Consider the following 56,089-nt stretch of genomic DNA (forward strand, 5'->3'; position numbering starts at 1 on the left):
ATAGGCGTCACTGATGGTTGTCAGTCGTCCGGCACGGAAATGGTAAAAGCGTATTTTGGGTCCGGCCTGGGTCAGAACGAGTTCACCGGGTGCGTCGCCCAGGAAGATTGCTGCTTGCGCAAGGCTATTCGTAATAGCCGGTCGTTGTTCCGTCGGCATAGGGAACCGAGTCCGACGATTCTCGTTATCTATCCACAAAACACCTTCGTCGTCGAGTTGCAAACGATGTGAAAGCGAGTGGCTCCAGCCATGACCGAGACGGCTGTCTATTTCAACCGCACTGCTGCGATACAGACGGGTCCATTCCAAAGCCAGCGAACCAATAAGTTCACCGTCGGTTAGGGTAAGTAATTCCTCACCGGTTACCATCGAAATTGGGTCATCTTTAACGCACGTTTCGCTGGAGCACTTGGAGGGTTGATCAGCCGGATTTTTCGACTGATCTGGAGCGTTGTCGACCTTTTCTACTTGCTCTGCTCGAGAGACAGGTTCATTTTTTCTCCGGGCTTGAACCTGCGCATCGGATTCAACTTTTCCGCCGCTGACAGGATGTTTCTGTTCAGGTGCCTTAGCGGTTTCAGCAGGTTTGGGGCTGGCAATCTGAACATCGGCCTTACGCGCCGGGTTGAACTTCGAATCACCATTAAGCAGCAAAGGCTTCGACGCCTCGGTATGCGGTGTCGCCTTGGATTTGCTGACTTTCATCAGCATGCCCGTGAAGTCTTCAATCAGCTTCACGACTTTGCCGCTGGCTTGCACGCCTTTGATGGCTTTCGTGCCGACACGCACTGCCAGACCGAGACCGCCAGTCAGGACGACGCCGACCAGAATGTTCAGCAGGAACTCCGTGCTCATCTGAGCCAGAACTTCGGTGCAGGTTTGCGGCGGCAGCATTTTCACCCAGGCCACGATGGCAGCGACGTAGATCCACATCAGTGGTTCGTCGCTGGCGATCAGCAGGGCAGTGTGAATGGCCTCGGCGGAGGCGTCATAAATCTTCTTGATTTGTTCTTCGGTGAAGAAGTTTTTCAGTTTCTCGTAGTTCTCACGAGGGTGCGCAACCAGGTCATAGAGGCTTTTGATATCGCCCCACAAACCCATGATCGCTTTCAGAAAACCTTCCCACGCGGCTTCCAGTTCTTGCAGGGCACGCCCGCCCAGCGAGGCATCCGTGTGCGCTTGCCAGAGCGGTAGGAAACTGGTGCTCCACTCCGTCTGTAACCAGCCTCCAAGTTCGCCGATTACCCCCTGATAGGAGTTGAACAGACTATCGATCTGGGCAGGCGTAGGGTTGGGGAAGAAGGTGATCTTGTATTGTTGGTTCGGTGTAAGGCCCGAGACTTCGAGGATGCCGGTCGCATCGATAGTCTTGTTGATCGCCGGCCCCACTTCGTTTTTGCCAACGAAGCGACCATCGACCACAGGCGTCAGACGTACCGGCGTATTGCCGATCGGCACAAAGCGAGCGGATTCGAAACTGTGTACGAGCACGAGCTTGCCGTTCGCCGGGCAGTTGGCATAAAGGGTATTTTCCTTTTTGCTGTCCTTGTCCGCCGTGCCGACTTCGTCACCGACCTTGAACTGCTGCTCTGCGTCCAGAATACCGCCGTACCAGGCTTCGGCATGCTCGCGATAATCCTTCAGACACTTCTTGAAGTCGCTGATGATGGCCTGAGCGTCAGGTTGTTTTGCGTTGAGGCTGCCAACAATCCCGCCCATCAAAATGCTCATACAGCCACCTCACTTTCCAGATGGGCCTTCAGCAGGCCGGTAAAATTTTCTTCCGTGAGTGGCGTGCGTTTTACGAAGCGCGCCACTTTCTTTTGCAGGTTCGATTCAGGGAACGAGAAGTACAGGTCGGCATGTTCGTCTAGCAGCCACTGCATCATGTTGCCGATCACGGTCGACGGGTTTTCGGTCATCAAACCGTCCAACAGATCTTTCGGCACCTCCCACCACGGCCAATCCCTCGCCTTCGGCACCACCCTCGGCCCGACTTCCAGGCTGCGGCCATTGACCAGATACCGCTCAAACACCGGCAGCACCTCCCCAGCGCTCTCACCCAGCCCTTCAAGAATCGGATAAATATGCCGCCCATCCCAGAACCGGAAAAACACCTCGGTCCCGTCCGGCATTTTCACCTGGGTCAGGCTGCGCAGGTGTTCGAAGACTTCGTTGGGTTCCGAGCGGGAGACCGCCAGCCAGCCCCAGTCGAGGGCGTCGGTTTCGGTGATCCAGGGCAGGAAGGCCGAGTTGGCCTTGAGTTCGGCGACGTAAGGCATCACCGGTTGCCAGGTGGAGTAGGGCGTTCCACCCCAGACGGGAATGGCCTGGACGGACGGTTCGCTCTGATACAAGGCTTTGAGCGCTTCGGCATCGCTGGCGGCGCTGACGATCAGGTACAGGCGTTCGTTCGCCTTGAGCGGGTGCGCGGAGAGCCAGGCCTGGGGAGTGATTTTTTCAGATGCCACAACAACCGTCCTTGATGGGTGAGTCTAAAAACTCATGTCCGCTTCAATGTTTTCTTCGTAACCCGAAAGTTTGCGCAGAACGCTTTCGCTTCCCGAGTATTTTTCTTTCAACTGCTTGAGCTGCTGATCTGTTCCCTTGCAGTACGTGTTTGCATTGCTGACGAACCGATTGATGTTGTCAGGGTCGGCCGGGTCGTACTCGGGAATATCACCGCGAAGCGAGTCACAGTTGTTTCTCTTGATTACGTAGCTGGAGACGTCGTCGGGTACAGCGCTGCGACGCTCGGCTGCGGAGGCGGTCTGCGGTTGAGTCAGCAAGACACCTGATAAACAGCATGACAAAACGCGCAGATTGACTCGGCCTCTGAGCGCTATGAAATTTGTTCGCGTATGGCGCCCGCAAGTCAGATCGCGCATGCCCCTGCCTTACACTTCTCACACTCTTCACAAAACGGCGCATTACGCTTGAGGGTATTGATCTGCGCCGGGGTCAGTACGGCGCCAGCCTTGTCGGCATCGGCCTGTTTCAGTACGCCCGGCATCAATGGCGCCGCCCCCGTGCCGCTCCCCGGCCCACCGCCGGAATTGATGTTGATCGCCGGCCCGCTCATGGTCACGCCGCCGCCATCGATCTTGATGAAGCTGCCACCCCCGACCAACGTCAGCTCAGCCCCAGCCTCCAGCACCACTTTCATCCCGCTGCTCAGGTGAATTTCCTGCCCGGCGTCGATGAATTGCCCGGTGCCGATCTTGATGTGCTGGTTCACACCGACGGTCAGGTGGTCGTTGGCGCGGGCTTCGACTTTGCGGTCTTCGTAGACGGTGTGGTGTTCTTCGGCCTTGAACTCGCTGTAGCTGTTCTTTTCCACGACGTCGTGGCGTTCGTTGCCGACGCGGATCTTCTGGTCGTGTTCGATGTTTTCGTCCCAGTCGCGCTGGGCGTGGAGGAAGATCTGTTCCTGGCCTTTCTTGTCTTCGATGCGCAGTTCGTTGAAGCCACCGCCGCCCATGGAACTCAGGGTCTTGAAAGTGGTGCGCGTCTTGTTCGCCGGCAGGGCGTACGGGACGGTGTTTTCCTTGTGGTACAGGCAGCCACTGATCAGCGGCTGGTCGGGGTCGCCTTCGAGGAAGGTCACCAGCACTTCCATGCCGATGCGCGGAATGGCGATGCCGCCGTACTGGGCGCCGGCCCAGGCGCTGGAGACGCGCAACCAGCAGCTGGTCTTGTCGTCGGCCTGGCCTTCGCGATCCCAGTGGAACTGGACTTTGACGCGGCCGTATTCGTCGCAGTGGATTTCCTGGCCTTTCGGCCCGGTGATCACGGCGCTCTGGCTGCCGAGGATGCGCGGTTTCGGGTGGCGCAGGGGCGGGCGGTTCGGCACGTCCCACGGGGTGGCCTGGAAGCGGTTGCGGTAGCCCTGATGGAAATCGTCTTTCAGCGCGGTGGTGTCGCTGGTCACCGATTCTTCCAGCACTTGCGGCTGCTTGCCTTCGTGATGGACTTCGGTGAGCAGCCACAGGTCGTTCCACTTGGCCTTCGGGTGTTCTTTCAGCGCGAGGAAATGGCCGCTGACCAGCAGCGGCTGGTCGCTCTTGCCTTCGGCGAGCTGGAAGTCGCTGCGATGGCGTTCGAGGGCGCGTTTGGCCAGGTGTTTGCCGCGCTCGCGGTCGACGAAACGGCCCGGGTAGTCGTAATCCTCGAGGTCGGGCAGGGCGTCGCCGCGGTTTTCGCTTTCGAGGGTGATCCGCGGTTTTTCGAAGTCGTAGTCGCGGCGGGTGGTGCGGCTGGTGCGGGTTTCCAGGCGCAGGTCGAAGCGCTTGATCACCGGGTCGCTGGCGACCATGCCGGAGTCCTGCTGATAGGCCACCGGTGCCAGTTTGTGGAACACCGTCTGGTCGTCGCCGAACACCAGTTTGTGCGCCGTGGCGCTGTGCTGGAAGTGGTAGTGAATGCCTTCTTCTTCGCACAGGCGCTGGATGAAATGCAGGTCCGATTCGTCGTACTGCACGCAGTAGATGCGGTCGGGGTAGATCGAACCGGTCTGGAACTCATAGGCGTTACCCTGGATGCCGTGTTCTTCGAGGACCTTGCCGATGATTTTCGGCACGCTGAGGTTCTGGAAGATCCGCTGGTTGATCCGGTGCGCGAGGTACGCCAGTTGCGGGCGCAGGGTTACGGAATAGCGCGTCAGGCGCTTGCCGGAATCGCCTTGCGCGGCGCGGTAGATCAGGCCGTGGATGCCGCTGCCGTCGGGCGACAGCTGCAAAAAGGCCGGCTTGTGCAGCAGGGTTTCGAGGTCCAGCGACGGCTGCTCACTGACCAGCTCCACCTCGAACACAAAAGGTTGGCTGATGGCTTCCCGACCGGTGAGGGTAAACACCTGAAAGTCGTTGGAAAGACCTTCGACGGTCAGGGCAAAGTGGGTTTCATTGGCCGGCGCGAACATCCCTTGTTCCTCGTGCTGTACAGCGGCGTTCGTCGACCGCTAAACGATCAACGCACGCGAAATTCTGGAGGGCGTAAACAACATCGACCAGCAGAGCTGGCCGATGCTTGAAACGATCAGCCGTAATTAAACGACTGGAGCACGCCAGTCATCGGAACCCGAAGTACCGGATACTTCGTGGGTCCAGGTGATTTTGCGGTAGGTGAACTGCACTTCTTCCAGGTGGGTGAAGTGCGAATTGCCTGGATCCTGGCAGTTGTGCATTTTGTTGTTGATGGCGACGATGATCGCGTCTTCCAGTTTGGTGGTGTAGTAGTGCTCTTGGGTGCCTTGAGCCGAAGTGCGGTACCACTGGATAACGATTTCGCTCATGCGCTCGCCAGAGGTCAGAGCGGCTTGCAGCAGTGGCGAAGCCTTGTCGTAGACCTTGGTGATCACAACTGGCTTGTGAACGCGCTGACCGGTTGGCTGACCGGATTGCGGGTCACGCGGGATGATCACGTCGTGGGTGAAAGCCTGAACCATAACCTGGTCTTCGTGGCCTTCCTGGTAGGTGTTGCCAACGGAGTCGGCGGTGAAGGCGCCGGCAGTGATCAGGCCTTGTTTTTCGCCGGTAACCGACATGTACGCTGGTGTTGCCATGGGATGCTCTCCTTGCGGATAAAGTTAGGGTGCCCGGGAGGCGAAATCGCCCGGTGGGTGCCTGACTGTTATCAAAGAGCGTGCCAAGATTTTGGAAGCCTTATAAACCAAGGGCTTGGCTTAGAGCTTCATTGAATTCGCCGAAAAAAGGCAGCGTTTCAGGCAAAAAGTGCGCAAGAAGTTGCGCAGTACTGCGCAACTTCTTGCGCACTTGGCTGGAGGCCTTGAACGGCATGGCCTACAGCGGTTTTAAGGGGTGTTTTATTACGTACAACTGCGCAACTTCTTGCGCAGTATGGCCAAACGCCGCTTCGTCGCCTTACCGAGTCAGCACGGTGAGGCATTCTTCTATCGAACGCTGTTGCGTCTCGGCATACAACTTCAATTCATCGATGGTCGAACGCCCCAAAGCTTGTTCGAACGCCTGACGATTGGAGTGCTCGCCATAGTGCGTCTGCGCCGTATCCCCCAGGTTTGACTGAAAAATCCCCGCCGCACTGACCGGCAGGAAATCTTCGTACACCAGCGGCTCGGCTTTCACGTACCCATCGCGTAACAGCGCTTGCAGCGAAACATCAGCGGGACGACTCGCCGCAAGCCCTTTGTCTGTCAGGAAATAACGGAAGTACGCCAATTCCTGCTCGCGCATGCCCTCAAGGCTGTCAGGGAATTCGCTGAAGTGCTGGGTCATCAGCGCGTTGTAGCGTGAGGCGTTGGCCTCGTTGGGGAAATCGCCCAATTCATCCCGCGCCGCATTCAGCAGGCGGTCGTACAGCGCGCGGCCCTTGGGGGTCAGTGCCGCGCCGCGTTGTTCGATTTCGCCGAACCGGGCGCTGTGGCTGCCACGGGTTTGCGTCTGGTCGGTGAAGGCGATCGGCTCGTCCAGCGCCTTGAAACTGGTTTGACGCAGGAGGATCGGATGCTGCCGGCGCGGCGGCCCTTCGATCACCGCTTTGGGCGTGATGCCATGCAACGGCATCTGAGCCTGAACGATGTCGATGTCCAGGGTGCGTGGGGTCAGGTGGTTGATGTGCGGGCCCTTGAACGCCACGACATCGGCGATCAGACGATGCTGGGCGCTGAGAGTCTGGTATTGCGCGGCGGTGACGGTGGCGCTGTGGTGCCAGCGAAAAGTCTCCAGCGCTTGCAGGACAAATTCCCCGGCTTCGGATTCATTCAGCCCGCCAGCGGATTCGGCCTGCTCGGTCAGGCGCAGCGCGGCCGGGGTGAAGATCGAACGCTGATTCAGCACCGATTGAGCGAAGGCGCGCAGCTCGGCATCTTCGATCAACTCCAGTCGCAGCAACGAAGTGAACACCCGGAACGGGCTGACCTGCAGCGCATCTTCATGCACCGCGCGGAACGCCGTGGAGTGCACAGGCACTCCGGCGGGCGTAAGGTCGTAATAACCCACGGGTTGCATGCCCATCACCGCAAACAGGCGGGCGAGGGTGGCCAGTTCAGTGGCGGTGCCAACGCGGATTGCGCCATGGCGCTCCATGTCCAGCCGTTCGATTTCGCCGGTGCTGTGCAGTTGACTGGCGATCTGAGGCTCGCGTGCCAGTACTTCGCGGTTGGTCTGTTCCACCAGTTCCATCAAGGCGCCGTACAGCGGCACTTCTTCGCGGTACATGTCGGACATCGCTTTGGAGAAGCGTTGGCGGATCAGGTCGGGGCTGACGAAAGGCTGCACGGTCATGAAAAAAATTCCTGGCACGGTCACGTAAAGGATGTGGCAAAAGATCGCAGCCTTCGCCGACGCGGGCAAACGAAGAATCCTACGAACTTCATTCTGCCAACGACTGACCGTTTACCTGTCCTGACGCGAATTCTCCCCCAGAAACTCCCGATACAAACGTGCCGTGTTCGACGGCTGTTCGACCATCGGCATATGACCGACGCCGTCCCACACATCGACCCGCAGATTGGTGATGCCCTTGCTCCACACCGGCACGCTGCTGACGTCGATCAACCGATCCTTGCGGCCCCAGAGCAACAGCCCCGGGCATTTGATGTCCGGGAGTTTCGGCTCCATCGGCGGACTGGCGCGGAAATCCCGGAAGATCTCCTCCAGTTCATCCCGGCGTTGTTCGTAGCGCTGGGCGATGGCATCCAGTACCAGCCCCGGCACCCAGGGTGGCGAAGCCATGGTCATCGCATAGAAGCGTCGGAATTCTTCCCGGGAATTGATCAGAAACGGATTGTGCCCACGGGCCAGGTGACGCTCCATGTCGCTGGGCTCCGGCGCCGTGACGCCGGCCGGGTCGATCAAGGCCACCGAAGCGATGCGATCGGGGTAGGTCGCCGCCAGCCACGCGGCGATGTAACCGCCCATGGAGTTGCCGATCACGTGGACTTTCTCGACCCCGCAGACGTCGAGCAACTGGATCATGCGCTTGGCCTGCACCGCGATGTCGTAGCCACCGCCCGCCTTGAAGCCGGTTTCGCCGTGGCCGGCCAGGTCCGGGATGATCACTCGATACTGGCTGACGAAATGCCGGGCGAAGCGCAGCCACAGGTTCTTTTCCGCGCTGTAGCCATGCAACATCAAAATGCTGCTCGACGCTTCATAGGGCCCGCCTTGCCAGGTCGACACGGTCATTTCGGCAATCGGCACTTCAATTTTGTGCAACCGGTACAGCTTGGCCTCCAGGGCCGCGCTCAGATCGTAGAGCCAGTGGCCGACCGCCGGGTAGCTCAACCAGCTCCAGGCCACGAAAACCGCGAGGGCGACAAACAGCAAGAGCATCGACGTCTTCCTTGTTCAAGACAGAATGTGGTCGGCCGGTTTCAGCGCCCGGGTCAACCGGTGATAGCTGAAACTGAAGCCCGGGAACATTGCGATCACATGACCGCTCTTGCTTTGATACCAACTGTGGCAGCCGCCGGTTTTCCAGACCGTGCGCTCCATCTCCCGATGAATCATCTGAGTGTAGGTACGTTCTGCTTCGGGGCGAACTTCGATGCTGCGTAGACCTTTGGCCTGCACGGTGCGGATGCAGTCGAGGATGTAGTTCATCTGCGATTCGATGATGAACAGCGCCGAGGTGTGACCGATGCCGGTGTTCGGCCCGGTGACGATAAACAGGTTGGGAAAGTCCGGCAGGCTGGTGCCGAGGTAGGCGCGCGGGTATTGCGCCCAGACATCGCGCAATTGCACGGCGTTTTTTCCGCTGACCGGGTAGGAAATCACGCCATCGGTGGCGTCGTAACCGGTCGACCACACGATCAGATCAACGTCGATGTGCTGGCCGTCCGTGGTGACGATGCCGGTTTCGTCGAGGCTGGCGATGCCTTGCTCGCGGCTGTGCAGCGTCACGTTAGGGCGGGTCAGCGCCGGGTAGTAAGTGCTGGAGACCAGTACCCGTTTGCAGCCGATGGTGAAGTCCGGCGTCAGTTTTCGCTGGAGTTCGGGATCCGTTACCTGGTGTTTGAGGAATTTCAGGGCCTGGTGCTGCACCATGTGAATCGCCGGTTTTGAATATTTGAAGGCGATGACCCGGGTTTCGAACTGCCAGTAGATCATCCAGCGCAACAGTTTGTAGGCCGGTTTCAGACCCAGCAGCCAGCGCTGGAAAGGCCCGAATTTGCGGTCGGGGCGGGGCAGCACCCAATGCGGCGTACGTTGAAAGACATGCAGTTGCTCAACCTGCGGCGCAATGGTCGGAATCACCTGCGCCGCACTGGCGCCGCTGCCGACGATGGCCACGCGTTTACCGCGATAGTCGTAGCTGTGATCCCAATTGTTTGTATGAAAGGTCTTGCCCTGAAAGCGATCCTGACCGGGGAAATGTGGGACGACCGGCTGGCTCAGCGGCCCGGTGGCATTGATCAGGAACTGTGCGTAAAACGTGCCTTTGGTGCCGGTGTGTACGGCCCAGCGTTTCTCGGTGTCATCCCATTCGATGCGTTCGACATTGGCTTGCAGTTCCACCCGGTCGCGCAGGCCGAAACGCTCGATCACGTGTTCGGTGTAGTGATGCAGTTCACCCTGTTCGGCGAACATCTGCGTCCAGGGGTAGGGCGCGAACGACAGGGAATACAGGGGCGACGGCACATCCACCGCCGCGCCGGGGTAAGTGTTCTGGCACCAGGTGCCGCCGAAAAAGTCCCGCCGCTCCAGCAAGCGAAAATCGTCGATGCCGGCCTTGAGCAAATTGACCGCCGCACACTGGCCGCCAAACCCGCTGCCGATGATCAACACTTGATAGGTCTGCATGGTCCTCCTTCTTAGAGTCTTTTTTCCATTTTCTTCCTTTCATGTATAGCCAATCATTCGCCTGCCGTGTGATGGAAATGGCGGGGTATTCGGCCGCTGGCCGGTGATGGCTATTTAACGTCTCCCTGTTAGACTCCGAGCACATCCTTTTGCGGTGTACTCGAGGCCCTTATGGGAAGAACGGGAGGAAAGGGACTTTCACTGGCCAGGAGGCTTTACACATCGCGAACCCTCGGGTTGGTCCTGGGGCTTCTATGCGTGAGCGTTGCGATGTACCCGCTCGATCCGCCGGCGTGGGTCTGGGCGCTGATGCTGTTCAACGGCCTGGTCTGGCCGCACCTCGCGTATCAATGGGCCCGACGGGCCAAGGTTCCGTACCACGCCGAACACCGCAACCTGCTGCTCGACGCCTTTCTCGGCGGCTTCTGGGTCGCCGCCATGCACTTCAATCCCTTGCCCAGTGCCACGACCATTTCGATGATGGCGATGAACAACGTCGCCATCGGTGGCCTGCGTTTTCTGCTGGCCGGGGCGGCGGCGCAGTTGCTTGGCGTCGGCGTCGGGCTGGTAGTGTTTGCCCCGGCCTTCATCCCCGCGACCTCGCCGGCGCAGCTCTATGCGTGCCTGCCGTTGTTGATGCTGTATCCGCTGGCGCTGGGCTGGATCTGCTTCCGCCAGGCCTACACCCTCGGCCTGCACAAACGTGAATTGCTGGCCCTGAGCCGCACCGACAGCCTGACCGGTCTGCTCAATCACGGCGCCTGGAAGGATCAACTGGACATCGAATTTGAACGCAGCAAGCGTCAGCAGACAGGCGCGGCAATTGCGCTGATCGACATCGACCACTTCAAGGCAATCAACGACACCTACGGCCATGTGGCCGGCGATATCGTCCTGCGTCAGTTGAGCAAGATGCTCAAACAGAACCTGCGTATGGCCGATGTGGCGGGGCGCTACGGCGGCGATGAATTTTGCGTGATCCTGCCGGACTTGCCGCTGTTCAACGCGGCGCAGGCGATGGAAGCGTTGCGTGAGCGCTTTTCCTTTCTGGTGTACGAACAGAACCCGGCGCTGAAAGTCAGCCTGAGCATTGGCCTGGCGGCGCTCGATCCGGCTCACGGCGATGCAACGCGCTGGCTCAATGACGCCGATGAGGCGCTCTACGAGGCCAAGGCCAGCGGGCGCAACCGGGTGATCTGCTGCAACGATGACAAGCCGCGGCGCGAGGTATTCGATTCGGTTTGAACGGATTGGGTGTCGCATCCGGGATAGAGCCTTGGGGCGATGTCAGGTACGGTTCAGTACCCGACACGAAACAAGGATTGATTCATGACGTTCAACTTCCCTCGTTCCCTGCTGGCCGCCGGTCTCGGCCTGACCCTCTCTTTCGCGGCTGTTGGCGCTTTCGCCGAACCGCACAAGCAGGTGCTGGCCGACGCCGAACAATACAAACCCGAAGCCCTGAAATTGCTGGAGCGGCTGGTCAATATCGACTCCGGTTCCGGTGATGAAAAAGGCCTCAAACAAGTCAGCGAAATCGCCATTGATGAGCTGAAAAAACTCGGCGCCACCATCGAACTGGTGCCGAACACCCCGGAAAAAACCAACCACGTGCTCGCCACGCTCAAAGGCACCGGCAAGGCGAAAATCCTGCTGATGGCGCACATGGACACGGTGTTCAAGGAAGGTTCTGCTGCCGAGCGTCCGTTCCACATCAAGGACGGCCGCGCCTACGGGCCGGGGGTGATGGACGACAAGGGCGGGATCGTCGCTGGCATCTATGCGCTGAAAATCCTGAAGAACCTCGACTTCAAGGACTACGCGCAAATCACCTTCCTGCTCGATGCCAGCGAAGAAACCGGCTCGGACGTCGCCACCGACCTGATCAAAAAAAACGCCAAACTTCACGACGTGACCCTCAACCTTGAACCGGGTCGCCCGGCGGATGGCCTGGTGGTGTGGCGCAAGGGCAGCGCCACCGCACTGGTCGAGGTCAAGGGTAAGGCTGCTCACGCCGGCGTCGCGCCGGAACTGGGGCGCAACGCGGCGATGGAAGCGGCGCATCAGATCCTGCAACTGGGCAAGCTCGGCGACGAAGCCAAGAAAACCACGATCAACTTCACTGTGCTCAAGGCCGGCGACCGCACCAACGTGATCCCGGATCAGGCCACGGCCAAGGCTGATGTTCGGGCGGCGGTGCCGGAAGAGTTCGACAGGATCGAGAAGGATCTGGCGCGGGTGTCGCAGGACAAACTGATTCCCGACACTGAGGTGAAGACTTCATTGCAGCGCGGCTTGCCGCCGATGCCGCAGACGGCGGAGTCGGATCGTTTGATGGCGATGGCCCAAGGGATTTATGGCGAAATCGGCCGCAAGTTGACCGAAGAAGGCAGCGGCGGGGCAGCGGATGCGAGCCTGTCGGCCGGGGTGGGGACGCCGACGCTGGATGGGTTCGGGATTGTTGGCGGCAACATTCATACGCCGGAGGAATACGCAGAGGTGGAGAGCGTGGCGCCGCGGATTTATCTGTTGTCGCGGATGATTATGGAGTTGGCGAAGCAGTAACGGCAGCTAGCGGTTTCGCGGCGGGCGCCATGCGAGTGGACTCGTAATGGCGTCGGGCCGCTCTGCCTCTTTGTAGCGGGGTGCGAGGTTACTCTTTGACGCTCATGTATTCCTTGGCCCAGAGGATGTATTCCTCAGGCTGGGTGTAGGTGTGGGTCAGTTCGGTGGCGCTCAGGTCCGAGGCCTGGGTGAAGATCTGACGCTGTTCGCGCAGGCTGTCGTAAGTGGCCTTGATCGCCGCGAAGTAAGCGCCGTGGCCGTCGATGGTCACGCGCACACCCAGTTCGGCCAGGCGTTTGTCGTCGCGCAGAGCGGGGTTGCCGTAGGTGACCAGCATCAACGGGACGGTCAGGTGTTCGGCGATCTGCTCGAGCTGATCGAAGTCCTGGATGCCGACCATGCAGATACCGTCGGCGCCGGCGGCCTGGTATTGGCGGGTGCGGCTGATGATTTCCTGATTCGGCAGGATGCCGGCGTTGGTCCGGGCGATGATCGCCATTTCCGAATCGACCCGCGCTTCCAGCGCTGCGCGGATCTTGCCGACGCCTTCGGCGACCGAGATCAGGTCGGTGGATTTACGGCCGAACTGGGCCGGCAGCAGGGTGTCTTCGATGGTCAGTGCGGCGACGCCGGCGCGTTCCAGTTCGACGATGGTGCGCATCACGTTCAGGGCGTTGCCGTAGCCGTGGTCGGCGTCGGCGATCACCGGCAATTGGGCGACGCGGCCGATTCGGGTGGCCTGTTCAGCGAATTCGCTGAGGGTGATCAGGGCGAAGTCCGGAGCGCCCAGAACCTGCAACGAGGCGACCGAGCCACCGAGAATCCCTACTTCAAATCCCAGGTCAGCGGCAATGCGGGCGGACATCGGATCGAACACCGATGCGGTGTGATAGCAGGTGTCGGAAGCCAGCAACTGACGGAAGTTACGGCGCAAATCTTGATGAGAAAGCCTGGTCATACGAGTTCCACCAATACAAAGGAATGGAAAGGCTTGAGCAAAGGTGTCAACGCCGAAGGTGAAAAGGCTATCACGCCAATGGGTCAAGGATCATGACGAATTAACGAGGAAGTTAACCAGGAAAAACCTGTTCAGGCTTTCTTGCTGCAGGCAGAGGCGCTCAGGCCGCCACCGCCTGCTGCTGTTGATTGGGCAGCGGCACTGCCCGCACCGAGTTGCCCGGCTGCAATTGCAGGCGTTTGGCGGTGAGACGGTCGATTACCAGAGTGCTGCCGACCCGGCGCCCCGGAGCGACGGTGATGCGGCAGTTTTCCAGACGCCGGTTGTGGATCAGCCACAGCGGCGCCTGATCGTCCGGCGCGCCAATGCTCAGGGTCAGTTCCAGGCTGTCACGCACCGTGCGGATGCCGCGGATCGGCGCCTCGATGACCGGGCCGCCGTCAAAAATGTCGATGTAGCCTTTGTGAGCGAAGCCCTCGGACTGGAGGATTTTCAGTGCCGGCTCGGTGTTTGGGTGGGCCTGACCGATCACGGCCTGGGCCTGTTCGGTGAGCAGGCAGGTGTACAGCGGTTGGCGCGGCATCAGTTCGGCGATGAATGACTTGTTGCCCAGCCCGGACAGGTGGTCGGCGTGGCTGAAGTCCATCTGAAAGAAGTGCCGGCCGAGGCTGTCCCAGAACGGCGAACAGCCTTGCTCGTCGGCACTGCCGCGCAGTTCGGCGATCATCTTCTCGCCGAACAGGTGCGGGAATTCGGCGACAAACAGCAAACGCCCCAATGACAGCAGACGCCCATTGCTGCCGTGGCGCTTGTCGTGGCGCAGGAACAGCGAGCACAGTTCCGATTGGCCGGTCAGTTCATTGTTGAGGAACAGCGTCGGGATCTGCCGCTGAATGCCCAGGTCCGGCGCCGAGCTGACAGTCAGCCCGACTCGATAGTTGTACCAAGGCTCACGCAGACCGACAGCCCCGGCCAGGGCGCTGACCCCGACCACCCGTTGCTCGTCGTCTTCAAGCACAAACAGATAATCGGCATCGGCCCGCTCGACCTGCTCGGCGAAGGCGCGTTGCGCCCAGCGTACCCGGTGGGCCAGGCGATCTTCGTTGGCGGGCAGGGTGGTGAACCCCGGCCCGGCCTGTTGCACCAGCGTCATCAACGCTGGCAGGTCGCTGACTTGGACCGGACGGACAATCATGCTGCAACTCCTTTTGCGCGCCTGCTCGGGCACTGTCGTTGGGTGAGGGCGCGGTTCACAGGGCAATCACCCGGATCTTGCTGCCAGCGCTGACATTCAGTGCTGCACAAATCGCCGGCGTAAGCGCCAAGGGCTGACCGGGCTGGTAATCCAGCTCGGCGACCACCGCCCGAAAGCCATGCAGTGCATCGTTACTCACCAGATAACGACCGCGGGCATCGATCAGTGGTTCCGTTTGAACCACGGCGGTCTGGCTCTGGGCGATCGAACGGATGTTGGCAGTGCGTGCATACAAAGTCGGGCCGGCATCGAACAGGTCGATGTAGCTGTTGGTTTCAAAACCCTCGCGCTCCAGGATGTCGAAGGCCTCCTGACCGTCCGGGTGGATGCGACCGATGCACTCTTGCGCCGCCAGCGGCAGCATCGGGACGTAGATCGGGTATTGCGGCATCAGCTCGGCGAGAAACGTACGGCTCTGCAAGCCGCACAGGCGTTCGGCCTCGACGTAGGGTAGATCGAAGAAGTGCTTGCCCAGCGCATCCCAGAACGGCGAGTTGCCTTGCTCGTCGCTGTAGCCGACGATTTCGGTGATCACCGCTTCGGCAAAACGCGTCCCGTGGGCGGCAATGAACAGCAAGCGTGCCCGCGACAGCAGTTCCGAGAACGGCGTGCGTACCAGCGCCGCGTCTATGTGAAAACCGCGCAGCAGCGTGTGGCCGCTGAGGTCGTGGCACAACGACAGTGCCGGCACGCCGTGTTCGATGTTCAGTTCCCGCGAAGCGCTGGTGAAGTGGCGGTTGCGCAGGCTGTAGAACGGTTCGTTGTGGCCGGCCGTGGCGAGAATCTCCGAGCAGCCGACCAGACGGCGGCTGTCGAGATCTTCCAGCACGAAGAAGTAATTCTCCGGGCCCTGAGCCACGGCGTCGCTGTCGAACGAGGCGCAGGACGCGGCGATTTTTTCGCTCAGGCGCTGGCTGTCGTCCGGCAGGGACGTGACGCCCACCAGGCTGTCGCGAGCCAGTTGTTGCAATTGAGGCAGGTCGTTTGGCTCGACTGGGCGTAAGACCAGCATGGATGCACTCCTGTATCAAAAGGTTCGGCCCATTCGCCGAACCTGACTATCACTGTCGGTTTCCACGCGTTAAAGCGGCGGACGCCTGATTTGTTGTCAGACGCCGCTCTTTTTCTTGTCAGCCATTGCTCGGGTCAGGCAGCGTGGTACTGGCGCCGAGCTTGTTCAGGAAGAACAGGTACACCAGACCCAGGGCGATCCAGATCAGGCCGAGTTTCTGTGCATCGACGCCCATGTTGTACATGATGGCCGCAACGATGGTGAAGCCGATCACCGGGCAGATCAGGTGACGGATCACCTGGCCGGACTTCTGCCGGCGCCAGTAGTAATTGATCACGGTCAGGTGCAGCAGCATGAAGCCGCTCAAGGCGCCGAAGTTGACCAGCGAGGTCAGGGTGTCCACCGAGTTGATGAACAGGTAGCAGATCACCAGCGACAGCACGGCCACCAGATAGATGCTCAGGTACGGCGTGTTGTGTTTCGGGTGCACCTTGGCCAGCACTTTCGGCAGCTTGCCGTCGCGGGCCATGCCGAACAGCAGGCGCGAAACCGCCGCTTGCGAAGTGATTGCCACCGCTACGCCCCAGGCCAGAGCCGTGGCAACACCGGTCAGGGTGGCGAGCCAGCTGCCGGCGGCAATTTCGGCGATTTCATAGAACGCGGTGTCGGCAGACTTGAAGCCCATGCCGGCGGCCAGATCGGTGGCGATCCAGGTCTGTACGACGAAAATCGCGCCCATCACCACCAGAGTGATCAACGCCGCTTTGCCGACGCTGCGGCCCGGATCACCCTTGATCTCTTCGGCGAGCGTGGAGATCGCATCGAAACCGAGGAACGACAGCACTGCAATCGACACCGCTTGCATCAGCAGGGCGAAGTTGAATGTTTCCGGGTGATACAGCGGTGCCAGAGTCAACTGGCCGTTGCCGCCACCGTTGTGCAGGGCATTCCAGGCGTAGAACAGGAAAATCCCCAGCACAACGAGTTGCGCCAGCAGGAACACGATGTTCATGCGGGCGGTGAAAGTGATGCCGCGCAGGTTGACGAACGTGGCGCTGACCAGGAACGCCAGGATGAAGCCGACCTTCGGAATGTCCGGGTACAAATGGTTGAGCGCCATCGCCGCGTAGACGTAGAGCAGTGGCGGAATCAGCAGATAGTCGAGCAGCATCAGCCAGCCGGCGATGAAGCCGACGTGTTGATTCAGGCCTCGTTGTGCGTAGGAATACACCGAGCCGGCAATCGGAAAGGCCCGGGCCATGCTGCCGTAGCTCAGCGCGGTGAAGAGCATCGCCACCATGCCGATGATGTACGCCAAAGGCACCATCCCCGGTGCCTCCGCGTTGACGTAGCCATACACGCCAAACGGGGCGATGGGGATCATGAAGATCATCCCGTACACCACCAGGTCGGTCAGTGTCAGGCTACGTTTCAACTCCTGTTTGTAGCCGAACTCTTCTATTTCCATGAAGCGCAACTCCTTGTCAGCCAATCGGTCGTTTTAGTTGTTATATCGGTCCGTCGTTTACAGCGTCAGCAGTGGTTACAACAATCTTTACAGCAGGGGTGCCAGATAATTTGCCCAGCGGGTCACCGCTTCCGGGCTGCGCAGCAGGTCGTTGCGCACTTCGATCAAGACCGACTCCAGACCACGGGCATCGCCGTGCACCGGCACGGTCATGTCGCCCAGCGGGTCGATCTTGTACGGCTGGTTGCCGGCGACTTTCAGCGGATGCCGGTCGAGGCCGTCGAGCAGGCGCTGGGCATAGGCTTTGGCCTGACCGAACAGCACGCCGACTTCCAGCTCACGTGGCTGGCCGTAGTACACCGGGGTGAAACTGTGAATCCCCACCACCCGCACCGGCCGGCCTTCGGCCAGACGCTCGTCGATCAGTTGTTGCAACCGGGTGTGAAACGGCTTGAACAGGCACTGGCGACGGTATTCGCGGGTGGCTTCATCGAGCTCGCGATTGCCCGGCACCTGATAGATCTCGCTCTGCGCCGGAATGCTGTCCGGGGCATGTCGGGGCCGGTTGAGGTCGATCAACAGTCGCGAATAATTGGCGCTCAGCAGCGTGGCGCCAATCTTTTCCGACAGTTGCTCGGCCAGCTCCAGCGCACCGATGTCCCAGGCAATGTGTTCACGCGCAGCCGTGTCATCCAGGCCCAGATTGTTCAGGGCGTCGGGGATGTAGCGGCTGGCGTGCTCGCACACCAGGATCAGCGGGTGCGTCGAATCTTCACGGATCAGGTTGTAGACCGGTCGGGTGTACAACCCAAGCTCGGCGGATTCAGTACAGGCGTGCATAGTGCTCACACAGGTCAGCGGGCGAGAGCTGTTCCGTCAGCGCCAGTTCCTCGGTTTTAAGGGCGAAATACGTGTCGAGCAACGGTGCCGGCAGCGCTGCCATCAGCGCTTCGCTGCGACGCAGGCATTCCAGTGCCTGAGCCAAAGAGGCGGGCAGGGCAACGATGCCCCGCGCCTCGCGTTGTTCGTCGTTGAGTGAATCGGGGATTTCATCGGTGATCGCGTTCAGCGCCAGACGCTGTTCGATGCCCAGGCGCCCGGCGATCAGCAGCGCGGCCATCGCCAGGTGCGGCGAAGCGGTGGCGTCCATGGCGCGGAATTCCAGGTTGTACTGCCTGGCCACGGATTTGCTGCCCAGGCTCACGGTCGGGCAGATGCGCAGCGCCGCTTCACGGTTCTGCTGCCCGAGGCAGGCGTAGGACGCGCTCCAGTGGTGCGGCTGCAAACGTTCATATGAGACCGGGGTCGGTGCGGTGAACGCACACAGCGCCGGCAAGTAATGCAGCACGCCCGCCGCCCAGTGCTGGCCGAGGGTCGACAAGCCATTGCTGGTGCCGGCGTCGTACAGCATCGGCTGACCGGCCAGGTCGAGCAGGCTGACGTGCAGGTGCACGCCGTTGCACACCGCTTCAGCGGCGGTCTTCGGCGCAAAACTCAAATCCAGGCCCATCTGCCGGGCGATTTCGCGGGTGATCTCGCGCACGTTCACCGCGCGATCCGCCGCCGCCACGCCGAGGGTCGGGCGGCAGGTGATTTCGTATTGATGCTTGCCGTATTCGGGCAGGAACATTTCCGGCTCGACGCCCCCGGCGCGCAACGCGCTGAGCAGCCAGCCGCCGAACTCGGCGCCCTGGCGTTGTGCTTCGAGAGAGAAGGCCAGGTGTTCGGCAAACCCTGCGTGCAGATTGAATTCGTGTTCGAACGCGGCGTTGACCTGCAAGCCGAGCTGGTCGCGATACCGTTCGATTTCATCACGCAGCAACGTGCGCGGGCAGGCGCCCCACGGGCGGCCGTCGGTTTCGCGGATGTCGCCGTGGATGAAATCCAGCGCCGGGGCGGCGGCGTCCGGGCCGTTGCCGACCGTGACGCGGCTGGCCAGATCGGGAATCAGCCGCAGATCGCCATAGGCGCCCCATGGATTGCTCGACGCGATGATGTCCTGCGGCGTCAACGCGCTGTTGGCTGGCACCCAACCGCAACCGGCCGCTTGATAGTGTTCCAGCTCATCGCTGGGAAACGAGCGGCCCCGGGTGATGCCGATCAGGTCGGTGGTGACGATGGTGGTCATCGGCAACGGCGACAGGCGTTCGCTCATGGCTGCATCTCCTGCAACCGGCCGATGACGGTGTCGGTGTCGGTGATCCAGCAGTAGCCCTTGATCGCGTTCAGGCACGCGTCGTGGCGTGCTTCGGTGTAGGTCGCGCAGGCGTCCGCCACCAGTGTCACCAGATAACCCCGGTCGGCGGCGTCGCGCACGGCCATGTCCACGCACTGGTCGGTGACGATGCCGGCGATGATCAGATGGCGGGTTTCGAGGTTGCGCAGCACGTAGTCGATGTTGGTCGAGTTGAAGACACCGGAAGAAGTCTTCGGCAGCACGATTTCGTTTTCCACCGGGGTCAGTTCGGCGATGACCTGTGCTTGCGGGCTGCCCTTGGGCAGGTGCATGTCCGACAGTTTGTGGTCCAGCGAGCGGTCGCGGCCGTCGGCGGTGAGGCTTTCGATCAGGGTGTGCAGCACGTTCTGCCGTGCGTCGCGGAAGGCGTTGAGCAGGCGCACCTGATTCGGCACCACTTGCGAGCGCGTGCGGTCGAGGAAGTACGCGGCGTCCGGGCCTTCGAGGTGCGGGTCGAACTGCGGCTCAAGCCAGGCACGCTGCATGTCCACCAGCAACAACGCGGTGTGGTCGGTGACAAACGGCAGGTCCCGTGGCGAGCGGTGGGGAAGGCTGAACATCCTTATTTATCCTCCAGCAGGTGGGTGTCGAAGTCGTTGCGCAGGGCATCGATGCCTTCCAGGCGATCGGCCAGGTCCGGGCTGCGCAGGGTCAGGCAAGCGATCAGCGCTTCAACCTGAGCCAGCGCCGGGACCATGGTGTCGAACGGCGATGCCGACTCCACCGGGGCGCTGATGATCATGTCGGCCAGCTCGCGCAGCGGCGAGGCATAAATGTCGGTGAACAGCACGACGCGAGCGTTGTTGTTCTTCGCGGCAGTGGCCACGCGCAGGGCCTGGGTCTGGTAGCGGCGATAGTCGAACACCAGCACCACGTCCTGACGTTGCAGGTCGAACAGACGATCCGGCAGTTGCGCGTTGTCCTCCAGCGCAAAGCAACCGGGGCGCAGCAGACGCAAATGATTGAGCAGGTAGGTGGCCATCAGGCTGCTGAAACGCCCGCCGAAGCAGTAGACCTGATGGCGGGTGTCGAGCAGCCACTGCGCGAGAATCCGCACGTCTTCGGGTTGGGTCAGGGCCTGGGTTTCCGCCAGCAAATTGTGGCTGTGGGCCAGATAGTGGCTCCAGGCATCGTCCTGATTCAGGTTCGAACGCGGTTGCAACAGCGTGCGCGGCGAGCGCAGGCGATGATCCATGTCGCTGAGCAGGGCGTCCTGGAATTCGGCGTAACCGCCAAAACCGAGTTTTTTTACCAGACGCACGATGGTCGGATCGCTGACGCCGGCGTGTTCGGCCAGACGCGCCATCGGGCCGAGCCCGTTGCGCGGGTACTGATCGAGCAAGGCCCGGACGACTTTGCGCTCTGATGGCGTAAGGTCCAGGCCGGGATCAGTAATCAGGTCTCTGAGAGGGGGCATCCGGGCTCCTGCTGGATGGGGTGTTGGATTCGCTTCACAATCCGTTAAAACAGTATTTATGTAACTGACGCTACATGTCTAGTGAATTTTCCCGGCTTTTTTTCAGGCCCCAAAATGGGGCGGGATGCCCGTGTAACAAGGGCTACACGTCTGTCGATCGTACGTGTAGTCCATTGCCCATAGTCGTGTCAGACATTGCCGCTTTGTTTTGACAGGGCGATTGAAGGGCTTCCCCGGAACCGCCCGATTTACGGCACAATTGCCGTCCTGTCGGCACGTTGCCGGGTGTTTTTTACCTTCTGACCGAGTGACTCATTGTGCAAGCCACCCGTTTGACCTTGATCTGTCACGCCAGAACCGTCGCACAAAAATTGGCGCGTTTTCCTACGAACGAAGCTGTTGAAGAAAGCGCTGTAGCGTCTGACTTGCTGGCCACTCGATTCGCTACTCTGCGTCGTTTGATTTGCGGCCCGGAATTGCGCACGCGTCAGACTGCCGCATGGTTCGGTCACGATGCCCAGGTGGATGAAGCACTGCGCGATTGCGACTGGGGCCGTTGGCAGGGGCGGTCGATCAAAGACCTGCAGCGAGATGAACCGGAAGCCCTGCAAGCCTGGCTCGAAGATCCCGGCGCCGCGCCCCATGGCGGGGAATCCGTGGTGCAACTCGGCGAGCGAGTGGCCGCATGGCTGGCGACCCTGCAATCCACGCCGGGTCATGTCGTGGCCGTCACACATCCGTTCATCATTCGAGCGGCGCTGATGCAGGTCATGCAGGGCCAGGCTTTCCATAGCATCGATGTCGAGCCGCTGGCGGTGGTCGAGTTGAGTTTCTACGGGCGCTGGCGACTACGCTTGTCCGGCATCGACCTTGAAGGAGCGCGTACATGAAGCGATTGCTGGTCATCGGCATTGGCGCCGGCAACCCCGACTACATCACGATGCAGGCGGTGAAAGCACTGAATCGGGTGGACGTGTTTTTCCTCATGGACAAGGGCCAGAGCAAGGACAAGCTGATCGACCTGCGTCGCGAAATCTGCGAACGCTACATCACTGATACTACGTACCGTTTCGCCGAAGCCCACAGCCCGGAGCGCGAGCGCGGCGAGGTGGACTACAGCGCCAGCGTCGATGATCTGAACCGCGCCAAGCAGCAAACCTTCGAACGCTTGATCAATGACGAATTGGCTGACGGGCAGTGCGGCGGTTTTCTGGTGTGGGGGGATCCGGCGCTGTACGACAGCACCATTCGTATCCTCCAGGCGATTTTGGCTTCGGGGCGATGCACATTTGAATTCGACGTGATCCCGGGCATCACCAGCGTTCAGGCCTTGGCGGCGCAGCACAAGGTGCCGCTGAACACCATCGGCCACTCGATTGAAATCACCACCGGCCGACGCCTGGCGGCGGGGCAGGTGAGTGATACCGACAGCCTGGTGGTGATGCTCGATGCGGAAGATTCCTACCATCGGGTGGCGGATCAGCAGACCGAGATCTACTGGGGCGCCTACCTCGGCACGCCGGATGAAATCCTTATCAGCGGCAAACTCAGTGATGTTGCCGATGAGATCGAGCGAGTACGCAAGGCCGCGCGGGCCGAGCATGGCTGGATCATGGACACCTATCTGTTGCGCAAGCCTTGACCTCGCGACCGAACCGCTCGCGATACACCGACGGCGGCACCCCGACCACGCTGCGAAACGCCACGCGAAAGCTTTCCACCGAGCGATAACCACAGCGCAGTGCGATCTGCTCGGTGTTCTGCGGCGTGCTTTCCAGCAATTCCCGGGCCCGGGCCAGACGCTCGTGTTGCAGCCAGGCCTTGGGTGACTGGCCGCTGGCTTCGGTAAATTTGCGCAGGAAAGTGCGCTCGCTCATCGCCGCTTCGCTGGCCAGATCACGCACTTCCAGCGGTTCGTGCAGGCGTTCGCGGGCCCACTGCATCACGCGCGACAGGTCGCTGCGCGGGGTCGGGCTGACCGGTGTCGGAATGAATTGCGCCTGACCGCCGGTGCGTTGCGGCGACATCACCAGCCGTCGCGCCACCGAGTTGGCCACCTGAGTGCCGAAGTCCCGCGCCACCAGATGCAGGCAGGCGTCGATCCCCGCCGCGCTGCCGGCCGAGGTGATCAACTGGCCGGAATCGACGTAAAGCACGTCCGGGTCGACATCGATGGCTGGAAAACGCTCGGCCAGCTCCGAGGTGTAACGCCAGTGGGTGGTCGCGCCATGCCCGTCGAGCAGGCCAGTCGCCGCCAAAACAAACACTCCGGAGCAGATCGACAGCAACCGAGCGCCGCGCGAATGGGCATCACGCAATGCTGTGAGCAATGCCTCGGGCACCGGCGCATTTCGGTCGCGCCAGCCGGGAATGATGATGGTGCGCGCCTCCGCCAACAGTTCCAGGCCACCGTCGGCCAGCACCTGAATCCCGCCCATGGCGCGCATCGGGCCTTGATCGACCGCCGCGATGCAGTGCGCGTACCACGGGAAATCGAATTCCGGCCGGGCGAGGCCGAAGATTTCCACGGCGATGCCGAACTCGAACGTACAGAGGCCGTCGTAGGCCAGGATCGCGACCAATCCAGGTGAATCAGGCATTTGGCGGAAACTTCCCGATGAGTGTCTTGTGCGCCACTGTAGCGGCTAGCGGCGGCTCGATAAAGTCTGTTCATCCCACACAGACAAAGGAGTGATTCAACATGCCCAGCCTGGTTCGCGAAATTCCTGCCGCCCCGTCGGCGATAGCCCTGATGCATTTCAGCAACCGTCTGACCTTCGAAACCGATTGTTCCGACGTCTTCAACAGCCAGGAGGTCGGCGAGGTCGATTTCGTGCTGGTGGACGTGCGCGGGCCGCTGGCCTTCGAGCGTGGTCATGTGCCGGGGGCGATCAATATCCCCGGGCGTTTGATGACGGCGGAAGGGCTGGCGGACTACTCGAAAAACACTCTGTTCGTGGTCTATTGCGCAGGCCCTCACTGTAATGGCGCCAACAAGGCAGCGGTGAAGCTGGCGGCGTTGGGTTATCCGGTCAAGGAGATGATTGGCGGGGTGACGGGGTGGCTGGATGAAGGCTTCCAGTTGAGTGCCGTGACACCGAGCGTCGCCACCGCGCCGATTGCTTGCGATTGCTGATAGCCGGAGGGTTGCCGCTTCGGCGGCGCCTTTTATCGGCTTTGTCCTACAACCCTTGCACCGCTCTGGCGCACACTTTTCCCACGTGATGGCACTCGCCGATTTTCTATAAGTATTTGTCGCTTAAACACAATTTGCCCCGTGCGCGCCGCCATAGACTGCCGGCCACTTCGGTTTCTTTGCGCTCCATAGCCCAAGGCCGAACCTGACAATCGAAAGCTGCCAATAAAAGCCTCCGCACACGGGAGTAATAAATGAAAAAGCTGGTTATGTTCGGTGCCCTGGCACTGTCGATGTTGTCCCTGACCGCCGTGGCCGAAGACGCCAAACCGATCCGTATCGGTATCGAAGCCGGTTACCCGCCATTCTCGATGAAAACCCCTGACGGCAAACTGGCCGGTTTCGACGTGGACATCGGCGATGCGCTGTGTGAGCAGATGAAAGTCAAATGCACCTGGGTCGAGCAAGAGTTCGACGGCCTGATCCCGGCGCTGAAAGTGAAGAAGATCGACGCGATCCTGTCCTCGATGACCATCACTGACGATCGCAAGAAAAACGTCGATTTCACCATCAAGTACTACCACACCCCGGCCCGCTTCGTGATGAAGGCAGGCTCCGGCGTGAAAGACCCGCTGACCGAGCTCAAAGGCAAGAAAGTCGGCGTGCTGCGTGCCAGTACCCACGACCGCTACGCCACCGAAGTGCTGGTGCCGGCCGGGATCGAACTGGTGCGTTACGGCTCGCAGCAGGAAGCCAACCTGGACATGGTGTCCGGTCGTATCGACGCGATGCTGGCCGACTCGGTCAACCTGAGCGACGGCTTCCTGAAAACCGCCGCCGGCAAAGGCTTCGAATTCGTCGGCCCGACCTACGAAGACGCCAAATACTTCGGCGGCGGCGCCGGTATTGCGGTGCGCAAAGGCGATACCGAACTGGCGGAGAAATTTAACACCGCCATCAACGAAATCCGCGCCAACGGCAAGTACAAGCAAGTGCAGGACAAGTACTTCGACTTTGACGTGTACGGCCATTAATACGCCGTAGAAAAAAGTGGCCCCGTTGACGCGGTGGCCACTTTTTTTCCGCCCGTGATTTATCCTGTCAGCACATTTTCAATGCAGTCACTGTGCAGCAGCGACTACAGAATTTCCGGAGTTCCCCATGCAACGCATCGATCATGTTCTGCCCTGGAGCCACTTGGGCAGCGAACGCTCACTCAGCGTCTTTCGTTACGGCGCCGGCCCGCGCAAGGTGTACATCCAGGCCAGCCTGCATGCCGATGAACTGCCGGGCATGCGCACCGCGTGGGAACTCAAGCAACGCCTGAGCGAGCTGGAACAGCAAGGCCGGCTGCAAGGTGTGATTGAACTGGTACCGGTGGCCAACCCGATCGGCCTCGATCAGCACCTGCAAGGCAGTCATATGGGCCGCTTCGAACTGGCGAGCGGCAAGAACTTCAACCGTTCCTTCGTCGAACTCAGTGCCCCTGTGGCCGCGCGCATCGGCGATCAGTTGGGCAGCGATGCCGAGGCCAACGTCGCGCTGATCCGCCAGACCATGGGCGAGGTACTCGACGAACTGCCGGCCCCGGCCTCGCAACTGGAAGCGCTGCATCGTCTGTTGCTTCGCCACGCTTGCGATGCTGACGTCACGCTGGATCTGCACTGCGATTTCGACGCCGCGATTCACATCTACGCGCTGCCGCAACACTGGCCGCAGTGGCAATCCCTGGCCGCGCGCCTGAAGGCCGGCGTGGCGCTGTTGTGTGAGGACTCCGGCGGCAGTTCGTTCGATGAATCGTGTTCCACGCCATGGCTGCGTCTGGCGCGGATGTTCCCGGCGGCGGCAATTCCCCCGGCCAACCTCGCCACCACCCTGGAACTGGGCAGCATGGGCGATACCCGCGTCGATCAGGCGCAAGCCCATTGCGAAGCGATTCTGGGTTTCCTCGCCGAACAGGGCTTCATCAGCGGCGAATGGCCGAAGGCGCCAGACGAGTGCTGCGAAGGCATGCCGTTCGAAGGCACCGAATACCTGTTCGCCCCGCACCATGGCGTGGTGAGTTTCCTGCGCAATGCCGGTGAATGGGTGGAGCGCGGGGATGCGTTGTTCGAAGTGGTCGATCCGCTGAAGGATCGCGTGACCACCGTGCGCGCCGGCACCAGTGGCGTGCTGTTTGCCATTGACCGTGGGCGTTACACCCAGCCGGGCACTTGGCAGGCGAAAGTGGCGGGGCGCGAGCCGATTCGGGCGGGCAAGCTGATCAACGACTGATGACCCCCAACTTCCAGATCACAGTGTTAGGCTCTGCCCCGAACCCTGCACTGTGTGAAGGAAGGCTTATGTTGAAGGTGTTTGCTCTGTTGACCCTCCTGGTGTCCAGCGCTGTCCATGCTCAAACCTCGCTGCAAACCGATCTGCCGCTCAACTACCTGGCCCAGGTTCACCCGGATGCCGAACAGCGTCCGCTGGTGCTTTTCCTGCATGGCTACGGCAGTAACGAGGCCGATCTGATCGGCATGAAATTTCAGCTGCCAAAGCAGTACAACTACCTTTCGGTGCAGGCGCCGATGGCGTTGGGGGAAGGGCGTTTCCAGTGGTTTCGCAAGAAGGGCGACGGTGCCTACAACGGCGAGACCGATGATCTGAAGGTCGCCAGCCAGAAACTGCGGGCCTTTATCGCCGCCGCCTCGCAGAAATATCACGCGCAACCGGACAAGGTGTACCTGATCGGATTCAGCCAGGGCGCGATGATGACCTACGAGGTGGGGCTGCGGCAGCCGTCGGCGGTCGGTGGCATTGCCGCGTTGAGTGGGCGAGTGTTGCCGGTGCTCAAGGGTGAGCTGAAGTCAGAGCAACAACATCCGCCGCTGGAAATCTTCATCGGCCACGGCACGGCGGATGACCGGGTGCCTTACAGTGGCGCCACCGCAGCCAAAGATCTGCTGGAGAAGCTGGATTACAAACCGGCGCTCCATGCCTATCCCGGCGTCGGCCACAGCATCAGCGCGGCCGAGCTTCGGGACTTGAACGACTGGTTGCAGCGGCTTAACCCTTGAGGGTCATTTTTCGCTGAGGATGGTTTTCACCAGCGCATCGTGACCGCTCTTGTCGCTGGCCCGGGAAATCACCTGGACCAGCGCCATGTGCGTGCCGGAACCTGCGATCAGCGTGGTATTGAGGGTCTGGCCGCCGCCCTGGGTCGCGGTGCTGTCGACCTGACGCAGACCGAGGCCGTTGCCTTTCTGGGTCAGGCTCTTTTCGCTGAGTTTGTTGAAGTCCGGCATTGCCTTGCGCTGGGCTTCGATGAAGTCGGACACGGTGCCGTCGAGGAACGCACTGTCGTTGTCCTTGACGTTGTTGCCTTCGGGAATCTGGTTCTCGGCGGTGATGACCACAGTCTTGGTGGCATCGTTGGAGTACATCATGCCCTTGGCACCGGTCGGGCCGGCCGGCAGCGGGTCACCGACAAAGCCTTTGGGCAGGACAAAACGGAGCTTGCCTTCGAGCATCGAGACTTTCTCGGTGACAGCCTTCTCTTTGGCCTTGGCTGCCTGAGCATTGAGGGCGCCGAAACCGGCCACCGCCGCCAGCAACAGGACGACGGTTTTCTTGCTAAGCAATGACATTCGAATCTCCGAGGGATGGTCGCGCTTGGGCGGCGATCATCCCACGGAGCATGCCCGGCACTCCAGAGCGGTTTGTCCGGGCGGGTTCAGTTCGTCGACGGCGCAGGCGCCGGTTTGGCCAGCAATTGCCGAGTAACCCCGAGCATCGCCACTGAAACGGCCACCGCCACCAGGAAACCGCCGAAGCCCAGGCTTGGGACCGTCAACGCCAACACCAGACAAAACGCCGAAAACGAATACATCCCCGTCGCTGTCGCCCGCAACAACGCGGCGGTGAACGCCGGGCCGCGCGTCTGCTGGGAAAACACCGCCATCACGCTACCCAGCACCGGAAATACCGCGAGCAATCCGCTCCAACGCTCGCCGACCGTGCTGGCCAGCATTGTCACCACCAACGTCAACGCCGCGCCGGCAATCATCCGCCAGATCAGTTTGTCCGACTTCGGTGCCGACCCACTGACCACCGGTTGAACCTTGGGAAACAGGTACGGCGCAGCAAGAAGGGCGGTTGCAGCCGCAGCCACCGAGAACGGCAGTGACGCCGGAATCAGCGACAGAATCAGCGCGAGCACGCCCCAAACCGACAAAGACACAACCAGCGCCAACGGCCAGTTCGCCCGCTGCGCCACCTGCGCATAAGTGACGCAAAACGCGATCATCGCAAACATGGCCGACAGCGCCGCGACCGCCGATTGCGCGGCAAACGCCGGCCCTTGCTCGATGGCGAGGAAGAACAGAATCGGCCCGACCACCACCGGCAACCCCGACAACCACCCGGCGACGCTGGGCCCCCAGCGCTTGCCGGCCAGGGAAATCAGCAGCAGGAAACCGGGAATCAGCAGCAGTTTGAGGATCAGCACGCAGGTGTCTCCATCGGGTCAATGAGGGCCACGTTAGCATTGTCGTTAGCGGATTGCTGCACATGCATGCAAAACATGTATACAAAGTGCTGGGCGGGATAGCCAACTATGCTCTGACTATCAGGGTTTGCCGGAGTCGATGCCGCGATGAGCAGAACACCGAAGGTGTTACGTGGTTGCTGCGGAATCGGCTTGTGGGCGCTGTTGCTGACGCCGACCTGGGCCAGTTGGCAGGACGCGGTGCCCGGCGCGCAGATCATCGGCACCGGTGATTTCAGTGTGTTCGGTTTCGACATTTATAACGCCCGGTTGTGGAGTGCCGCGCGTCCATTGGCCGATGGTCAGCCCTTCGCTCTGGAATTGATCTACCGGCGCAACGTGTCCCGCGACGATCTGGTCAAGGCCAGTGTCGATGAGATCAAACGCCTGGCCGGTTCTTCCATCAGTCCGGCGCAATTGGCGGTGTGGCAGGCCCAGATGCAGCAATCGTTCGTCGACGTCCAGGCGGGCACGCGGATTACCGGGGTGTACTTGCCGGGGCAGGGCGCACGGTTCTTCGTGGGGCAGCAGTTGCAGCACGAGATCGACGACCCGCTGTTCGCCCGGGCGTTCTTCGACATCTGGCTTGATCCCCGCACGCGCAGCCCCGAGTTGCGTCAGCAATTGCTCGGCACCACCAAACCCTGAGCGCAGCACATCTGCGCTTGGGCACGCCGACTGAAACGTCTAAGCTGCGCCTTTCGACTTGTTTCTGGATGTGTGCGTGAAATTCAGCTTGCCCAAAATCGCCACCGCGCCGTTCTGCCCGCCGGAAGTGGCCGGCAGTGTTCCGGTGGATCCGAATGCCTCGTTCTTCAAACGCGTGCTGCGCTTTGCCGGCCCCGGTTTGCTGGTGTCGATCGGCTACATGGATCCGGGCAACTGGGCCACCGCCATCGAGGCCGGTTCGCGCTTCGGTTACAGCCTGTTGTTCGTGGTGTTGTTGGCGAGTCTGGCGGGCATGGTTGTGCAATGCCTGTGTTCGCGGTTGGGCATTGCGACCGGGCGTGATCTGGCGCAGTTGTCCCGCGAGCGCTACAGCACCCCGACGGCGCGGCTGCAATGGGTGCTGGCGGAGATCTCGATCATCGCCACCGACCTTGCGGAAGTGCTCGGCTGCGCGCTGGCGTTCCACCTGCTGCTGGGTTGTTCACTGACGTTCGGCATCGCCCTCACGGCGTTCGATACATTGCTGGTGCTGGCCCTGCAGAATCGCGGTTTCCGGCGGCTGGAAGCGATCATGCTGGTGCTGGTAGGCACTATCGGCGTGTGCTTCTTCGTTGAACTGCTGCTGATCAAACCGTACTGGCCGGACGTCGCCCAAGGCTTCAAACCGTCGTTGTCGGCCATCAGCGATGCGGCGCCGCTGTACCTGGCCATCGGCATCCTTGGCGCCACGGTGATGCCGCACAACTTGTACCTGCACACCTCGATCGTACAAACGCGGCTGATCGGCCAGGACCTGGCGAGCAAGCAGGACGCGGTGAATCTGGCGCGCATCGACACCATCGGCTCACTGGCGCTGGCGTTGCTCGTCAACGCGGCGATCCTGATTCTCGCGGCAGCAGCCTTCCATCAAACCGGGCACTCCGATGTGGTGGACATCCAGGACGCCTATCACTTGCTCGATCCGCTGGTGGGCGGCGCGCTGGCCAGTGTGCTGTTCGGCGTGGCGTTGCTGGCGTCGGGGCAGAGTTCCACCTTCACCGGCACCATCGCCGGGCAAGTGATCATGGAAGGCTATCTGAACCTGCGGATTCCCTGCTGGCAACGGCGCCTCATTACCCGTGGGCTGGCGCTGATCCCGGCGTTCATCGGCGTGTGGCTGATGGGCGATGGCGCGGTGGGCAAGTTGCTGGTGCTGAGCCAAGTGGTGTTGAGCCTGCAATTGCCGTTTGCGCTGTATCCGCTGATCCGCATGACCAACGACAAACAGCTGATGGGGCCATTTGTGAATCGCTTGCCGACGCGGGTGCTGGCGTGGGGATTGTTTGTGGTGATCAGTGGGGCGAATGCCTGGCTGATTCTGCAATTGGCGGCGTAACCGGCGTGATCGGCCCATACTCCGCGTTCCAATGGGACGCAGAGCGTGGGAACGATCGTGACGGGAGGCCTAGCGGCCGAAGGCATCCACCACAAAATCAATGAACACCCGGGTCTTGGCCGGCATCAAGGTGCGGCTCGGGTAGTACAGCGATATCGCCCCGGCATCGCATTGCCAGTCGGGCAACAGCCGCACCAGTTCACCGCGTTCTATCTGCACGCTGACATCGGGCAGCACCACCATTGTTATCCCGAGTCCCAGCAGCGCGGCCTTGCGCATGGCCATTGGATCGTTCAGCACAATATTCGGATTCAGCAGGGCGCTGGCCTGTTCGCCAGCGCCGTTGTGCATCTGCCATTGGCGGATGCGCCCGGTGCGCAGCCCACGCATGACAATGCCCTGGTGGTCGGCGAGGTCTGTCGGATGCCGGGGCAGGGCGCGTCCGGCCAGATAGGCCGGTGAGGCCACTGCCAATATTTCAGCGGACGCCAGTCGCCGGGAAACCACGCCGGGCGTCAGCTCGAATCCGCCGCCAATCGCCACGTCGTAGCCCTCGGCGATCAAATCCACCTGACGATTCTCGAAATGCCATTCCGGGCGAATCAACGGATAGCGCGCCAGAAACTCCGGCAGCAGCGGCAGCATGTGATCGATGCCGAACGTCGGCGGCAGGCTGATCTTGAGCACACCCGCCGGCTCGCCGCGCTCGGTCGCCACTGTCGCAATTGCTGCCTGCAAGGCGTCGAGGTTGCCGCCGATGCTCGCCAGAAAACCTTCACCGGCCTCGGTCAGCGACAGCTTGCGGGTCGAGCGCTGGAACAGCCGCACGCCGAGATTGCGTTCCAGGATCGCCACATTGCGGCTGACCGCTGCCGGGGTCAGCGCCAGCAACCGTGCGGCGGCGGAGAAGCTGCCGGTCTCGGCGCTGCGGACGAAGGATTCAAGATTGGCGAGGGTTTCCATGGTTTCGACCTGATAGCGATACTTGAAGATCATTCAAGGCATTACCGGCTAATCAAGTGGGAATGGCAAGCGCAAGATTGGTTTCGAGTCTTACCCCACTTTCTGGAGAACACCATGAGCACTATCGGAATCATCGGCGCTGGCGCCATCGGTTCAGCGTTTGCCAAAGCCTTGTCGCGTCAGGGCATCCCGTTGGTCATCGCCAACAGTCGCGGGCCGGAGACCTTGTCCGGACTGGTCGCCGAACTCGGCCCGACCGCCCGCGCCGTTACCCGTGAAGACGCTGCTGCCCAGGACATCGTGCTGGTCGCAGTGAACTGGTCGAAACTGCCGACGGCGCTGGCCGGGTTGCCGGACTTCGGCGGGCGGATCGTCATCGACGCCAACAACTCGATTGAAGCACCGTCGTTCAAACCGGTGAATTTGCAGGGGCGGCCGTCCAGCGAAGTGTTCGCTGAGTGGGTGCCGGGGGCGCGGGTGGTCAAGGCGTTCAACCATCTGCTGGCGCGTTTGCTGGAAGCGGATCCGGCGTCGGAGGGTGGCAAGCGCGTGTTGTTTCTGTCCGGGGATGATGCGCAGGCCAAGGCTGAAGTGGGCGCGCTGATCGATCAGCTCGGCTTCTTCGGTATCGATCTGGGAGAGTTGAGCGTGGGCGCGCGACTGGTGCAGTTCCCGGGCGGGCCGTTGCCGGTGCTGAATCTGGTGAAGTTCGCCTGAAATCTGGGCAAAAAAATACCCGGTGCGACGTGAGTCGTACCGGGTTTGTTGCCAACGGGCAGTGGATGTCGTGGATCCGCCGCCCGCTGTTGAACCTCTTTTGCGCTTAAGCGCGTTCCAGCGCCAGGGCCACGCCTTGACCGCCGCCGATGCACAGGGTCGCCAGACCCTTTTTCGCATCACGCTTGATCATTTCGTGCAACAGGGTCACCAGCACGCGGCAGCCCGATGCACCGATCGGGTGACCGAGGGCGATTGCGCCGCCGTTGACGTTGACCTTGTCCAGATCCCATTGCAGATCTTTGGCCACTGCCAGCGATTGTGCGGCGAAGGCTTCGTTGGCTTCGATCAGGTCGAGTTGGCCGATGCTCCAGCCCGCCTTGTCCAGGCAGCGGCGGGTGGCCGACACCGGGCCGATGCCCATGATGGCCGGGTCGACGCCAGCATTGGCGTAGGCGGCGATTTTCGCCAGTATCGGCAGGCCCAGGGCCTTGGCTTTTTCGGCGCTCATCAGAATGACTGCGGCCGCGCCGTCGTTCAGCGACGAAGCGTTGCCGGCGGTGACGCTGCCGTCCTTTTTGAAAGCCGGACGCAGTTTGGCCAGGGATTCGGCGGTGGTGTCGCCGCGTGGCTGCTCGTCGACCTTGAACGCCACCGGATCGCCTTTGCGCTGCGGGATCAGGATCGGGGTGATTTCATCGACAAAACGGCCGGCCTCGATGGCGGCTGCTGCTTTCTGCTGCGATGCAGCGGCGAAGGCGTCCTGCTGCTCGCGGCTGATTTCGTACTTCTCGACCAGGTTCTCGGCGGTGATGCCCATGTGGTAGTCGTTGAACGCGTCCCACAGGCCATCGCTGATCATGGTGTCGACGATTTGCGCGTGACCCATGCGCAGACCGGTGCGTGCGCCCGGCATCACATAGTTGGCCAGGCTCATGTTTTCCTGGCCGCCGGCGATGATCACGTCAGCGTCGCCGCAACGGATCGCCTGGGCGCCGAGGTGCAGGGCCTTGAGGCCCGAGCCGCAGACCTTGTTCAGGGTCATGGCGGGTACGGCGTGGGGCAGGCCGGCCTTGATCGCCGACTGGCGCGCCGGGTTCTGGCCGGCGCCGGCGGTCAGCACCTGGCCCATGATCACTTCATCGACCTGGGCGCCGTCCAGACCGGTCTGCTCAAGCAACTGGCGGATGACCGCTGCGCCCAGATCCACGGCGGATACGGTGGCCAGCGAACCCTGGAAACTGCCGATCGCGGTACGCGTGGCGGCAACAATGACGACGTCTTGCATTTTCGAATTCCTCACTCGGCAGCGAACTGCATTTCCGGTACGTGATCCGGGACGATCAGTTTACCAGCGGTTTTGGCGACGATTTCCTCGACGCTGACGCCAGGTGCGCGTTCCTTGAGGACAAAAGCGCCATTTTCGATTTCCAGGTACGCCAGGTCAGTCAGCACGCGCTTGATGCAACCGGCGCCGGTCAGCGGCAGGCTGCACTGGCTCAGCAACTTGGACTCACCGTCCTTGGACGCGTGGGTCATGATGACGATGATGTTGTCGGCGCCGGCCACCAGGTCCATCGCGCCGCCCATGCCCTTGACCAGTTTGCCGGGGATCATCCACGAGGCTATGTTGCCTTGCACGTCCACTTCGAAGGCGCCCAGCACGGTCAGGTCGACGTGGCCGCCGCGGATCATCGCGAAGGATTCGGCGGAGCTGAAGATCGATGCGCCGATACGCGCAGTCACGGTTTGTTTGCCGGCGTTGATCATGTCGGCGTCGATGGTGTCTTCAGTCGGAAACGGGCCCATGCCGAGCAGGCCGTTTTCCGATTGCAGCATGACTTCCATGCCTTCGGGGATGTAGTTGGCGACCAGGGTAGGGATGCCGATGCCGAGGTTCACGTAGTAGCCGTCCTGCATTTCGCGGGCGACGCGTTGAGCCATTTGTTCGCGGGTAAGTGCCATGTTCTTGTTCTCCGTCAGCCTGGATTATTTGCGGATGGTGCGTTGTTCGATGCGTTTTTCGAACGTGCCGCAAATGACCCGGTCGACGTAGATGCCGGGCGTGTGGATGTGTGTCGGATCCAGTTCGCCGGGTTCGACGATTTCTTCGACTTCGACCACGGTGATCTTGCCGGCGGTGGCGGCCAGCGGGTTGAAGTTCTGGGCGGTGTGGCGGTAGATGACGTTGCCGAAGTGGTCGGCTTTCCAGCCTTTGACGATGGCGAAGTCGCCGGTGATGGACTCTTCCATCAGGTACTTGCGACCGTGGAATTCACGCACTTCCTTGCCTTCGGCGACCGGGGTTCCGACGCCGGTGGCGGTGAAAAACGCAGGGATGCCGGCACCGCCTGCGCGCATTTTTTCGGCGAGGGTGCCTTGCGGGGTCAGGACGACTTCGATGTCGCCTTTGAGCAGTTGCTCTTCGAACAGTTTGTTTTCGCCCACGTAGGAGGCGACCACTTTTCTGATCTGGCGATCGGTCAGCAGCACGCCGAGGCCGAAACCATCAACGCCGCAGTTGTTGGAGACGACGGTGAGGTCGCGGGTGCCTTTGCGCTTGATCTCGGCGATCAGGTTTTCCGGAATGCCGCACAGGCCGAAGCCGCCAGCGATCACGGTCATGCCGTCTTCAAGGCCTGCCATGGCTTCCTCGTAGGAATACACGCGCTTGTCGAAACCTGCCATATGCACCTCTTTTATTGTTTGTCGGGCGGCTGGCTAGCCGAATGGTTGGAGTGTCTCGCCGGGGGATATATTTGTTAAGTTGATTTTTAAGGTTGATTGATTGATAAAGCTCAACAATGGACTTGGTTCTCTGTTGATCGTTCCCACGCTCCTGCGTGGGAACGCAGCCCGTGACGCTCCGCGTCACTGGACGCAGAGCGTCCCCGGAGGCATTCCCACGCAGAGCGTGGGAACGATCAAAATGCTGATATGGAAGCATAGCGTTATGACCATCAAGCAGATGCGCGCCTTTCTCGCCGTGGCCCAGAGCCTGAGCTTTGCCGTGGCCTGTGAGCGTCTGCACTTGTCGCAATCGGCGCTGAGCCTGACCATCAAGGCGCTGGAGGAGGGGCTGGGCGGGCGTCTGTTCAGCCGCAATACGCGCAACGTGGCGCTGACCCCTGAAGGGGAATCGCTGCTGCCGCTGGCCCGGCGCCTGATCGCCGACTGGGACAACGCCGAAGACGAAATGCGCCAGCGTTTCAGTCTGCAACGCGGCCGAGTGACGCTGGCGGCGATGCCGTCGTTTGCCGGTAATCTGTTGCCGCCTATCCTCAAGACCTTCCGTGCGCGCTATCCGAACGTCAACGTGACGGTCAACGACGTGATCAACGAACAAGTGCTGGAAATGGTCCGCGATCGCCAAGTGGAACTCGGCGTGGCGTTCGAGCCGATGCAGAACACCTCGTTGACCTTCACGCCTCTTTATAAGGATCGCTTTGTCGCGGTGGTGCCACAGGATTCGCCGCTGGCCCAGCGCACCGACATCGACTGGCAGACCTTGCTGCAGGAACCGTTCATCACCCTGCAACGACCGTCCACGGTGCGGGTGATGCTTGAGGAGCACTTGCAGGCCCGGGGCATGAAACTGCCGGTGGAGTTTGAAAGCCATCAACTGGCGACGGTCGGGCGGATGGTCGCCAGTGGGCTGGGCGTCAGCGCGGTGCCAGCGTTGTGCGCCGAGCAGATGCGTGAGCTGGGCGCGCGGTGTCTCACGTTGCATGAACCGGTGGTGGAGCGGGCGATTGGCGTATTGACTGATTCCGGGAATGAATTGTCGGCGGCGGCGCAGGCGCTTTTTGACATTCTCAAGGCTGAACACTGACCTTCGGAGGTCACGAAGTCAGGCGTTGTGTCAGAAGTGGCAATAGCTGTTCGCAGGACGCTTCAATCTTCAAATCCAGCAATTCATCCGCCCGCGTCTTCCCCAGGTTGATCGCAATCAGCGGCTTGCCCCGATCCGCAATCACCCGGCACAGGCGAAACGCCGAATACGCCATCAACGACGAACCAACTACCAGCATCCCGGCAGCATTCTCCGCTGCCGCCATGGCCCGAGCCGCTGTGGGCTGTGCCACGTTCTCACCAAAAAACACCACATCCGGTTTCATCCGCTCGCCTTCGCAATGCGGACAATGCGGCACCTGGAAGCGTGCCTCGAAGGCCGGGTCGAGCAGGGTGTCGCCGTCCGGCGCCTGCACCGCATCGACGCCCGCCAGATACGGGTTCTGCGTTTCCATCAATTGCTGAATCGAATCCCGCTCGCTGCGCAAACCGCAATCCAGACACAGTACCCGATGCAGGCTGCCGTGCAGTTCGATGACGTCGTGGCTGCCGGCCTGATCGTGCAAGGTGTCGACATTCTGGGTGATCAGGTCGCCTATCCGGCCGTGGCTTTGCAAGCTGGCCAGCGCTTCATGAGCCGCGTTTGGCTGGGCCTGACGCACACGGGGCCAGCCGAGCATCGCCCGGGCCCAGTAGCGGCGGCATGATTCGGGCGCCGACAGAAACTCTTGATACATCATCGGCTGTCGGCCCCGGCGTACACCGTTGGTGTCGCGGTAATCGGGGATGCCCGACGGCGTGCTGATTCCGGCGCCGGTCAGGACCACGAAATCGCCCTCGGCCATGGCCTGTTGCAGGTAATCGAGATGTTCGTGGAGGGGGCGGTCGAGCATGGTCAGCGCTCCGCAGGCTGTGAGTGCCTTGCAGGTTAGCACTGTCGGGCGCCTCTTAAAGAGGCGCCCGGTGCCGACGTTTACTTGCGAGCCTCCAGAATCAGGTTGAACGGCGTCTGCGTTGCCCGCCGGAACTGCTTGAACCCGGCTTCACTGAACACTTTGCGCAGGCGCATCTCGCCGGCCTGCGCACCGAGCCCCAGGCCCACTTCCTGAGACAGCGAGTTAGGTGTGCAAATGAACGTCGATGCTGCATAGAAAAGCCGCCCGACCGGGTTGATATTGTCGTCCAGCGTATCGTTGGCAAAGGGCTCAACCAGCAACACGGTGCCGTCGTCCTTCAGGCAATCGTAGGCATGCCGCGCCGCGCCGACAGGGTCGCCCATGTCGTGCAGGCAGTCGAAGTAGCAGATCAGGTCGTAGTCATCGCCGGGAAAGCTTTTCGCCGAGCCCTGGAAAAACTTCGCGCGACTGCTGACGCCGCCTTCTTCAGCCCGCTGGGTGGCAACGGTGACTGAGGGCGCGTGGTAATCAAACCCGACAAAACGCGAGTTGGGATAAGCCTGGGCCATGATCACCGTGGAGGCGCCATGACCGCAGCCGACATCGGCGACCTTGGCGCCGTCTTCGAGTTTGGCCACAACACCCTCCAGCGCCGGCAGCCATTCGGCAATCAAATGTCCTTTGTAGCCGGGGCGGAAGAACCGTTCAGTGCCGGTGAACATGCACGGATGGTGATCACCCCAGGGCAGGGCGCCATTGCCGCGCATGGCTTTGACCAGTTTGTCCTTGTCGTGGAAAAACGACGCCACCACGCCGAGCCCACCGGCCACGTAGACCGGCGAATCTTCCTTGGCCAGGGCCATCGCCTGTTCTTCCGGCAGGCGGAATTTGCCGTCCAGGTGTTCCATGTAGCCGGACGCGGCGTGGGCGCTCAGCCATTCGCGAACCAGTCGGGTGTTGCAGGCGGTTTTTTCGGCGAGGGTTTCCGGGGTGATCGGCTGGCTGTCGGCCATGGCTTTATACAAGCCAAGTTCTTCGCCGACGATGACATTGGCCAGCATCGCCGCGCCGCCCATGTCGTTGACCAGTTTGCCCATGAACTCGTTGAGTCTGGCCTCGTCCATGTCATGTGCTCCTGTTAAGGATCACAGTCCGGTGGTGTTGGGGGTCGAGGCATTCACCACCGGGCGGTGGTCGTGGAAACGGGCAGGGCGACACTGCTGTCCTGCGTCCCCCTCGACTGGGTAATGATTGAGTCTAGTCGGTGTTGGTGCCGGTGGGAGCGGGCTGCGTGGATTTCGAGGCTGTGAATCGTTGTATATCGCGACGGTGCGTGGATACACAGACCAGCCTAGCGTGGGCTCCCGAATTTTCCGCCGACGCTTCCTGTCCTGTGCGAAACGATGCGACTCAGGGCGATTTCGCTTTTTGAGGCCAAGACAGAGCGCCGGCCCATGTCCGCCAGGAGCAAACGGCGGGCGAAAAAAAACCGCCTTGCGGGGCGGTTTTCTAGCAAGCCTCAGATTGCGGCTGAGGCTTAGTGCGTCTCACCGGAAGCACTGGCGTGGAGGTCATGCTATTGAGCTTTTCCTATTCTTGCAACGTAATTTTTACCCACCATAAGTAGGTGTATCAGAGATCACTGGGCAGTGATTTCAGTACTTGATGTCGGAGAGCGATACTGACAGAAATAACAGTTTACAAAAAGACGCGCTTCTTTCGTTTGAGAATCACTGGGCCGAGACTTACCACCTGCGATTCCAGGTTAACATGCGCGCGCTCACACCCTGGTGCAGCGGTAGGGTTTGGCTGGTGGCCTAACGATTTCACGCCCTCTGACACGGTTTTGCATCCGTGCCGGAATGATGTTTCGGAGGGATTTCAACCGGCCGCCTCACCGGAAGTACTGGCGTGTTCTTCCAAAGGCACGCGTGATCCGGTAAGTGCGCTGGAGGTTTGGCCCCCAACCTTGGAGGCCAAAACGTATGAAGCTTTTTTTGCGTACGTTGAGCCTCGTATGGAGATTGTTGAAAGCGTTTCGCTTTTACGAGTTCCTGCGAGACCACTTTGACGACCTGAAGTAACGGTCGTTGGTGTGGGGAAAAACCCGTGTCAGTTTCGACTGATGCGGGTTTTTTTTTTGCCTCATTAATCTGTCAAAAATGATAATTAAATCAGCTGATTCTCGTGCGAAGGTAGGGCATTTCGGCGGCATCTGTAGGTGTCATCCGAAAGCTCTGAACTCTTCGGTCTGTCAGGAACCGGGGCGAGCTTCGAACGTCGCGTGTTTGGTATTAGGCATGCCGCTCACTAAGAGGGCAGCAGGTCTGTATCCCATTGTGTACAGACCCGCCACCGATACAAAACCCGCCACTTCCCGCGCATTGCCCACACAGCCGCGATACACCTGCCGGTTTAACTGAGTCTGTCAGTCGCCACGCCCGGCGGCTCCTCAGCAGAGATCTTGCCCATGCAGACTCCCCACCCCACCTTGCAGGCCAGCGTCGGGCTCGGCCTGCGTCGCGGCCTGATGAAGGATCTTCAAGCCGCCCGTACCGGCGATTTCGACTTTCTCGAAGTCGCCCCGGAAAACTGGATCGGCGTCGGCGGTGCCCATGGCGCCGCGCTGCGCGAACTGGCCGAGCGCTTTCCGTTGTCCTGCCACGGTTTGTCGTTGTCGCTCGGCGGTTCGGCGCCGCTGGACGTCGACTTCCTCCGGGAAGTCCGGGTGTTTCTCGATCATTACAACGTGCCGCTGTACAGCGAACACTTGAGCTATTGCAGCGACGACGGCCATCTCTACGATCTGTTGCCATTGCCGTTCAACGAAGAGGCGGTGCGTCACGTGGCTGCGCGGATTCGTCAGGCCCAGGACATCCTCGGCCGGCGCCTGGCAGTGGAAAACGTTTCCTATTACGCCGCGCCCCGGCAGGACATGGACGAGGTGACCTTCACCAACGCTGTGCTGCGCGAGGCCGATTGCGACCTGCTGCTGGACGTCAATAACGTCTACGTCAACTCGATCAACCACGGTTTCGACCCGCTGACGTTTCTCGCCGGGATCGAATCGGGACGGGTGGTCGGGATGCACGTGGCCGGGCATTTCGACGAGTCCGACACGCTGAAGATCGACACCCACGGCGCGTCGGTGAAACCTGTGGTCTGGTCGCTGCTGGCGGACGCCTATGCACGCTTTGGCGCCCAGCCGACCCTGCTCGAACGCGACTTCAACCTCCCGGCATTCTCCGAGTTGGTGGCGGAGTTGCAGACTATTCGCCGCTTGCAGAATCAGGGAGGCCAACGTGGATAACCTTGAGCAGCAACAACGGGCGCTGACTCGCTACCTGCGCGATCCCGAGAACCAGACGCCACCGGCCGACATGAACGCGGCGCGGGTCAATGTCTATCGGGACCTGGTGTTCAACAATGTCTCGCAACTGCTGGGCGGGACCTTTCCGGTGTTGATCCGGATCATCGGCGAGCAACGCTGGCGCACCCTGATTCGTGGCTTTCTTCGGGACTACCGGGCGCAGACACCGAAATTCAGCGAGATCGCCGAGGAGTTTGTCGGTTACCTCGCGTCGGAGCCCGCCGTATTGAGCGTGGGCGAGTGGCCGGCGTTTCTGGTGGAGCTGGCGCATTACGAGTGGGTGGAAATGGTGTTGCAGCAGTCCGACGCCGAACCGCTGCCGTCAAGTGATCCCGCGTTGCTGGTGGAGCGGCCATTGCAGGTTTCGGCGCTGGCGTGGCCATTGGCGTATGCGTGGCCGGTGCAAGTCCTCAGTCCGGATCATCAACCGTCTACACCACCGGCCCAGCCAACCTTGTTGCTGGTACGGCGTGCGGTGGATTTCAGTGTGAAGTTTTCCGAGTTGAGTCCGTTGGCGTGGCGGTTGTTGCAGCGCATTGGCGAGTTCCCTGCGCTGAGCGGTCGTGAACAACTGGAAGGGTTGGCGATGGAAGCGGGTTTGCCGGGAACAGCATCGTTCATGGACAGTGGTTTAGCGTTGTTGCAACAGATGCATGAGGACGGCGTGATCGGAATCAACTGAGCCCACAAACAAAAAAAGACCCGGGGGGCAAGATAGCTCCCCGGGTCTTTTTGTTTGTCTCAGGCCTGAAGCGGCAACTTCAGCTCTGCACACAACCCGCCACCGTCACGGTTGCTCAGATTCAGCGAACCACCCAGAGCCATCGCCAGTTGCTGGGCAATCGCCAGACCCAGCCCGGTGCCACCCGTGCTGCGGTTGCGTGAGTTTTCCACGCGGTAGAACGGCTCCATTACCTGTGCCAGTTCCTCTTCGGCAATGCCAGGGCCTCGATCCATGACTTTGATCGACAGCTCGGTGTGTTTGCGCTCGACGTGCAGTTCGGCAGCGCCGGCGAATTTCAGTGCGTTGTCGGTCAGGTTGACCAGCACCCGGCGCAAGGCGTGGGGACGGGTGTCGATGACGGCATCGCTCTTGCCGCTCAATTGCACTTCCTTGCCCATGTCCTGATAGTCGAACACCAGGCTGTCGAGGAATGAATCCAGATTGGTGCGCCGACTTTCTTCGGTCGAGCCGTGGATGCTGCGCGCATAGGCCACGCCTTCACGCACCAGATGCTCCATCTCGCCGAGGTCGTTCCACAGTTTGTCCTTTTCCGCCGAATCGTCCATGAACTCCGCGCGCAGTTTCATCCGGGTGATCGGGGTTTGCAGGTCGTGGGAAATCGCCGCCAGCAATTGCATGCGTTCCTTCAGGTACGCGGCGATCCGTGCCTGCATGGTGTTGAACGCACGGGCGGCATAGGCCACTTCGTTCGGGCCCTTTTCGTCCAGATTGATCGGGTGGGCGTTGGGGTCGAGGGTTTCCACCGCATTGGCCAGGCGAGTCAGCGGGCGGATGGCGATGCGTACCGCCAACCAGGTACAGGCAATCATCAACGCCAGTTGCCCGAGCAATACCACTGGTAACCACGGCGACAGCGGCACCATCGAAGGTCGCACGTCGATGGTCACCGGGCTGCCGTCGCTCAGGCGCAAATGGCCTTGAAAGTGCTTTTTCGGCCCCGGAATGTCGGTGAAGGTCAGCGGGTAGGCTTCGCCGATGGCATCGGTGATCGAGGTGACGGCAATCGGCACGTCGCCGGGGCCGATCGGCGTGCCCGGTTCGCCTTCGCTCAGCAGGTAACCGTAGTTGTTCCGGGCCAGGCGTTCGAGCCACATCGGGCGTTCGTCGGCGGGCAGGCGGTCGAGGATCGCGATCGAGGTCGAGACGTCGGTTTCCAGGTTGCCGAGCATGGTGTTTTTCGCACTTTCATAGCGCTCGTAATACTGCGCCCCGAACGACAGCGCCTGCGCCAGCAGCAAACCGATCAGGAAAATCAGCGACAACCGTGAGGCCAGGGTACGCGGCCAGTGCAGGGCAAACGTCATGCGGGGGCTCCGAGGATTTCAACCGGTAGCGAGAACACATAACCTTCACTGCGCACGGTCTTGATGTAGGCCGGTTCGCGGGCATCGTCCAGCAGACGCTGGCGCAAACGGCTGACCAGCAGATCGATGGAACGGTCGAACAGATCGGCGTCGCGGCCCTGGGTCAGGTTGAGCAATTGATCGCGGCTCAGCACCCGTTGCGGATGATCGAGGAACACCCGCAGCAAACGGTATTCCGCACCGCTCAGGGCGACCATGGTGCCGTCGGTATCCAGCAGATGCCGGGCCGAGGTGTCGAGCTGCCAGCGACCGAACGCCAGCAAACGGCCGCTTTCGGTCACCACCAGATTGGGCGGCAGCATCCGTGTGCGGCGCAGCACTGCGTTGATCCGCGCCAGCAGTTCCCGGGCGGCGAAAGGCTTGGTCAGGTAGTCGTCGGCGCCCATTTCCAGGCCGATGATGCGGTCGGTTTCGTCGTTGCGGGCGGTGAGCATCAGGACCGGCGTGGCCTTGTGTTTGCCGGCGCGCAGTTCGCGGCACAGCAGCAGGCCGTCATCGCCCGGCATCATGATATCGAGCACGATCAGGTCGACGGTGTTGGCTTCCAGAAAGCTGCGCATCTGCCGGCCATCGGCGACTACGGTGGTGCGCAGGCCGTTCTTCTTCAGGTAATTGCCAACCAGTTCGCGAATCTCGCGGTCGTCGTCGACGATGAGAATGTGATCGACATGATCCATGGAGCCAAACCTCTATCAAGGGGGGAATGTCTCGCAGTCTATAGAGCCCGCGCGGGCTCGCCTGCCTGCCTTTGTATTGCAGTGTATCTGCCGCAACGACGGATACACGGGGACGCAAAATCACGATCTTTTCAGGGTTTTGTATCGCTGTGTATCCCTCGGCGCCAGAGATACGTAGCGATTTATACCTGCCGTTTCCCGACACAGACGGGATACCTCGCGAGCTTTAAATGAGCTCCATCGAGGCACACCACAGCGCCTCGGCTCAATCAACGACCTGCCCATTGAAGCCTTGAGGAAATCGCCATGAACAACAAATCCGTAATCGCCGCCTGCCTGTTTGCCGCCCTGAACATCTGCACCCTGTCGGCCCGTGCCGAAGCGGTTGCCGCTCCGCAAACCTACACCTACGGCACGCATCTGGACATCCAGAAAGTGATCTCGATGAAAGAGGACAAATCGATGACCTGCGGCATCGTCGACGCCCGTATGACTTACCTCGATTCGGCCGGTCAGACCCGCGTTCTCGACTACAGCAAATTCGCCGACGGTTGCGACAACCAGAACTGATCCGCCACCCACTTAAAGGAAGACCGCCATGAACAACGTATCGCGTTTCTTGACTGCCATTGCCTTCTCGTTTGCCGGTGTCGCGGCGCATGCCAACAGCGCCGTCGAACAGAATAGCTGCGCCGGCAGCACCTGCTTTCAACTGAGCCCGGTGGCCAAACAGGGCAGCGATGCCTTGATCGCCGCCGACGGCGCCAGCCGCACGCCGCAAGGCCAGATGGTCGCTGCGGACGGCTCCAGCCATACGCCACAAGGCCAGATGGTCGCGGCGGACGGCTCCAGCCATACGCCACAAGGCCAGATGGTCGCCGAAAACGGCGCCAGTCGGACCCCGCAGAGCCAATGGCTGGACAGCCAGACCGCTTGAGCCCCGTGCGTGTCTGCCGGTGATCGGCAGACACCTGTTTTATCGGCAGACCGCCCATCCTTCAAGAGGTGAACCTCATGTTCATTATCGCTTTCCTGGGCGGTCTGTTGACTGTCCTCAGCCCCTGCATCCTGCCGGTGGTGCCGTTCCTGTTTGCAGGCGTTGACCGCAGCCGTTCCTCGATCCTGCTGACCCTCGGCGGCATGGCCCTGACTTTCGCGGCGATTTCCAGCCTGGCGGTGGTCAGCAGCGAGTGGGTGATTCAGGCCAACAACACGGGTCGGCACATCGCGCTGGTGGTGATGGTGCTGTTCGCGCTGTCGCTGATTTCCGCGCGCATTGGTGACTGGCTGGCGCGGCCGTTTGTATTGCTCGGCAATCGTCTCGATCCGGACACCCGGCAAAAGGCCGGCCCCATGGGCTCGATCATGATCGGTGTCGCCACTGGCCTGTTGTGGGCTCCGTGTGCCGGTCCGATCCTCGGCGTGATCCTCACCGGCGCCATGCTGCAAGGCGCCAATGCCCAGACCAGTCTGTTGCTGCTGGCTTACGGTGCGGGCAGTGCGCTGTCGCTGGGGACGCTGATCTTCGCCGGCCGCGGCCTGGTCAACCGGTTGAAACCGTCGATCCCGTTTACCGGCTGGTTCCGGCGCGGGGCGGGCGTTGCGGTGTTGGCGGCGGCCGCGGTGATCTCCACCGGTGCGGATAAAACCATGCTGGCCGGCACCTCGTCCGAAGGCGTCGCGAGCGTCGAGAAAAACGTATTGGAAAATGCGCCGAAAGTGGTCGACTACCTCATCAGCAAAGTGCGGGCGGATTCGACTTCCGATGAGCAGGGCAAAGGCGCGATGCCGTCACTGGCCGGCGCGGTGCAATGGCTGAACTCACCGCAACTGAACGCCGAGTCCCTGCGAGGCAAAGTGGTGCTGGTGGACTTCTGGACCTACGACTGCATCAACTGCCAGCACACCCTGCCATACGTGAAGGAATGGGAGAAAAAGTACGGCAAGGACGGCCTCGTGGTGATCGGCGTGCACACCCCGGAATACGGTTACGAGCGGATCATCGACAACGTCAAGGATCAGGTGAAGAAACTCGGCATCACCTACCCGGTGGCCATCGACAACAACTACGCGATCTGGCGCAACTTCGACAATCAGTACTGGCCTGCGCACTACCTGATCGATGCCAAGGGCCAGGTGCGTTACACCCACTTTGGCGAGGGCCGTTATGAGGCGCAGGAGCAGATGATTCAGCAACTGCTGAAAGAGGCCAAGGCTCCCGCAGCCTGAACCGCGAACATCAATGGCTCACAGGTCGCGCACCATGAGCCATTGTTCGTTGTCCCAGGCCTGAAAACGCTCCATTACTCTCCACCCGCGTTTGGCGTAGTAGTCCTGCTTGTTCTGCGTATGCAGGTAGAAACGCGGCAGGCCTCGCTTCCTGGCTTCCTCGGCAATCCCTTCGATCAACTTTTCTGCCAGCCCCTGACCGCGAGATTCGGGGCTGACCAGCACGCAGGCCAGCCAAGGTTCCAGATCCGGTCGTTGCGCAAGATCTGCACGAGCCAGTGCCGCGCCGCCGAGCAAACGCTCGCCGTCCAGTGCGATCAGGCAGCGCCAGTCGCCATTGGTTTGTCCTTCGGCAAATTCTCGCTGCCATTCGGCCAACGGTTGATGGGCATATTCGTAGTGAAACTGGCGGTGGATCCACTCGGCGTAAGTGTCGCTGTGCTGCATGTGGTCAGCGAGCCATTCGAGGCGCAAAGACATGGTCGGATTCCGTTCGCGGTTCGGGCCTGCATCAGAGCCGATCCGTCGACACCTTGGCAACCCCCGGCAGTGTTTCGGGGCCTTTACAAAATCCCGCCATTCATCGGCGAAAGCCCGGTTTTACAGGCTCTTTAGACGATTGGAGGGGACGCCGGGCGGCCTCGGCGCGATAGTGGACGAGCAGGGTGGAGTGAGCCCTGTCACACATAAAAAGAAAGCGAGGTTGCCATGCCGAAATTCGTGATTGAACGCGAGATTCCAGGGGCCGGAAAGCTGTCGGAGCAAGAACTCAAGGCCGTATCGCAAACGTCCTGCAACGTACTGCGTGAACTCGGGCCAGAGGTGCAGTGGTTGCAGAGTTATGTGACTGCCGACAAGATCTATTGCGTGTACATCGCACCCAACGAAGAGCTGGTGCGCGAACACGCCCGGCAAGGGGGATTCCCGGCCAACAGCGTGTCCCGGGTAATGAGCATCATCGACCCGACGACCGCCGAGTGACGCCTGAACCAACCTGTCGTGGAGCACCCATCGATGAGTACACCCGTTGATCTCACTGCCCTGAAGGAACGCCAGAAAGTCGCCTGGGCCAGCGGCGACTACGCCGTGATCGGCACCACCCTGCAGATTGTCGGAGAAACCCTCGCCGAAGCCTGCGATCTGCGTTGCGACGAAGAAGTGCTGGACGTCGCCGCCGGTAATGGCAATGCCACGCTGGCGGCAGCGCGCCGTGGTTGTCTGGTGATGTCCACCGACTATGTCGCGGCGCTGCTGGAACGCGGCCAGGACCGGGCGCGGGCCGAGCACCTTGACGTGACCTTTCAGGTGGCCGACGCCGAAGCACTGCCGTTTGCCGATTCCAGTTTCGATGCGGTGCTGTCGACTTTCGGTGTGATGTTCGCACCGGATCAGGTCAAGGCTGCGAAGGAGCTGGCGCGGGTCTGTCGCCGTGGCGGGCGAATCGGCCTGGCCAACTGGACACCGGAAGGCTTCGTCGGCCAGATGTTCAAGACCCTCGGCCGTCATCTGCCACCGCCACCCGGCGCGCAGCCACCGTCGAACTGGGGCGCGGAAGCCTGGTTGCATTCGCAGTTCGATGATCGCCAGTTCCAGGTGCAGGTGACTCGTCGTCACTTCAACTTCCGCTATCGCTCGGCGGCGCACTTCATCGACATCTTCCGCCACTGGTACGGGCCGGTGCACAAGGTGTTCGCGGCGTTGCCGCCGGAGAGCGGGCAGGCGCTGGAAGGGGATCTGACGCAATTGATCGACGGGCTGAACCGGGCAGGGCCGGAGTCGATGGTGGTGCCCAGTGAGTATCTGGAGGTGGTGATGACCAAACGCTGAGCGCAAACCCGTGTGGGAGCGAGCCTGCTCGCTCCCACGGGATTTCTATTTCAGGTGCGAAGCATCAAACCACTCCAGCGCCGTGCGCCAGATGCAGATGCCGAGAAAGTACGCCGACGCCAGCAACCAAAGGCCCATCACCAGCGGGTTGATCACCGGGTGGTTGATCACCAGCGACAGACTGCACAGCAACCAGATCGCCGTCACCGCGATGTTGATCGGCATGAAGCGGCGCACGCGGAACGGGTGCAGGAACTTCATCCGGGTGATGGTCAGCAACGCCAGGCCGATCACGGTCAGGAAGGTGATCCACGGCCCCGGGCCGATGATGTACAGGCACAGCGCAACCACGTTCCACGCGGCGGGGAAACCGACGAAATAGTTGTCCTTGCTCTTCATGTTGACGTTGCAGAAGCAGAACAGCGACGACACCAGAATCAGCGACACCGTCAGCAACAGCGTGTAGTCGGGCAGGGGAATGTAGCGATAGATGAACAGCGCCGGAATGAACACGTAGGTCAGGTAATCGATCACCAGATCGAGGATCGATCCGTCGAAACTCGGCAGTACCGACTGCACGTTGACCTTGCGCGCCAGCGCGCCGTCGAGGCCGTCGACGATCAGCGCCACGCCCAGCCACATCAGGCAGTGGGTCGGCTGGTTTTCCAGCAGGGCGAGGGTGGCCAGAAAGGCAGTGACCACGCCAGTCGCGGTGAAACCATGGGCGCCCCAGGCCTTGAGCCTGGCGATGTGGACGGTCGATATCACAGGGGCGTTCTCCAGAAAGTGAAGCGAGCCGGGTGTCACGCTTGGTTGACAAGGGTGGCGGCCAATCGGGTCGGGTTTGCAGCTATCGACCGGTCGGGCCGGTATAAGGTTCACCCTTCATGAATCTTAGCTGGCCGGGAAAATTTTTCGACGCCGAAATCGCTTCCCCGCAGCAGCGTCAGCCAAACGGTGCTGGCACAACGCGTGCGGAGGTCTATCGTTGCCTGACGCTGTTACGCCTTTGCCTGAGGACGATGTCATGAACACCAGTGATCTGCTTGAACAACTGCTGCGAGGCCAGGCCTCGGCGGGACAACAAAGTGGCGCTTCGGCCGGCGATGGTCTGGGCGGGCTCGGCGGTTTGCTGGGTGGCCTGCTGGGCGGCGGCGGTAACAGCGGCGGCGGTTCGCCTGCCGGAGGATTGGGCGGTCTGGGCGGGTTGCTCGGTGGATTGCTTGGCGGCGGCGGAGGATTGGGTGGCGGGGCGCTGGGCGGTGGTACGCAGAGTCGCTCCGGCGGCACCAACTACGCGGCACTGGCCTCGCTGGGCATGATGGCGTTCCAGGCGTACCAGGCCTGGCAGCGCAGTCAGGCGTCGGCGGCGCCGCAGGAGACGCCACAAACCGCAGACCTGTTGGCCGGCCCGCAAGTCGAAGAACACAGCCACGCGGTGCTGCGCGCGCTGATCGCGGCAGCCAAGGCCGACGGCCGGATCGACGATTCGGAGAAACACCTGATCAGCAGCGAAATCGGCCGCCACACCGACGACCCGAACCTGCAGCAATGGCTCGACGCCGAAGTTGCCAAGCCTCTTGATGCCAGCGAAGTCGCGCAAGCCGCCAACAACGACCCGGCGGTGGCCGCCGAAATGTACATCGCCAGCGTGATGCTGGTGGACGATCAGCAGGACGCCGAGCGCAATTACCTGGATGAACTGGCGGCGGCACTGCAGATCGATCCCGAGTTGCAGGTGCATCTGGAGCAACAGGCCAAAGGCACCGCCTGAAACCCATCTCTCACAGCCTTCGGCAACTTCTGTTCAGGAAATAGAGTTGTCGGGGGCTCCGTCCGTCCGGGCAAATTTCACGTCGATTGAATTTTTGCTGCGCGCTGCCTCTCTGCTGCTTTAGAGGCGCGTGAACCAGCGTCCTGCCAATTGACCGGGAAATCTGCCATGACCGTCCTGACACGTCTGCAAGCCACGCCCGCCCACGCGCAATCGATCCATCCCGGTGGGGGCTTGCGTTGTCTGTATGAAGCATTGCTCTCAGGGGAAAATGCCCAGGCTCTGGCGCGACCGTTTCTCGAAGAACAACTGCAGCAGGCTGCGCAATTGCCAGAGACATTGCCGGCAGATCCTTCGTCGTGGCACGACTGGGTGGCCGCGCACTGTACCGATGTCGCCCGGCAGTACGCCGAGTATCTGCAACATCGCAAGAACGGTGGCTCGCGGCAGTTCTTCAGTTGCAAGGCTCACGCGCTGTATTTCCTGCAAGCGGTAGCACCGACCAAACTAGTCGACGGCGCCTGGCTTTACAGCCTGTTACAGCACTGGTGCGATCCGCGTTTCAGCGGCCTGGTCAGCACCTATCTAGAGGAACTTGGCGAAGGTAATCCTGCGCAAAATCATGTAGTGATTTACCGCAAACTGCTGGCCGAACATGGCCTGGAACACACGGGTTCCTTGGCAGACGAGCGTTATCTGCAAGGTGCTTTGCAACTCGCGCTGGGTGCCTGCGGCGAAGACTTTTTGCCAGAAGTCATTGGCTACAACCTCGGCTATGAACAACTGCCCTTGCACCTGTTGATCAGCAGTTATGAGCTGAGCGAGCTGGGCATCGATCCGTATTACTTCACCCTGCATGTGACCATCGATAACGCCAGCACCGGCCATGCGCACAAAGCCGTGCAGGCCGCGTTGGACCTGACGCCGCTGGAGGCGGATCGTACCGATTTCCTGCGCCGGGTTTCGCGGGGTTATCGGCTTAATGATTTGGGGCAGGGCAGTCGCGCCATCATCGAGGGTTTCGATTTGCCGCGTGAGTTGCTGGCCATGCTCGAACGCAAGCGCGCCTTCGGCCAGCACATGCATTCGGACTACTGCCGGTTTGAAGGCAAGACCGTCAATCAATGGCTGGCCGCGCCCGAACAACTGCCCGGATTTCTCCAGGCCCTGCAAGACAAAGGCTGGATCAAGCGCCATCAAGACCCTCAGGCCAGCCGCTTCTGGCAACTGATCGAGGGCGATGGCGCGGCAATGTTCGGCGTGTTCAATGGCTACGAAAAACAATTGCTGCACGACTGGATTGCCGGTGACTGGGCGCCTGCGACCCGATCGGCTCCGGCTCGACGTCGTAGTCACGTAACTCCTGCAAGCGCGGTGTCCGCGCGGGATCCCGATGTCCAGCAATTGAACGCGGCACTGCACGGGAAGGATGGTCACGGACAGATGGCGGCGCTGATCCCCTGGCTGGCGCCGGCCCGGCACGCGCATCCGGCCGGGTTGCTCGCGACTCGCCGCTTCATCGAGCTCAAATCCAGTCTGGATTGAGGGAGTCGCCCATGAATCAGGAAGCGTTGCTGTCCGCCGACGACCTCGTGCTGTTGCAACTGGGCCGGCGCTTGCAGGCTGATGGTTACCGGTTCGTCACACCGACGCCATTGACCCATCAGCGGGTCAATCAGCGCGACGAAGGGCAGGCGGTCGATTGCCTGCGTGATGTATTCGGCTGGTCGCGTTCTTTTGAACCGGGGTTGCTGTCCGCCGACGAGCAGCGGCAATTGCAGGAGGCGCAAATCCTGGAGGTCTGCGATGGGCGTCTGAAGAGTCGGGTGCGCTGGTCGAGCCTGGACGATTTGCTGTTCGTGCATTCGGGGTTTCCTACCGAGGCGGCCGATTCGGTGTTCTTCGGCCCGGATACCTATCGCTTCGCCCAACTGATTCACAGCCATTTGCATCAGAGCTATGCCCCGATCCAGCGCGCTGTGGACATCGGTTGCGGCGCGGGTGTCGGTGCAATTCTGATTGCCCGAGCCCGACGCCAGGCAGAGGTGCTGGCACTCGACATCAACCCGGCGGCGTTGCGCCTGACCACCATCAACGCGGCGCTGGCGGAAGTGGCCAACGTCGAAGTACTGGCCAGTGACGTGTTGCAAGGCGTGGAGGGCGATTTCGATCTGATCGTCGCCAACCCGCCGTACATGGCAGACCCGGCGGGACGCGCCTACCGCCACGGGGGCGGGACGCTGGGTGCGGGGTTGTCGTTGCGCATAGTCGAGCAGGCGCTCAATCGCCTGACGCCCGGAGGCTCGCTGTTGCTCTACACCGGTGTGGCGATGGTCGATGGCCGTGATCCGTTTTTCGACACCGTGGTGCCACGGCTGGACGCAACGCGGTTCGGCTGGACTTATCGTGAAATCGATCCCGATGTCTTTGGCGAAGAGTTGTTGAACGTCGGTTACCAACGGGTCGAGCGAATCGCCGTGGTGGCGCTGACCGTGACCCGGACTGGATGAAACAAGGCAGGTGCGCCATGAGCAGGAACCTCGACGACTACAACCGGATGCGCGACTTCTCGGCGACCTCGGAACCGGCAGCCGTCAAGCGGCGGGGCAAGAAGGCCGGCGCAGATCACGCGTTGCAGTTCTGCATCCAGAAGCACGACGCGTCGCACCTGCATTATGACTTTCGCCTGGAACTCGACGGTGCACTCAAGAGCTGGGCGGTGCCCAAGGGGCCGTCGCTGGATCCGAAGGTCAAGCGCCTGGCGGTGCATGTCGAAGACCATCCGCTGGATTACGCGACCTTCGAAGGCAATATTCCCGAGGGCCATTACGGCGCCGGGGATGTAATCGTTTGGGATCGCGGCGTGTGGATCCCGCTGGAAGACCCGCAGAAGGCCTACGCCAAGGGCAAGCTCAAGTTCGAGCTGCAAGGCGAGAAGCTCGGCGGCATCTGGAATCTGGTGCGCACCCATATGCCGGGCAAGCAGGAGCAATGGTTTCTGATCAAACATCAGGACAGTGCCGCCCGGCCGCAAAGCGATTACGACGTGCTGATCGCCGAGCCGGACAGCGTGCTCAGCGAGCGCACCTTGGTCGACAAGCCAAAACTTGATGCCAGACAAGTCAAACCGCTCAAAAAGCCAACGCTCAAACCGGCCTCGGGAAAGCTTGTCGGTGCACACAAGGCCCGGATTCCCGCGCAGTTGAAACCACAACTGGCCACGCTGGTGGACAGTGCGCCGGTGGGAGACTGGAGCTACGAAATCAAGTTCGACGGCTATCGGATCATGGCGCGCATCGATCATGACGACGTGCAGTTGTTCACCCGTAACGGTCATGACTGGACGCACAAACTGCCGGAGCAAGCCCAGGCGCTCGCCGCGCTGGGGCTGGAATCGGCCTGGCTTGACGGTGAAATGGTCGTCGCCGACGAAGAGGGTGTTCCGGATTTTCAGGCGCTGCAGAATGCGTTCGAAGCCAACCGCAGCGCGAACATCATTTATTACCTGTTCGACCTGCCTTACCTCAACGGCGTCGATCTTCGCGAAGTACCGGTCGAAGAGCGGCGCGCGGCGCTGGCTACGGTGTTGAAGGCGCACAAGGATCCGCTGTTGCGCTTCTCCGAAGCGTTCGACGAAACCCCGGAGGCGTTGCTCAACAGCGCCTGCCAGATGCAGATGGAAGGCCTGATCGGCAAGCGTCTCGGCTCGCCCTACGTGTCACGGCGCAGCAGCGACTGGATCAAGCTCAAGTGCAAGCATCGTCAGGAATTCGTGATTGTCGGCTATACCGATCCGAAGGGTTCGCGCAGTGCGTTTGGTGCGTTGTTGCTGGGCCTGCATGATCGTGACAGCGGTGAATTGCGTTATGCGGGCAAGGTCGGCACCGGTTTCAATGAGGCCACGTTGAAAAGCCTGCTTGCGCAGTTGAAGCCCTTGCGGGCGAAGAAACCGGCCGTGGTCAACCCGCCGAGTGGCTTCGAGGTCAAAGGCGTGCACTGGTTGAAACCGAGTCTGTTGGCGGAAGTCGCGTTTGCCGAGATGACTCAGGACGGTTCGGTGCGCCATGCGGTGTTTCATGGCGTGCGTGAGGACAAACCGGCCCGGGAGATCACTCAAGAGAGGGCCAAAACGGTGAAACAGTCTGAATCAGAGCCCGGCCTGGCCAGCAGCAAGGTGCGCATCACTCACCCCGACCGGGTGATCGACGCCAGCAGCGGCACCACCAAGATGCAACTGGTCGAGTATTACGCCAGCGTCGCCGAGTGGATCCTGCCGCAACTCAAGGATCGCCCCGTGGCGCTGGTGCGGGCGCCGGACGGCATTGCTGGCGAGCTGTTCTTCCAGAAAAACGCCGAACACCTTGCGATCCCGGGCATCCGCACGCTGGACAAGGACGTCACCGGGCAACCGGTCATGTTGATCAACAATGCCGAAGCGCTGGTCGGCGCGGTGCAGATGAGCACGGTCGAACTACACACCTGGAACGCCACCACGGTGGACCTGGAGAAGCCCGACCGCTTCGTTCTCGACCTCGACCCGGACCCCGCGTTGCCCTGGAAAAGCATGGTCGAAGCCACCGCCCTGACCCTGACCGTTCTGGATGAACTGGGTTTACGGGCATTCCTCAAGACCAGCGGCGGCAAAGGCATTCATCTGGTGGTGCCGCTGATCCGCAAGCACGGTTGGGACGAGGTCAAGGATTTCAGCCATGCCATCGTCAGCCACATGGCTAAACAGTTGCCGGAGCGGTTTTCGGCAGTGTCCGGGCCGAAGAACCGGGTGGGGCGGATCTTCATCGATTACCTGCGCAACGGGCTCGGCGCTACGACCATTTGCGCTTACGCGGCGCGGACCCGCGATGGATTGCCAGTGTCGGTGCCGCTGTTTATCGATGAAGTGAAGACGATCAAAGGCGGCAATCAGTGGAATATTCATAACGTCCACGAACGGCTGGCGGAGGTCGGCGATGAGCCCTGGGCGGACATGAAGAAAACCCGGCAAAGCATCACGGCCGAAATGCGCAAACGGGTCGGCATGAAGAAATGATCAAGTGTCGCGCAGCAAGTCGTGGGCGTTGAGCAATTGGAAGGCGACTTCCGGATGTTTTTTCAGACCGCGGCGGATGGCGGCCGGAATGGATTGTTTTGTCTTGCGGCAGAGGCCCGGCAGTTCGTCGATCCTGATATCGATCCCGAGCATGGTTTTGACCACGTTGTCACCGGGGGCGATTTCCACGCGAATGCCTAACTGCTCGAACATCCGGCCTTGCAGGCGTTCGAGATCGGCCAGGCTTTGCAGGTTTTCCAGACGATCCAGCAGGCGTTTTTCCTCCTGCCGGGTCAGCAACAGGATGCGTATATCTGCACCAGGATTTTCCAGCAGCGGATCGCGCCCGCAGTCGCAGACACCGGGAGGGCAGGGGGAGCGGATCGGGGCGGAAATCGTCATGGCCTCCATCATAGAGGCCGTTCGACGGTTTTGCCCATGGTCGCCCGGCTGCCGTCCATCGGCAGAGTGCAGAGCTGGCGACATCGAGCGTACGGCTTACTGCGACAAGCCTTCGTAATGAACCAGGATGGCGTTGGCCAGCTCTTCATCGCTGGCATTCAGGCCGGGGTTGTCCTGGCGAACTTGTTGCAGCACCGACTCCAGATACACGCCACGAATGGCACCGCCGCTGGCGACGAAGGCGGACAGGTCGTCACGGGCCGGAATCACCATTTTGTGATCCTTGAAGGTGGAGTACAGCGATGCTGAAACACCCGCCGATGTGGCGACATCCCCCGCATCCACACGGGCGAAGGCCGAACCAAAGGGCAGGCACAGCACAAGAGACGAAACGAGTAATAAACGACGCATGACGGTGTTCCTCCAGCAGCGTAAAGCGAAAAGGAAGTTCCACATAATGTGAGAGGTGCCGCGTGGCTCGGGAGTTCCATGGGCCGGAACAAGTTGTCGGGGCTGCAAACCGAGAACTGCCGCACAGTGTTCTTTTTTACCGGATGTGACGACACACGTTGCGACGCTCTAACCCGGCGGGTTCGCGGAAATAGGCTTAACTGAAGCTTTGAAAGCGCTGTGCGGCGCGACCAGGGAGAAAATTACCGTGTCGATCAAACTGCGTTTGGTGTTGCTGATTGCGACCAGCCTGCTGACGGCGCTGATCGTGAGCCTGGTCAGTTACGTCGGCAACCAGCGGATGGCTTCGGCGGTCAGTGACAACGCGGTCAGCATGAGCGCGCTACGCAACCACATGGAAGCCGACATGATGCACGACGCCCTGCGCGCCGATGTCTACTCGGCCATGTTGGTGGGGCTGGGCAAAAGCACCAGCACGGCGGACGAGGTGCGCAGTTCCGTCGAAGAACATGCCGCGCATTTTCGCGAAGTATTGGGCGAAAACCTGAAACTGCCGCTCGACGCCTCGATCCGGACGGCGCTGGAGCAGATCCGGCCCAGTCTCGACACCTACATCAACGCCGGCGAGCGGATTGTCGGGCTGGCGCTGGACAATCCGGACACGGCGCAACACGAACTCGGCACCTTCAGCGCCGCGTTCAGCCAGCTCGAAGAGCAGATGGCGTCCCTGAGCGAGCTGATCGAAACCAATACCCGGCAAACCAGCCAGGGCACCGAGGCGGCGATCCGCAACGCCAATATCGCCCTTGGTGTCGTGTTGATTGCCAGCCTGTTGCTGCTGTTGGTGCAGGGGCGCTGGGTGATTCTGAGCATCACCGGGCCATTGAAAGCCGCCAGTCGCATTGCGGAAAGCATTGCCCACGGCAACTTGAGCGAGCCGATTGCCGAGCCTTCGGGCAAGGACGAGGCCAGCGTGCTGATCCGCACGCTGGCGACCATGCAGCGGGATCTGCGCGACATGATCGACGTGGTCAGGCGCAACGCCCACGGCGTCAGCGGCATGAGCGAGCAACTGAGTCACGGCTGCCATCAGGTGGCCGACAGCAGCCAGCAGCAAAGTACCGCCGCCGGCACCATGGCCGCTGCCGCGAGCCAGATGACCGCCAGCATCGAGGAAATCACCCGCCACGCAGAACGGGCGTTGAACATGGCCAGCCAGGCCGAGTCACTGGCGAAAAACGGCGGTCAGGTGATCCATCAGGTGGTCAGCGACATGGACGACATCGCCCGTTCCGCCCAGCAATCGGCGCAGGTGATCCGCACGCTGGATCAGGAGTCCGAAGGCATCTTCAACATCATTCAGGTGATCAAGAGCATCGCCGACCAGACCAACCTGCTGGCGCTCAACGCGGCCATCGAAGCAGCCCGGGCGGGTGAACAGGGCAGGGGTTTTGCCGTGGTCGCCGATGAAGTGCGC

The 56,089-nt window shown here is 61.1% G+C and carries 55 protein-coding genes and 1 pseudogene (2 of these 56 cut by a window edge); 25 read left to right on the top strand and 31 right to left on the bottom strand.

Annotated elements, in window-relative coordinates; all coding sequences use genetic code 11:
• From AC07VV_RS00265 to AC07VV_RS00300, 8 genes are all read right to left on the bottom strand, one after another.
• Positions 1-1,731 carry the 5' portion of an RHS repeat-associated core domain-containing protein gene (locus tag AC07VV_RS00265; RefSeq protein ID WP_495034777.1) on the bottom strand. 3,126 nt of this gene lie to the left of the window's left edge, so only the first 1,731 of its 4,857 coding nucleotides appear in the window; its start codon is at positions 1,729-1,731; its stop codon lies beyond the left edge, outside the window.
• On the bottom strand, positions 1,728-2,471 hold the full coding sequence (locus tag AC07VV_RS00270) for a DUF4123 domain-containing protein (RefSeq protein WP_495034778.1): 744 nt from the start codon (positions 2,469-2,471) through the stop codon (positions 1,728-1,730). Before AC07VV_RS00270 ends, AC07VV_RS00265 begins: the two co-directional genes overlap by 4 nt.
• A 24-nt stretch (positions 2,472-2,495) precedes the next feature.
• The gene (locus tag AC07VV_RS00275) at positions 2,496-2,888 is read right to left on the bottom strand and encodes a hypothetical protein (protein ID WP_495034779.1); all 393 of its coding nucleotides are present in this window, start codon (positions 2,886-2,888) and stop codon (positions 2,496-2,498) included.
• Positions 2,876-4,918: a type VI secretion system Vgr family protein gene (locus AC07VV_RS00280; protein ID WP_495034780.1), complete on the bottom strand. Its 2,043-nt coding sequence runs from the start codon at positions 4,916-4,918 to the stop codon at positions 2,876-2,878. The genes AC07VV_RS00275 and AC07VV_RS00280 overlap by 13 nt, the downstream gene beginning before the upstream one ends.
• Before the next feature lie 126 nt (positions 4,919-5,044).
• Complete coding sequence (locus AC07VV_RS00285) at positions 5,045-5,560, bottom strand: Hcp family type VI secretion system effector (RefSeq protein WP_007918282.1); 516 nt, start codon at positions 5,558-5,560, stop codon at positions 5,045-5,047.
• Between the two features lie 319 nt (positions 5,561-5,879).
• Positions 5,880-7,259 carry a 2-oxoadipate dioxygenase/decarboxylase HglS gene (gene hglS / locus AC07VV_RS00290; protein WP_495034781.1) on the bottom strand — a complete coding sequence of 460 codons (1,380 nt, stop codon included), beginning with the start codon at positions 7,257-7,259 and terminating at the stop codon, positions 5,880-5,882.
• A gap of 111 nt (positions 7,260-7,370) precedes the next feature.
• Positions 7,371-8,309 carry an alpha/beta fold hydrolase gene (locus AC07VV_RS00295; protein ID WP_495034782.1) on the bottom strand — a complete coding sequence of 313 codons (939 nt, stop codon included), beginning with the start codon at positions 8,307-8,309 and terminating at the stop codon, positions 7,371-7,373.
• A gap of 15 nt (positions 8,310-8,324) precedes the next feature.
• The gene (locus AC07VV_RS00300) at positions 8,325-9,779 is read right to left on the bottom strand and encodes a flavin-containing monooxygenase (RefSeq protein ID WP_495034783.1); all 1,455 of its coding nucleotides are present in this window, start codon (positions 9,777-9,779) and stop codon (positions 8,325-8,327) included.
• Positions 9,780-9,950: 171 nt separating this feature from the next.
• On the opposite strand from AC07VV_RS00300, the gene AC07VV_RS00305 reads away from it, so the two are divergent.
• Both AC07VV_RS00305 and AC07VV_RS00310 read left to right on the top strand, forming a co-directional pair.
• The gene (locus tag AC07VV_RS00305; RefSeq protein WP_192560386.1) at positions 9,951-11,024 is read left to right on the top strand and encodes a diguanylate cyclase; all 1,074 of its coding nucleotides are present in this window, start codon (positions 9,951-9,953) and stop codon (positions 11,022-11,024) included.
• An 84-nt stretch (positions 11,025-11,108) separates the two neighbouring features.
• Positions 11,109-12,344 (top strand): M20/M25/M40 family metallo-hydrolase, encoded by a 1,236-nt coding sequence (locus AC07VV_RS00310; protein ID WP_495034784.1) that lies wholly within the window; start codon positions 11,109-11,111, stop codon positions 12,342-12,344.
• Positions 12,345-12,432: 88 nt separating this feature from the next.
• Here the strand turns inward: AC07VV_RS00310 and AC07VV_RS00315 are convergent, their stop codons facing one another.
• The 8 genes from AC07VV_RS00315 to AC07VV_RS00350 all read right to left on the bottom strand — a co-directional run bounded on the left by AC07VV_RS00315 (position 12,433) and on the right by AC07VV_RS00350 (position 20,690).
• Positions 12,433-13,302 (bottom strand): isocitrate lyase/PEP mutase family protein, encoded by an 870-nt coding sequence (locus AC07VV_RS00315; protein WP_096822909.1) that lies wholly within the window; start codon positions 13,300-13,302, stop codon positions 12,433-12,435.
• 160 nt (positions 13,303-13,462) lie between these two features.
• Entirely contained in the window at positions 13,463-14,497 is a 1,035-nt protein-coding gene (gene astA, locus AC07VV_RS00320; RefSeq protein WP_495034785.1) for an arginine N-succinyltransferase, read from the bottom strand.
• Between the two features lie 55 nt (positions 14,498-14,552).
• Complete coding sequence (locus tag AC07VV_RS00325) at positions 14,553-15,569, bottom strand: arginine N-succinyltransferase (protein WP_495034786.1); 1,017 nt, start codon at positions 15,567-15,569, stop codon at positions 14,553-14,555.
• A 118-nt stretch (positions 15,570-15,687) separates the two neighbouring features.
• A complete protein-coding gene (locus AC07VV_RS00330; protein WP_495034787.1) occupies positions 15,688-17,037 on the bottom strand; it encodes an APC family permease in 1,350 nt (449 codons plus the stop codon).
• Between the two features lie 87 nt (positions 17,038-17,124).
• Positions 17,125-17,877, bottom strand: a complete 753-nt coding sequence (locus AC07VV_RS00335; protein ID WP_495034788.1) for an N-formylglutamate amidohydrolase — start codon at positions 17,875-17,877, stop codon at positions 17,125-17,127.
• A complete protein-coding gene (locus tag AC07VV_RS00340; RefSeq protein ID WP_495034789.1) occupies positions 17,861-19,192 on the bottom strand; it encodes a type I glutamate--ammonia ligase in 1,332 nt (443 codons plus the stop codon). Before AC07VV_RS00340 ends, AC07VV_RS00335 begins: the two co-directional genes overlap by 17 nt.
• A complete protein-coding gene (locus AC07VV_RS00345; protein ID WP_495034790.1) occupies positions 19,189-19,833 on the bottom strand; it encodes a cysteine hydrolase family protein in 645 nt (214 codons plus the stop codon). Before AC07VV_RS00345 ends, AC07VV_RS00340 begins: the two co-directional genes overlap by 4 nt.
• Positions 19,834-19,835: 2 nt before the next feature.
• On the bottom strand, positions 19,836-20,690 hold the full coding sequence (locus AC07VV_RS00350) for a MurR/RpiR family transcriptional regulator (protein WP_096822903.1): 855 nt from the start codon (positions 20,688-20,690) through the stop codon (positions 19,836-19,838).
• A 317-nt stretch (positions 20,691-21,007) separates the two neighbouring features.
• Here AC07VV_RS00350 and AC07VV_RS00355 point away from each other — a divergent pair, with 317 nt between their 5' ends.
• Positions 21,008-21,580 carry a histidine phosphatase family protein gene (locus tag AC07VV_RS00355; protein WP_495034791.1) on the top strand — a complete coding sequence of 191 codons (573 nt, stop codon included), beginning with the start codon at positions 21,008-21,010 and terminating at the stop codon, positions 21,578-21,580.
• On the top strand, positions 21,577-22,332 hold the full coding sequence (gene cobF, locus AC07VV_RS00360; RefSeq protein ID WP_495034792.1) for a precorrin-6A synthase (deacetylating): 756 nt from the start codon (positions 21,577-21,579) through the stop codon (positions 22,330-22,332). Before AC07VV_RS00355 ends, cobF begins: the two co-directional genes overlap by 4 nt.
• On the opposite strand, the gene ftrA is transcribed toward cobF, so the two are convergent.
• A complete protein-coding gene (gene ftrA / locus AC07VV_RS00365; RefSeq protein ID WP_495034793.1) occupies positions 22,301-23,290 on the bottom strand; it encodes a transcriptional regulator FtrA in 990 nt (329 codons plus the stop codon). The genes cobF and ftrA overlap by 32 nt on opposite strands.
• Before the next feature lie 101 nt (positions 23,291-23,391).
• Here ftrA and AC07VV_RS00370 point away from each other — a divergent pair, with 101 nt between their 5' ends.
• From AC07VV_RS00370 to AC07VV_RS00385, 4 genes are all read left to right on the top strand, one after another.
• The gene (locus AC07VV_RS00370; RefSeq protein ID WP_495034794.1) at positions 23,392-23,826 is read left to right on the top strand and encodes a rhodanese-like domain-containing protein; all 435 of its coding nucleotides are present in this window, start codon (positions 23,392-23,394) and stop codon (positions 23,824-23,826) included.
• A 254-nt stretch (positions 23,827-24,080) separates the two neighbouring features.
• The gene (locus AC07VV_RS00375; RefSeq protein WP_495034795.1) at positions 24,081-24,860 is read left to right on the top strand and encodes an ABC transporter substrate-binding protein; all 780 of its coding nucleotides are present in this window, start codon (positions 24,081-24,083) and stop codon (positions 24,858-24,860) included.
• 127 nt (positions 24,861-24,987) lie between these two features.
• Positions 24,988-26,100, top strand: a complete 1,113-nt coding sequence (locus AC07VV_RS00380; protein ID WP_495034796.1) for a succinylglutamate desuccinylase/aspartoacylase family protein — start codon at positions 24,988-24,990, stop codon at positions 26,098-26,100.
• A 68-nt stretch (positions 26,101-26,168) separates the two neighbouring features.
• Positions 26,169-26,885 carry an alpha/beta hydrolase gene (locus tag AC07VV_RS00385; RefSeq protein WP_495034797.1) on the top strand — a complete coding sequence of 239 codons (717 nt, stop codon included), beginning with the start codon at positions 26,169-26,171 and terminating at the stop codon, positions 26,883-26,885.
• Between the two features lie 3 nt (positions 26,886-26,888).
• Here AC07VV_RS00385 and AC07VV_RS00390 read toward each other — a convergent pair whose 3' ends face one another.
• Together AC07VV_RS00390 and AC07VV_RS00395 are read right to left on the bottom strand one after the other, a co-directional pair.
• The gene (locus AC07VV_RS00390) at positions 26,889-27,455 is read right to left on the bottom strand and encodes a DcrB/PsbP domain-containing protein (protein WP_495034798.1); all 567 of its coding nucleotides are present in this window, start codon (positions 27,453-27,455) and stop codon (positions 26,889-26,891) included.
• 86 nt (positions 27,456-27,541) lie between these two features.
• Positions 27,542-28,315 carry a hypothetical protein gene (locus AC07VV_RS00395; protein ID WP_495034799.1) on the bottom strand — a complete coding sequence of 258 codons (774 nt, stop codon included), beginning with the start codon at positions 28,313-28,315 and terminating at the stop codon, positions 27,542-27,544.
• A gap of 147 nt (positions 28,316-28,462) precedes the next feature.
• On the opposite strand from AC07VV_RS00395, the gene AC07VV_RS00400 reads away from it, so the two are divergent.
• On the top strand, positions 28,463-29,002 hold the full coding sequence (locus tag AC07VV_RS00400) for a chalcone isomerase family protein (RefSeq protein WP_495034800.1): 540 nt from the start codon (positions 28,463-28,465) through the stop codon (positions 29,000-29,002).
• 76 nt (positions 29,003-29,078) lie between these two features.
• Positions 29,079-30,398, top strand: a complete 1,320-nt coding sequence (locus tag AC07VV_RS00405; RefSeq protein WP_192560396.1) for an Nramp family divalent metal transporter — start codon at positions 29,079-29,081, stop codon at positions 30,396-30,398.
• Between the two features lie 69 nt (positions 30,399-30,467).
• On the opposite strand, the gene AC07VV_RS00410 is transcribed toward AC07VV_RS00405, so the two are convergent.
• The gene (locus AC07VV_RS00410) at positions 30,468-31,361 is read right to left on the bottom strand and encodes a LysR family transcriptional regulator (RefSeq protein ID WP_495034801.1); all 894 of its coding nucleotides are present in this window, start codon (positions 31,359-31,361) and stop codon (positions 30,468-30,470) included.
• 51 nt (positions 31,362-31,412) lie between these two features.
• Here AC07VV_RS00410 and AC07VV_RS00415 point away from each other — a divergent pair, with 51 nt between their 5' ends.
• Positions 31,413-32,078 (top strand): NADPH-dependent F420 reductase, encoded by a 666-nt coding sequence (locus tag AC07VV_RS00415; protein ID WP_495035912.1) that lies wholly within the window; start codon positions 31,413-31,415, stop codon positions 32,076-32,078.
• A gap of 106 nt (positions 32,079-32,184) precedes the next feature.
• Here AC07VV_RS00415 and AC07VV_RS00420 read toward each other — a convergent pair whose 3' ends face one another.
• From AC07VV_RS00420 to AC07VV_RS00430, 3 genes are read right to left on the bottom strand one after another with little or no spacing between them, the layout of a single operon-like run.
• Positions 32,185-33,366 carry an acetyl-CoA C-acetyltransferase gene (locus tag AC07VV_RS00420; RefSeq protein ID WP_495034802.1) on the bottom strand — a complete coding sequence of 394 codons (1,182 nt, stop codon included), beginning with the start codon at positions 33,364-33,366 and terminating at the stop codon, positions 32,185-32,187.
• Between the two features lie 11 nt (positions 33,367-33,377).
• Entirely contained in the window at positions 33,378-34,043 is a 666-nt protein-coding gene (locus AC07VV_RS00425) for a CoA transferase subunit B (protein ID WP_007956272.1), read from the bottom strand.
• 24 nt (positions 34,044-34,067) lie between these two features.
• Positions 34,068-34,766, bottom strand: a complete 699-nt coding sequence (locus tag AC07VV_RS00430) for a CoA transferase subunit A (RefSeq protein ID WP_495034803.1) — start codon at positions 34,764-34,766, stop codon at positions 34,068-34,070.
• Positions 34,767-35,031: 265 nt separating this feature from the next.
• On the opposite strand from AC07VV_RS00430, the gene AC07VV_RS00435 reads away from it, so the two are divergent.
• Positions 35,032-35,910: a LysR family transcriptional regulator gene (locus AC07VV_RS00435; protein WP_495034804.1), complete on the top strand. Its 879-nt coding sequence runs from the start codon at positions 35,032-35,034 to the stop codon at positions 35,908-35,910.
• Between the two features lie 10 nt (positions 35,911-35,920).
• On the opposite strand, the gene AC07VV_RS00440 is transcribed toward AC07VV_RS00435, so the two are convergent.
• Positions 35,921-36,763: an NAD-dependent protein deacetylase gene (locus AC07VV_RS00440; protein ID WP_495034805.1), complete on the bottom strand. Its 843-nt coding sequence runs from the start codon at positions 36,761-36,763 to the stop codon at positions 35,921-35,923.
• An 80-nt stretch (positions 36,764-36,843) separates the two neighbouring features.
• The gene (locus AC07VV_RS00445; protein ID WP_495034806.1) at positions 36,844-37,890 is read right to left on the bottom strand and encodes a class I SAM-dependent methyltransferase; all 1,047 of its coding nucleotides are present in this window, start codon (positions 37,888-37,890) and stop codon (positions 36,844-36,846) included.
• A gap of 1,346 nt (positions 37,891-39,236) precedes the next feature.
• On the opposite strand from AC07VV_RS00445, the gene AC07VV_RS00450 reads away from it, so the two are divergent.
• Both AC07VV_RS00450 and AC07VV_RS00455 read left to right on the top strand, forming a co-directional pair.
• Positions 39,237-40,076, top strand: coding sequence for an HvfB family MNIO-type RiPP peptide maturase (locus tag AC07VV_RS00450; RefSeq protein WP_495034807.1), 840 nt, complete (start codon positions 39,237-39,239; stop codon positions 40,074-40,076).
• Entirely contained in the window at positions 40,069-40,818 is a 750-nt protein-coding gene (locus AC07VV_RS00455; protein WP_495034808.1) for an HvfC family RiPP maturation protein, read from the top strand. The genes AC07VV_RS00450 and AC07VV_RS00455 overlap by 8 nt, the downstream gene beginning before the upstream one ends.
• Before the next feature lie 59 nt (positions 40,819-40,877).
• On the opposite strand, the gene AC07VV_RS00460 is transcribed toward AC07VV_RS00455, so the two are convergent.
• Both AC07VV_RS00460 and AC07VV_RS00465 read right to left on the bottom strand, forming a co-directional pair.
• On the bottom strand, positions 40,878-42,185 hold the full coding sequence (locus tag AC07VV_RS00460) for a sensor histidine kinase (protein ID WP_495034809.1): 1,308 nt from the start codon (positions 42,183-42,185) through the stop codon (positions 40,878-40,880).
• Positions 42,182-42,922, bottom strand: coding sequence for a response regulator (locus AC07VV_RS00465; RefSeq protein ID WP_085708690.1), 741 nt, complete (start codon positions 42,920-42,922; stop codon positions 42,182-42,184). Before AC07VV_RS00465 ends, AC07VV_RS00460 begins: the two co-directional genes overlap by 4 nt.
• A 306-nt stretch (positions 42,923-43,228) precedes the next feature.
• Here AC07VV_RS00465 and AC07VV_RS00470 point away from each other — a divergent pair, with 306 nt between their 5' ends.
• From AC07VV_RS00470 to AC07VV_RS00480, 3 genes are all read left to right on the top strand, one after another.
• Positions 43,229-43,492: a DUF2790 domain-containing protein gene (locus AC07VV_RS00470; protein WP_096822885.1), complete on the top strand. Its 264-nt coding sequence runs from the start codon at positions 43,229-43,231 to the stop codon at positions 43,490-43,492.
• A gap of 28 nt (positions 43,493-43,520) precedes the next feature.
• Complete coding sequence (locus tag AC07VV_RS00475; protein ID WP_495034810.1) at positions 43,521-43,859, top strand: hypothetical protein; 339 nt, start codon at positions 43,521-43,523, stop codon at positions 43,857-43,859.
• 77 nt (positions 43,860-43,936) lie between these two features.
• Complete coding sequence (locus AC07VV_RS00480) at positions 43,937-45,151, top strand: cytochrome c biogenesis protein DipZ (protein WP_495034811.1); 1,215 nt, start codon at positions 43,937-43,939, stop codon at positions 45,149-45,151.
• A gap of 18 nt (positions 45,152-45,169) precedes the next feature.
• On the opposite strand, the gene AC07VV_RS00485 is transcribed toward AC07VV_RS00480, so the two are convergent.
• Positions 45,170-45,631, bottom strand: a complete 462-nt coding sequence (locus tag AC07VV_RS00485; protein ID WP_495034812.1) for a GNAT family N-acetyltransferase — start codon at positions 45,629-45,631, stop codon at positions 45,170-45,172.
• 228 nt (positions 45,632-45,859) lie between these two features.
• Here AC07VV_RS00485 and AC07VV_RS00490 point away from each other — a divergent pair, with 228 nt between their 5' ends.
• Positions 45,860-46,132 carry a DUF4242 domain-containing protein gene (locus AC07VV_RS00490; RefSeq protein ID WP_495034813.1) on the top strand — a complete coding sequence of 91 codons (273 nt, stop codon included), beginning with the start codon at positions 45,860-45,862 and terminating at the stop codon, positions 46,130-46,132.
• A gap of 33 nt (positions 46,133-46,165) precedes the next feature.
• Positions 46,166-46,978, top strand: a complete 813-nt coding sequence (locus AC07VV_RS00495; protein WP_495034814.1) for a class I SAM-dependent methyltransferase — start codon at positions 46,166-46,168, stop codon at positions 46,976-46,978.
• 45 nt (positions 46,979-47,023) lie between these two features.
• Here AC07VV_RS00495 and pcsA read toward each other — a convergent pair whose 3' ends face one another.
• Positions 47,024-47,746, bottom strand: a complete 723-nt coding sequence (gene pcsA, locus AC07VV_RS00500) for a phosphatidylcholine synthase (RefSeq protein WP_096822879.1) — start codon at positions 47,744-47,746, stop codon at positions 47,024-47,026.
• Between the two features lie 259 nt (positions 47,747-48,005).
• Between pcsA and AC07VV_RS00505 the strand changes: the two genes are divergently transcribed.
• The 4 genes from AC07VV_RS00505 (at position 48,006) to ligD (ending at position 53,799) form a co-directional block, all read left to right on the top strand.
• Positions 48,006-48,752, top strand: coding sequence for a tellurite resistance TerB family protein (locus AC07VV_RS00505; protein ID WP_495034815.1), 747 nt, complete (start codon positions 48,006-48,008; stop codon positions 48,750-48,752).
• Positions 48,753-48,920: 168 nt separating this feature from the next.
• A complete protein-coding gene (locus AC07VV_RS00510) occupies positions 48,921-50,297 on the top strand; it encodes an iron-containing redox enzyme family protein (RefSeq protein WP_495034816.1) in 1,377 nt (458 codons plus the stop codon).
• Positions 50,298-50,308: 11 nt separating this feature from the next.
• On the top strand, positions 50,309-51,262 hold the full coding sequence (locus tag AC07VV_RS00515) for a methyltransferase (protein ID WP_495034817.1): 954 nt from the start codon (positions 50,309-50,311) through the stop codon (positions 51,260-51,262).
• Positions 51,263-51,279: 17 nt separating this feature from the next.
• The gene (ligD, locus tag AC07VV_RS00520; protein ID WP_495034818.1) at positions 51,280-53,799 is read left to right on the top strand and encodes a DNA ligase D; all 2,520 of its coding nucleotides are present in this window, start codon (positions 51,280-51,282) and stop codon (positions 53,797-53,799) included.
• On the opposite strand, the gene AC07VV_RS00525 is transcribed toward ligD, so the two are convergent.
• Together AC07VV_RS00525 and AC07VV_RS00530 are read right to left on the bottom strand one after the other, a co-directional pair.
• Positions 53,800-54,201, bottom strand: a complete 402-nt coding sequence (locus AC07VV_RS00525) for a hypothetical protein (RefSeq protein ID WP_273539430.1) — start codon at positions 54,199-54,201, stop codon at positions 53,800-53,802.
• Positions 54,202-54,297: 96 nt separating this feature from the next.
• Entirely contained in the window at positions 54,298-54,612 is a 315-nt protein-coding gene (locus AC07VV_RS00530) for a DUF2388 domain-containing protein (protein ID WP_096822876.1), read from the bottom strand.
• Between the two features lie 247 nt (positions 54,613-54,859).
• On the opposite strand from AC07VV_RS00530, the pseudogene AC07VV_RS00535 reads away from it, so the two are divergent.
• Together AC07VV_RS00535 and AC07VV_RS00540 are read left to right on the top strand one after the other, a co-directional pair.
• Positions 54,860-55,618, top strand: a pseudogene (locus AC07VV_RS00535) (MCP four helix bundle domain-containing protein); the annotation flags it as partial.
• Positions 55,619-55,747: 129 nt separating this feature from the next.
• On the top strand, positions 55,748-56,089 hold the beginning of the coding sequence (locus AC07VV_RS00540; RefSeq protein WP_371858303.1) for a methyl-accepting chemotaxis protein. The gene runs 384 nt beyond the window's last position; 342 of the gene's 726 nt are visible here — the first part of the coding sequence; the start codon lies at positions 55,748-55,750; the stop codon falls past the right edge of the window.

Source organism: Pseudomonas sp. GW821-FHT02C04 (genome assembly GCF_059421845.1).

Bases quoted from the DNA above. Each gene is read 5' to 3' on its own strand.
- AC07VV_RS00275 (WP_495034779.1), bottom strand. From the start codon at position 2,888: ATGCGCGATCTGACTTGCGGGCGCCATACGCGAACAAATTTCATAGCG.
- AC07VV_RS00280 (WP_495034780.1), bottom strand. From the start codon at position 4,918: ATGTTCGCGCCGGCCAATGAAACCCACTTTGCCCTGACCGTCGAAGGT.
- AC07VV_RS00285 (WP_007918282.1), bottom strand. From the start codon at position 5,560: ATGGCAACACCAGCGTACATGTCGGTTACCGGCGAAAAACAAGGCCTG.
- hglS (WP_495034781.1), bottom strand. From the start codon at position 7,259: ATGACCGTGCAGCCTTTCGTCAGCCCCGACCTGATCCGCCAACGCTTC.
- AC07VV_RS00295 (WP_495034782.1), bottom strand. From the start codon at position 8,309: ATGCTCTTGCTGTTTGTCGCCCTCGCGGTTTTCGTGGCCTGGAGCTGG.
- AC07VV_RS00300 (WP_495034783.1), bottom strand. From the start codon at position 9,779: ATGCAGACCTATCAAGTGTTGATCATCGGCAGCGGGTTTGGCGGCCAG.
- AC07VV_RS00305 (WP_192560386.1), top strand. From the start codon at position 9,951: ATGGGAAGAACGGGAGGAAAGGGACTTTCACTGGCCAGGAGGCTTTAC.
- AC07VV_RS00310 (WP_495034784.1), top strand. From the start codon at position 11,109: ATGACGTTCAACTTCCCTCGTTCCCTGCTGGCCGCCGGTCTCGGCCTG.
- AC07VV_RS00315 (WP_096822909.1), bottom strand. From the start codon at position 13,302: ATGACCAGGCTTTCTCATCAAGATTTGCGCCGTAACTTCCGTCAGTTG.
- astA (WP_495034785.1), bottom strand. From the start codon at position 14,497: ATGATTGTCCGTCCGGTCCAAGTCAGCGACCTGCCAGCGTTGATGACG.
- AC07VV_RS00325 (WP_495034786.1), bottom strand. From the start codon at position 15,569: ATGCTGGTCTTACGCCCAGTCGAGCCAAACGACCTGCCTCAATTGCAA.
- AC07VV_RS00330 (WP_495034787.1), bottom strand. From the start codon at position 17,037: ATGGAAATAGAAGAGTTCGGCTACAAACAGGAGTTGAAACGTAGCCTG.
- AC07VV_RS00335 (WP_495034788.1), bottom strand. From the start codon at position 17,877: ATGCACGCCTGTACTGAATCCGCCGAGCTTGGGTTGTACACCCGACCG.
- AC07VV_RS00340 (WP_495034789.1), bottom strand. From the start codon at position 19,192: ATGAGCGAACGCCTGTCGCCGTTGCCGATGACCACCATCGTCACCACC.
- AC07VV_RS00345 (WP_495034790.1), bottom strand. From the start codon at position 19,833: ATGTTCAGCCTTCCCCACCGCTCGCCACGGGACCTGCCGTTTGTCACC.
- AC07VV_RS00350 (WP_096822903.1), bottom strand. From the start codon at position 20,690: ATGCCCCCTCTCAGAGACCTGATTACTGATCCCGGCCTGGACCTTACG.
- cobF (WP_495034792.1), top strand. From the start codon at position 21,577: ATGAAGCGATTGCTGGTCATCGGCATTGGCGCCGGCAACCCCGACTAC.
- ftrA (WP_495034793.1), bottom strand. From the start codon at position 23,290: ATGCCTGATTCACCTGGATTGGTCGCGATCCTGGCCTACGACGGCCTC.
- AC07VV_RS00370 (WP_495034794.1), top strand. From the start codon at position 23,392: ATGCCCAGCCTGGTTCGCGAAATTCCTGCCGCCCCGTCGGCGATAGCC.
- AC07VV_RS00375 (WP_495034795.1), top strand. From the start codon at position 24,081: ATGAAAAAGCTGGTTATGTTCGGTGCCCTGGCACTGTCGATGTTGTCC.
- AC07VV_RS00380 (WP_495034796.1), top strand. From the start codon at position 24,988: ATGCAACGCATCGATCATGTTCTGCCCTGGAGCCACTTGGGCAGCGAA.
- AC07VV_RS00385 (WP_495034797.1), top strand. From the start codon at position 26,169: ATGTTGAAGGTGTTTGCTCTGTTGACCCTCCTGGTGTCCAGCGCTGTC.
- AC07VV_RS00390 (WP_495034798.1), bottom strand. From the start codon at position 27,455: ATGTCATTGCTTAGCAAGAAAACCGTCGTCCTGTTGCTGGCGGCGGTG.
- AC07VV_RS00400 (WP_495034800.1), top strand. From the start codon at position 28,463: ATGAGCAGAACACCGAAGGTGTTACGTGGTTGCTGCGGAATCGGCTTG.
- AC07VV_RS00410 (WP_495034801.1), bottom strand. From the start codon at position 31,361: ATGGAAACCCTCGCCAATCTTGAATCCTTCGTCCGCAGCGCCGAGACC.
- AC07VV_RS00420 (WP_495034802.1), bottom strand. From the start codon at position 33,366: ATGCAAGACGTCGTCATTGTTGCCGCCACGCGTACCGCGATCGGCAGT.
- AC07VV_RS00425 (WP_007956272.1), bottom strand. From the start codon at position 34,043: ATGGCACTTACCCGCGAACAAATGGCTCAACGCGTCGCCCGCGAAATG.
- AC07VV_RS00430 (WP_495034803.1), bottom strand. From the start codon at position 34,766: ATGGCAGGTTTCGACAAGCGCGTGTATTCCTACGAGGAAGCCATGGCA.
- AC07VV_RS00435 (WP_495034804.1), top strand. From the start codon at position 35,032: ATGACCATCAAGCAGATGCGCGCCTTTCTCGCCGTGGCCCAGAGCCTG.
- AC07VV_RS00440 (WP_495034805.1), bottom strand. From the start codon at position 36,763: ATGCTCGACCGCCCCCTCCACGAACATCTCGATTACCTGCAACAGGCC.
- AC07VV_RS00445 (WP_495034806.1), bottom strand. From the start codon at position 37,890: ATGGACGAGGCCAGACTCAACGAGTTCATGGGCAAACTGGTCAACGAC.
- AC07VV_RS00450 (WP_495034807.1), top strand. From the start codon at position 39,237: ATGCAGACTCCCCACCCCACCTTGCAGGCCAGCGTCGGGCTCGGCCTG.
- AC07VV_RS00460 (WP_495034809.1), bottom strand. From the start codon at position 42,185: ATGACGTTTGCCCTGCACTGGCCGCGTACCCTGGCCTCACGGTTGTCG.
- AC07VV_RS00465 (WP_085708690.1), bottom strand. From the start codon at position 42,922: ATGGATCATGTCGATCACATTCTCATCGTCGACGACGACCGCGAGATT.
- AC07VV_RS00470 (WP_096822885.1), top strand. From the start codon at position 43,229: ATGAACAACAAATCCGTAATCGCCGCCTGCCTGTTTGCCGCCCTGAAC.
- AC07VV_RS00475 (WP_495034810.1), top strand. From the start codon at position 43,521: ATGAACAACGTATCGCGTTTCTTGACTGCCATTGCCTTCTCGTTTGCC.
- AC07VV_RS00480 (WP_495034811.1), top strand. From the start codon at position 43,937: ATGTTCATTATCGCTTTCCTGGGCGGTCTGTTGACTGTCCTCAGCCCC.
- AC07VV_RS00485 (WP_495034812.1), bottom strand. From the start codon at position 45,631: ATGTCTTTGCGCCTCGAATGGCTCGCTGACCACATGCAGCACAGCGAC.
- AC07VV_RS00490 (WP_495034813.1), top strand. From the start codon at position 45,860: ATGCCGAAATTCGTGATTGAACGCGAGATTCCAGGGGCCGGAAAGCTG.
- AC07VV_RS00495 (WP_495034814.1), top strand. From the start codon at position 46,166: ATGAGTACACCCGTTGATCTCACTGCCCTGAAGGAACGCCAGAAAGTC.
- AC07VV_RS00505 (WP_495034815.1), top strand. From the start codon at position 48,006: ATGAACACCAGTGATCTGCTTGAACAACTGCTGCGAGGCCAGGCCTCG.
- AC07VV_RS00510 (WP_495034816.1), top strand. From the start codon at position 48,921: ATGACCGTCCTGACACGTCTGCAAGCCACGCCCGCCCACGCGCAATCG.
- AC07VV_RS00515 (WP_495034817.1), top strand. From the start codon at position 50,309: ATGAATCAGGAAGCGTTGCTGTCCGCCGACGACCTCGTGCTGTTGCAA.
- ligD (WP_495034818.1), top strand. From the start codon at position 51,280: ATGAGCAGGAACCTCGACGACTACAACCGGATGCGCGACTTCTCGGCG.
- AC07VV_RS00525 (WP_273539430.1), bottom strand. From the start codon at position 54,201: ATGACGATTTCCGCCCCGATCCGCTCCCCCTGCCCTCCCGGTGTCTGC.
- AC07VV_RS00530 (WP_096822876.1), bottom strand. From the start codon at position 54,612: ATGCGTCGTTTATTACTCGTTTCGTCTCTTGTGCTGTGCCTGCCCTTT.